The sequence below is a fragment of the Vagococcus sp. WN89Y genome, assembly GCF_052220145.1.
Classification (GTDB): domain Bacteria; phylum Pseudomonadota; class Gammaproteobacteria; order Enterobacterales; family Enterobacteriaceae; genus Kosakonia.
In genome coordinates this window covers 1-49627 of record NZ_JBQPOM010000058.1, presented here as the reverse complement: position 1 = coordinate 49627, position 49627 = coordinate 1, and the positions used below count along the sequence as shown (strand labels likewise).

Genomic DNA, 49627 nt, shown 5'->3' with positions numbered 1-49627 from the left:
TGGCGGCACTAGCGCGGTGGTCCCACCTGACCCCATGCCGAACTCAGAAGTGAAACGCCGTAGCGCCGATGGTAGTGTGGGGTCTCCCCATGCGAGAGTAGGGAACTGCCAGGCATCAGATAACGAAAAACCCCGACCGTAAGGCCGGGGTTTTTTGCTTTTTGTCTTCTCTGTTTTTATGTTGTCTGCTTTACCTGCTTTCTCTGAGACAAGGCCGCTCTCTACGGCAGCTACAACTGATAAAAAAACCAACCAAACCAGAAAGCCTTACCTGAAAACAAAAGATAAAACTAATTGCGGGCTTTTCTTAGCCAGCGCACCACAAACTCAGTAATTTGCTCAATATTATTTAAATCAAGGCATGGAACTGCAATATGCAGAGGAACATCACTGGCGACAGCTAACACATGCTCATCAAGCACTAAATCCTCAATGCGATGCCCACAATTGCGCCGCCAGAGCAGGATCTTTGCCACTGCCTCGTGCTTAAACCCCTCCACCAGCACCAGATCCAGTTTGCTTGCATCCATGCGGCTCACCAAATATTCCAGGTTCAGCTCTGCTTCATCCGGTGTCTCAGTCATTAATGCCCAACGCTGTGAACTGGCAACAAGCGTTTGTGCGGCGCCTGCTTTTCGTAACTCATAACTGTCCTTCCCAGGCTTATCGATGTCCATATTATGATGGGTATGCTTGATTAAGCCGGGGCGAATCCCGCGCTCGCAAAGTGCAGGAATTAACTGCCTGAGAAGTGTCGTTTTACCTGTACCGCTCCAGGCGACGATGGCAAGTAAAGGGATCATATCTCCTCCTGCCAGCTAGCCAGGTCGTCGGGAGTATTTACATTCGCAAAAGCAGACTTCATATCACTAAAATCCACAGAATGACCGCCAACTTCCTGCATAAAAATCTTAACTCTGCGCTCGCCTTGGGTCAGGTACGCTTGCAATAACGGAACAAGACGTCGATGCATTAACACGACGGCTGGATGGTCTCGCTCGCCATCATGCACCCACACTGCCGGAGCGTGCTGACACGCGGACCCTAATCGCAGAGCAAGGCTGTCAGGCACATGCGGTGTATCGCACGGGCAAAACAAAAACCACTCGTCGTCACATTCCTGGATGACAGATAACATTCCAGCGAGCGGTCCCGGAAAACCCGCCAACGAGTCTGGCACGACCGGCAAGCCACTGGCACGATATACCTCAAGGTTACGGTTGGCACTAATCACCACTTTCGCGACCTGCGGAGCCAACCTCTGCGCGACATGTTGCCAGAGAGGTTTACCCTTTAGCATCAGCAACCCTTTATCTTGCCCACCCATACGTGAGGCTTTTCCGCCAGCCAGTACTACGCCGGTCACTGCACTGCTTTGCACCACCAATATCGCCTCTTTTATTGTGGGTTTGACCCTGTTAACGTATCTGCACCAAGAGAAGGAGCACATACATGAAATGTAAACGCCTGAATGAAGTTATCGAACTTCTCCAGCCCGCGTGGCAAAAAGAGCCGGAACTTAATTTACTGCAATTTTTGCAGAAACTGGCGAAAGAGTCAGGTTATGACGGCGACCTGGTCGATTTAAGCGACGACATCCTGATCTATCACCTGAAAATGCGCGATTCCTCGAAAGATGCGGTAATTCCCGGCATCCAAAAAGATTATGAAGAGGATTTCAAAACCGCAATATTGCGCGCCCGCGGCGTAATTAAAGAGTAAAAGCTTGTAAGCGGCGCCACCGAAAGCGCTGCAAAATGATATCCTGAATTATTCCTCGTTTTTTCGGATCTCAGGATGACCGGCAACGCTTTTACTTTTCAGACACTCCACCCGGATACCATTATGGATGCGCTGTTTGAACAGGGTATTCGGGTAGATTCTGGACTTACACCGCTTAACAGCTACGAAAACCGTGTTTATCAATTTCAGGATGAAGAGCGGCGCCGCTACGTAGTGAAGTTCTATCGTCCTGAGCGATGGTCGGCAGAGCAAATACGAGAAGAGCATGAATTTGCGCTCGATCTCAGGCGCGATGACGTGCCGGTTGCCGCACCACTTGCCTTTCATCAGCAAACGCTGCTAACCCATGATGGTTTTTATTTCGCTGTCTTCCCAAGCGTTGGCGGTCGGCAGTTTGAAGCAGACAATCTTGAGCAAATGGAGTGGGTCGGGCGGTATCTGGGGCGCTTGCATCAAACCGGCAGTAAAAAGCGCTTTACCCACCGCCCGGATATCGGCGTCAAAGAATATTTGCTCGAACCCCGGCAGCTATTCGAAACCACTGCGCTGATCCCCGCCGGGCTAAAAGATGAATTTTTACGCGCAGTAGATAAACTCATCGAGGCGGTAATGGCGCAATGGCATAACCGCTTCAATTTGTTGCGCCTGCACGGTGATTGCCACGCAGGTAATATACTGTGGCGTGATGGGCCGATGTTTGTTGACCTGGACGATGCGCGCAACGGCCCGGCTGTGCAGGACTTATGGATGCTGCTACATGGTGACAAAGCCGAGCAGCGTATGCAGCTGGAGATGATCGTTGAAGCTTATGAAGAGTTCTGCGGGTTTAATACTGCCGAACTTGGCCTGATTGAACCCCTGCGCGCAATGCGCCTGGTTTATTATCTGGCGTGGATTATTCGCCGCTGGGACGATCCGGCGTTTCCTAAAAATTTCCCCTGGCTGAGCAGTGAGGATCACTGGCGTAAGCAGACATCAATTTTTCTTGAACAGGTGAATGTTCTACAGGAACCACCTTTATCTTTAACACCTATGTATTAACTGTGACACATCAGGAGAGAGTCCATGAAGAAGATTTGGCTGGCGCTGGCAGGAATGATTTTAGCATTTAGCGCCTCAGCAGCTCAGTTCACCGAGGGGAAGCAATTTGTCACCCTTGAAAAGCCTGTTGCCGGTGAACCGCAAGTTCTTGAGTTCTTCTCGTTTTACTGTCCGCATTGCTATGATTTCGAACGTGTCTGGCACGTTTCAGATACCGTGAAGCAAAAACTTCCGGAAGGCACCAAAATGACCAAGTACCATGTCGAGTTCCTTGGGCCGTTGGGTAAAGATTTGACGCAGGCATGGGCCGTTGCGATGGCGCTGGGTGTGGAAGATAAAGTCACAGCGCCGCTGTTCGAAGCGGTTCAGAAAACGCAGACCGTGCAGTCTGCTGCTGATATTCGCGACGTTTTTGTCAAAGCGGGTGTGAAAGGTGAAGAGTATGACGCCGCATGGAACAGCTTTGTGGTGAAATCGTTAGTTGCGCAGCAAGAGAAAGCAGCGGCTGACCTGCAATTGCAAGGTGTACCGGCGATGTTTGTTAACGGTAAATATCAGCTGAATCCACAAGGTATGGATGCCAGCAGCATGGATATCTTTGTTCAGCAGTATGCTGATACCGTAAAATATCTGGTTGAGAAGAAGTAATCACCCGGACGCCGGTCAGTGGCCGGCGTTTTTTACCTCATCAAGTTGCCTGTCTTTTTCCAGCCAGAGCTGATTCAGCCATTGCTGAAAACCACGCTTAAAGTTCTTATCATTAAGATAATCACCGCGCAGTTCATCACTGACAGGTAATAGCTCGATGCGCACGACGATACGGGTAAGCTTACCGCTAAGCATATCCTGAAAGGATTTTCGATCGTTGTCCGGATAGCAGAGCGTCACATTGAGCAATTTATCAAACTGTTTACCCAGCACATTCAGCGTCATTGCAATACCGGCGGCTTTCGGCGGCAGCAGGTGTTGATAAGGTGAACGCATCTCACGGCGCTTAGCATCGGTGAAACGCGTACCTTCGACAAAGTTCACGATTGTTGCTGGATAATGGCGGAATTTCTCGCAAGAACGCCGCGTAGTTTCCACATCTTTTCCGCGTCGCTCAGGGTGTTTAAGTAGATAACTTCTGGAATAACGCCGCATAAAAGGCATATCAAGCGCCCAACAAGCGAGGCCAAGGAATGGTATCCAGGCCAGCTGTTGCTTGAGAAAATACTTATTCACAGGGATATGTTTGCGGAACAGCACGCATAACACCACGATATCTGCCCAACTATGATGATTGCAGACGACCAGGTACCAGTGGGTTTTGCTCAGATCTTCAAGACCACGTATGTCCCACTTTAAACCTGGGTTTAGATGTAGCAGCCAGCTTAGGCATGTGCACCAGCAAGACATCATAAAATTGCAGAACGTCGAGATTGCGCGCCACAGTGCCGGGATCGGAAGCAGCAATTTGAGTATCCCGGCGATGATGATCGGCACGGAGCAGAAAACAGTAACCAGGATGGTTAGCAGAACACTCACGAGCAGCGTGAGCACGGCCAGCAGTCGTGACATAAACAATTATTCAGAAAATTAAGTGCTTCAGTTGCACCTAATGAAAATAGAAAGCGCCGAGTTTAACAGAAAAAAGAGAGCAACAATGTGTAAAGCTTGCTGCTTAAAGATATCCGTAAACGAACGCATCAAGCGATCGACATATCTTATATCCACACTGTGTGTATTTTCGGCAAAATTTACAATGATCAGTTTTTTCATTGTAAATGTTTGAATTTTAATGATTTGTATTATAAGTAGATCCTTATGAAGGCACAAAAATCCAGCCTTGCTAAAACTATGCACAAAGTTATCCACAGATTGTTTCTGCGAACGATCCCGTAGATCGTAAAAACTTTTTGGCAATTGCAGGGAAAAATTCATGTTTTCCCTGCGTCTGTGGCATCCTTTACCCATAAATTAATAAACAGGCACGGACATCATGGTTCAGATCCCAGAAAATCCCCTTATCCTTGTTGACGGTTCCTCTTACCTCTACCGGGCGTATCATGCATTTCCTCCTTTAACGAACAGTGCAGGAGAGCCGACAGGGGCAATGTATGGTGTGTTGAATATGCTGCGCAGCCTGATATTGCAGTATCAACCAACACATGCTGCGGTGGTTTTTGATGCGAAGGGAAAAACCTTCCGTGACGAGCTGTTTGAACATTACAAATCCCACCGCCCGCCAATGCCGGATGATTTACGTGCGCAAATTGAGCCGCTGCATGCCATGGTGAAGGCGATGGGGCTGCCGTTGCTGGCGGTGTCGGGTGTTGAGGCTGATGACGTGATCGGTACGCTGGCGCGCGAAGCTGAGAAAGCTGGCCGCCCGGTACTCATCAGTACGGGTGATAAAGATATGGCGCAACTGGTGACGCCAAATATCACTCTTATAAATACCATGACTAACACCATTCTTGGCCCGGATGAAGTCGTGAACAAATACGGCGTCCCGCCAGAGCTTATCATTGATTTTCTGGCGCTGATGGGTGACTCCTCGGACAACATCCCTGGCGTGCCGGGCGTTGGTGAGAAGACTGCGCAGGCGCTGCTGCAAGGGTTGGGTGGGCTTAATACGCTTTATGCCGAAGCGGATAAAATCGCCGGGCTCTCCTTCCGTGGTGCGAAAACCATGGCGGCTAAACTTGAGCAGAATAAAGAGGTGGCTTATCTCTCTTATCAGCTGGCAACCATCAAAACAGATGTCGAGCTTGAACTTACCTGCGATCAATTATCCGTGCAGCAACCTGCTGCGGATGCGCTGCTTGAGTTGTTCAGAAAATATGAATTCAAACGCTGGACGGCGGATGTAGAAGCCGGTAAGTGGTTACAGGCAAAAGGTGTCAAACCGTCGGCGAAACCCCAGGAGACCGTGGTTATTGAGGCTGAGCCGGATATTCCTGCTGCGTCGCTTTCCGCCGAGCACTACGTCACTATTCTTGATGAAAAAACGCTACAAACCTGGATAGACAAGCTGAAAAAAGCGACGTTGTTTGCTTTTGATACCGAAACGGATAGCCTGGATAACATCAACGCGAACCTTGTCGGCCTCTCATTTGCTATCGAGCCAGGCATTGCAGCTTATGTTCCGGTCGCGCATGACTATCTGGATGCGCCGACGCAAATTCCCCGCGAGCGTGTTCTGGAATTACTTAAACCGTTACTGGAAAATGAAAACCTTCGCAAAATTGGCCAAAACCTGAAGTTTGACCGCGGCGTGCTGGAAAACTACGGTATCGAGCTGCGCGGTATTGCGTATGACACCATGCTTGAGTCCTACACGCTGGACAGCGTGGCGGGCCGTCACGATATGGATAGTCTGTCTCAGCGCTGGTTGAAGCATAAAACCATCACCTTCGAAGAAATTGCCGGTAAGGGCAAAAATCAGCTGACCTTTAACCAGATTGCGCTTGAGCAAGCCGGGCAGTACGCCGCAGAAGACGCTGATGTAACGCTGCAATTGCATCTCAAAATGTGGGAAGAACTGCAAAAGCATGACGGGCCGCGCAATGTTTTTGAGCGCATTGAAATGCCGCTGGTGCCGGTGCTGTCCCGCATTGAACGTAATGGTGTCAACATTGATCCGGCGGTGCTGCATAAGCATTCCGAAGAGTTAACGTTGCGCCTGGCGGAGCTTGAAAAGAGAGCGCACGAGATTGCGGGCGAGCCTTTTAATCTGTCGTCCACCAAACAGTTACAAACGATTCTCTTTGAAAAACAGGGTATTAAACCGCTGAAGAAAACGCCCGGCGGGGCACCTTCTACCTCGGAAGAGGTTCTTGAGGAGCTGGCGCTGGATTACCCGCTGCCAAAAGTGATCCTTGAATACCGTGGCCTGGCGAAGCTCAAATCCACATACACGGATAAGCTACCGCTGATGATTAACCCAAAAACCGGGCGCGTGCATACCTCGTACCATCAGGCGGTGACGGCAACCGGGCGTTTATCTTCGACCGATCCGAACCTGCAAAACATTCCTGTGCGTAATGAAGAAGGGCGTCGTATTCGCCAGGCTTTTGTCGCGCCGAAAGATTATCTGATTGTCTCTGCGGACTACTCGCAAATTGAACTGCGCATTATGGCGCACCTCTCGCGCGATAAAGGTCTGCTTTCTGCTTTTGCGCAGGGGAAAGATATCCACCGGGCGACCGCGGCAGAAGTGTTTGGTTTACCGCTCGAAAGTGTTTCTAACGAGCAGCGTCGTAGCGCAAAAGCTATCAACTTTGGGCTGATTTACGGTATGAGCGCCTTTGGTTTATCACGCCAGCTCAATATCCCGCGTAAAGAGTCGCAAAAATATATGGATCTCTACTTTGAACGCTATCCTGGCGTGCTGGAATATATGGAGCGTACTCGTGCGCAGGCCAAAGAGCATGGTTACGTAGAAACGCTCGACGGGCGTCGTCTGTATTTGCCTGATATTAAATCCAGCAATGCAGCTCGCCGCGCGGGCGCGGAGCGTGCAGCGATTAACGCGCCTATGCAGGGTACCGCGGCGGATATCATTAAACGTGCGATGATCGCGGTGGATGCGTGGTTGCAAAGCGAGAAACCCCGGGTCCGTATGATTATGCAGGTGCACGATGAACTGGTGTTCGAAGTGCATAAAGATGATGTCGACGCGGTAGCGAAAAAGATCCATGAGTTGATGGAAAACAGCACCAAACTGGATGTTCCTTTGCTGGTGGAAGTCGGAAGCGGTGAAAACTGGGATCAAGCGCACTAACCATTGGATGGATAAGGCCCTTTTTCTGTAAGTAAACAACATGCAAGCGGGAATTTTGTGACGATCATTAGAATTCCCTATGTAATTAATGAAAAAAAATTACAAAAAGTGCTTTTTCCCGATCTAAAAAGGGAGTAAAGTTAATCGCGTAGGGTACAGAGGTAAGATGTTCTATCTTTCAGACCTTTTACTTCACGTAATCGGATTTGGCTGAATATTTTAGCCGCCCCAGTCATCACTGACTGGGGCGTTTTTTATTGCGTGGCGGGTAGAAAAAACGCGGCGAGCGCCGCGCTGAGATTACTCTCCCGTTTCCTCTTCGGCTGGTGGAAGAGAATTGAACCAGCTATCCAGCTTCTCGCACAGCTTGTCCACGCCTTGCTTCTTCAATGAAGAGAACGCGTCAACCTGCACGTCGCCATTAAAAGCAATCACCGCTTCACGCACCATATTCACCTGCGCTTTACGCGCGCCGCTGGCCAGCTTATCGGCTTTGGTCAGCAGCACCAGCACCGGCAGATTGCTCTCAACAGCCCACTGAATCATCTGCTGATCGAGATCTTTAAGCGGATGGCGAATATCCATCAGCACCACCAGGCCTTGCAGGCAGCGGCGCTTTTCAAGATATTCCCCCAGCGCGCGCTGCCATTTGATTTTCATCTCTTCCGGTACTTCGGCATAGCCATAACCGGGTAAATCGACCAGGCGTTTGCCATCGGCCACTTCAAACAGGTTAATGAGCTGCGTACGGCCCGGCGTTTTCGACGTGCGCGCCAGGTTTTTCTGGTTTGTCAGCGTATTCAATGCGCTCGACTTACCTGCGTTGGAGCGGCCGGCAAAAGCCACTTCAATACCGGTATCGGCGGGTAAGTGGCGAATATCAGGCGCACTGGTGACAAAATGCGTCTGGTGATAATTCCAGTTAGTCAAAACGGTCCTCTCCATCTTTAAAGCATGGAACGATTATACCTGAACTGCGGCAAAAGGCTGTTTTTCTCACCATTATCGCGGCTTTTGCTGCTCATCGTAGTGGGTGAGGGGAGATGCTATATATTGCTGAAGCTGATAGAACTAGTTCCTGGGTATTAGTGATGCGGAATATAAAATCGTTTTCTAAAAATTAGCGTGCAAATTATATGCTATAAAGCGTTTTTTCGTGTGGAGTATTTGTGAGATGAATATTTTAGCGTGTTTTCGTTCCGAACGTGTTCATACATTACCTTCTTATGAAGGCTCTGAAATAGCAAATTCAGCGAATAAGTTTCTGCGATCTATAGGTTCCATTCGAAATAGCGCCGTTTATAAAGGTGCTAATGTGCTTGAAATGTATAACAAAACAGAGCGTTATGCGAATAAACTTATCCGACATGCCGAGAAAAATAAATTTAATGCGGCCTATAAAGATGTAATAAAACTTAATAAATGTGCAATGCAATTATTGAATGCCGTTAACAACATTTACAACAAAGATGCCATTAATTCAGCTGAGTTACATTTGTCCTGCGCGAACTATATGTTAGCTGAGAACAACAACAAATAAAGCATTTACATCGTGGAGCGATAAACAGCGCGACCGCGCTATTGGCGCAGGTTTATTACCCATTAATGTAAGACATTCGCTATCCGTTCTATGCGAGTTTTCAGATAACTTGCAGAGAGTGAATTTATTAACTCTTTGTAAAATATAAGTTTAAATGGGAGAATTTTCTGAAACTGTTCCTTTTAGACGTTCAACTCCTTGTTACTTTTGTTAAGACGAGTAAAGTATTTCACAGGCCGGATGCCTGCATAAGGAAGGATGACTCAAGGAATGAGGGCCGGGAGCGCCAGGAGGCGAAGGCTGGGAACAACGTCGGAGGACGTTTAATAAGGATCAGGGACGAAAACAAGGAACGTTATACGCTAAGGGAAAAACAGGGCACGTTGATAGCGAACATGGAGTGTAAAACCCATTATGGGTTGAGGGTCAAGAAAAAAGGCGACAGTTTACCCTGTCGCCTTTTTTCTTTGCTTGCTTTCTGCTAGATTCCGCCGCAATTCTATACTCAAGAAAACGACTTAAGACGACCATCATGAAAAAACCGTCCACTAATCCGCGCAGTAACGTGCGCCGTAAAACACGCGAAGAACTGAACCAGGAAGGCCGCGACCGTAAGCGCGAGAAAAAGCATCGTGGTCACGCTTCGGGTAGCCGTGCGAACGGCGGCAGTGCCGCCTCCGGTTCCGGCAAGGGCAAGCCGCAAAAAGATCCGCGCGTCGGCAGCAAAAAACCTATTCCGCTGGGTGTCACCGACACACCGGTCAATAAGCAGCACAAACCTAAGAGCGAGAAACCTATGCTTTCACCGCAGGCTGAGTTGGAGATGCTGGAAACGGATGAGCGCCTGGACGCGCTACTGGAACGTCTGGAAGAGGGCGAAACCCTGAGTGCTGAAGATCAGACATGGGTCAATGCCAAACTGGACCGTATCGATGAACTGATGCAGACGCTGGGCCTCTCTTACGATGATGACGAAGAAGAGGAAGAGGGCAAGGAAGATATGATGCGTCTGCTGAAAGGCGGCAATTAATACCTCCAATGGGTCTTCCCGTCCTGCTTATAACCCTTCCGGTTATATGTTATCTGGTGTGGTTATTCGTTAAACTACAGCGGTTGTCGCAGCGCAAACTTTGGCTGCGCAACCGGCTTATGACCCGTAATGCGGTCAGGCCGGGCCGCCGGAACCGCCAGCGGCATCATCGGAAGGAGTAAGCAATGTCTGAGCAAGTAATCGACTGGGACCTGGCCCTGATCCAGAAATATAACTATTCCGGGCCACGTTACACCTCTTATCCCACCGCGCTGGAGTTTTCCGACGCTTATGGTGAGGAGGATTTTCGCCATGCGGTGACGCGCTACCCCGAGCGCCCGCTGTCGCTGTATGTTCATATTCCGTTTTGCCATAAGCTTTGCTACTTCTGCGGCTGCAATAAAATCGTCACCCGCCAGCAGCATAAGGCCGATCAATATCTGGACGCGCTGGAGCAGGAGATAGTCCACCGTGCGCCGCTGTTCAGCGGTCGTCAGGTGACGCAATTGCACTGGGGCGGCGGTACACCTACCTACCTGAATAAAACGCAAATCAGCCGCCTGATGCGCCTGCTTCGCGGGCATTTCGCGTTCGACGATGATGCGGAAATCTCTATCGAAGTTGATCCGCGTGAAATTGAGCTGGATGTGCTCGATCATTTACGCGCTGAAGGTTTTAACCGCCTGAGTATGGGCGTGCAGGATTTCAACAAAGAAGTGCAGCGGCTGGTTAACCGCGAGCAGGATGAAGCGTTTATCTTCGCCCTGCTCAGGCATGCGAGGAAAATTGGTTTTACCTCCACCAATATTGACCTGATTTATGGCTTGCCTAAGCAGACGCCGGAAAGCTTTGCGTTTACGCTTGAAAAGGTCGCGGAGCTAAGCCCGGATCGCCTGAGCGTGTTTAACTATGCGCATCTGCCGACGTTGTTCGCTGCACAGCGGAAAATCAAAGATGCAGACCTGCCGTCTGCGCAACAGAAGCTGGATATTTTGCAGCAGACAATCGCTTCACTGACCGGCGCGGGTTATCAGTTTATCGGTATGGATCACTTTGCCCGCCCGGATGACGAGCTGGCCGTGGCTCAGCGCAACGGCGTTTTGCACCGTAATTTCCAGGGCTACACCACGCAGGGCGATAGCGATCTGTTGGGCCTGGGGGTCTCCGCCATTAGCATGATTGGCGACAGCTACGCGCAAAATCAGAAAGAGCTAAAACACTATTACCAGCAGGTCGATGAGCGTGGGAATGCGCTGTGGCGCGGTATTGCGCTCACCCGTGATGATTGTATTCGTCGTGATGTGATCAAGCTTCTGATTTGCAACTTCCGCCTGTCGTTCAGTGCCGTGGAAAGCGTGTGGGGCATCAACTTCCGCGATTATTTTGCGCAGGATTTAGCGCTGCTGGCACCGCTGATAAACGATGGGCTGGTGGCAATGGATGAGCAAGGGTTGCAGGTGACGGCGAAAGGGCGTTTGTTGATTCGCAACATTTGCATGTGTTTTGACGCTTATCTGCGCCAGAAAGCACGTTTACAGCAGTTTTCGCGCGTGATTTAAATTAAGCCCGGGTGTGATAACCCGGGCCTGATATGTCTAACTAAACAGCCCAATCAGCGCGGCGCACAGCACGGCCGCGATGGCGGTTTGTGGCGTATGGCTTGCCGAAGCGCCTGCCGTGGCCACGCTTATTAATGATTCCAGCATGGTAACCTCCCCCGTCAACGGCAAGATGATACTTAACAATGCCAGGCAGTAAAGTGTCAATACGCCCGATTTTGCGCCCGGTTTTTAAACTTTACATTCGCGCGCGCGAGCTATTCCATCCCCAGCTCTTTTAATTTACGCGTCAGCGTATTTCGCCCCCAGCCAAGCAAGCGCGCCGCTTCCTGTTTATGCCCCTGCGTGTGGCGTAAGGCTGTGGTCAGCAACGTCCGTTCCATCTCCGGCTGCGCTTCTGAAAGCAAATTTTGATGACCGGAACGCAGCGCCCGGTCTGCCCACTGCGCAAGCAGGGTTGCCCAGCTATCCGGCAGCGTTTGCGACGGGCTTTCCGCGACGGTCGTTTCAAACAGCTCGGCGGGTAAATCCTGAATCAGCACTTCCTGGCCCGCTGCCATCACCGTCAGCCAGCGGCAGGTATTCTCCAGCTGGCGCACGTTACCCGGCCATGCCAGACGCGTTAACGCGGCTTCCGTTTCCGGATGCAGTTGTTTGGCTTCAACACCCAACTCACGCGCGGCCACCTGTAAAAAATGGCGCGCCAGGCGCGGGATATCCTCCCGACGTTCACGCAGCGGCGGCAGATGCACCCGAATAACATTCAGGCGATGAAAGAGATCGTCGCGAAACTTCCCTTCCTGCACCCGCAGCTCAAGGTTCTGGTGCGTGGCGGCGATAATGCGTACATCCACTTTCACCGGCGCATAACCGCCGACGCGGTAAAACTGCCCATCGGCCAGTACGCGCAGCAGGCGCGTTTGCACATCCAGCGGCATATCGCCAATCTCATCAAGAAACAGCGTCCCGCCATCGGCCTGTTCAAAACGCCCCTGGCGAATGGTATTCGCGCCGGTAAACGCGCCTTTTTCATGACCAAATAATTCAGATTCGATCAAATCCTTCGGGATAGCCGCCATATTCAGGGCGATAAACGGCGCTTTAACCCGTGGACTGTGACGATGCAGGGCATGCGCAACCAGCTCTTTACCCGTGCCCGACTCGCCGTTTATCAGCACGCTGATCGATGAGCGCGACAGGCGACCGATAATACGAAAGACATCCTGCATAGCCGGTGCTTCACCAATAATGTCGGTCGTCGGGCCAATGGTTTCCACATTGCGCGGCTGCTGCTGCTCCTGGTAGTGGCTGATGGCCCGCTCAACCAGTGCGACGGCTTCATCGATATCAAACGGTTTGGGCAGGTAATCAAACGCCCCTTGCTGATAGGCGCTCACCGCCGCGTCCAGATCCGAATGTGCCGTCATTATGATGACCGGTAGCATGGGATGACGCTGCTTGATTTGCTTTAACAGCGCCAGCCCGTCCATCCCCGGCATACGAATATCCGAAAGCAGTACATCAGGCGTTTTTGTGGTCAGTGCATCAAGCACTTCAGCGGCACTTTCAAACGTTACACAACTCAAGCCTGCTCCGGTGAGCGCGCGTTCCAGCACCCAGCGGATGGAGCTATCGTCATCAACGATCCAGACTATCCCTCGTTGCATAAACACCTCTACTTCCGAATAGGCAGGTACACCGAAAATTCGGTATGGCCTGGCCAACTGGTGAATTCAATTTTGCCAGAGTGCTGATCAATCAAACTGCGTGCGATAGATAACCCAAGCCCGGTGCCGCCTTCGCGCCCGCTGACCATAGGATAAAACAGCGTATCCTGGAGGCTCGGCGGAATGCCTGGGCCGTTATCTTCGATATCGATTCGCGCAGCGAGACGATAACGCACGCCGTGAAGCGTAAGCTGAAAAGCGGTGCGGGTGCGCAAAATGATTTCGCCCCCTTCCGGCCCCAGCGCCTGCAAAGCGTTGCGCACAATGTTGAGTAAAACCTGCTCTATCTGATCCGGGTCATGGGCCAGCTCCGGCAAGCTGGGGTCGTAGTCACGCACCAGCGTTACGTTCCCCGGCAGCTCCATCGTCACCAGATTCACCACCCGTTCAGCCACCTGGTGAATACTTTGGGTCACATGCATACCCGGCTGCTGCGGGCCGAGCAGCCTGTCCACCAGATTACGCAGGCGATCGGCCTGCTCAATAATAACTTTGGTGTATTCCAGCAGAGAGGGATCGGGCAGCGCTTTGCTCAATAGCTGCGCGGCCCCGCGTAGCCCGCCCAGCGGGTTTTTTATTTCATGCGCCAGGCCGCGCACCAGATCGCGTGCCGCAACTTGCTGAGCGTGCTGGAGCTGCTCCTGGCTCAGGCGTCGCTGATTATCCATCGGCGCCATTTCCAGCAAAATCATGCCATCCGGCAGACGTTGCGCCGTCAGCGAAAGAATATGCGAGCGGCCATCAATCACCAGCGTGACTTCGTTATCGGTAAAGCCCTGGCCAGCATGCAGACTCTCCCGCATCAAATCGATATTCAGAGAGAAGTAGCTCAATAGCTCGGGCAGCGGGGTGCCGAATAATTTACGCGCGCTTTGTGCCAGCAGCTGTTGTGCCGCAGGGTTGGCGTAATGTACCGCCAGTTCGTCATCAACCAGTAAGATACTGTTGATCAAAGAATTGAGGATCTGCCCAGCATCGGGCAGCACGCCACTTGCCATTCAGCAGTCTCCCAAACATTTGCACCAATTTAGTGCATTATAGCGTTTTATGTGTCAAAAGTGCGGCAGATCAGTTTGTTGGTGGAGAAAAAAGCCCATCCTGGGATGGGCTGAAAGTTTCCACGGCAACTAAAATCCTCTGGCGTTTCCCGCCGCAGTTACCAGGCTGCTTTTGTTCACCCCGGCGTGTTGCCGGTGATTCACTCTGTTACCGCCTTGCTGCAACGCAAAACCCGTTGGAACGTAAAATATCTTAAACGCTGTAGTACAGTTCAAACTCTACCGGGTGCGGCGTCATGCGAACGCGATCGTTCTCTTCGATACGCAGGGCAATGTACGCGTCGATAGCTTCGTTGGTGAACACGCCACCGGCAGTCAGGAACTCGCGGTCTGCGTCCAGCGCGTTAAGCGCTTCTTCCAGAGAACCGGCAACCTGCGGGATCTCTTTCGCTTCTTCCGCTGGCAGATCGTAAAGGTTTTTGTCCATTGCTTCGCCCGGGTGGATCTTGTTCTTGATACCATCCAGACCGGCCATCAGCAGCGCTGCAAAGCACAGGTACGGGTTAGCAGCCGGGTCCGGGAAGCGCACTTCGATACGGCGCGCTTTCGGCGAAGCCACCACCGGAATACGAATAGACGCAGAGCGGTTACGGGCAGAGTAAGCCAGCATTACCGGTGCTTCATAACCCGGAACCAGACGCTTGTAAGAGTTGGTGGTCGGGTTAGACAGGGCGTTGATTGCTTTCGCATGTTTGATTACGCCGCCGATATAGTACAGCGCCATTTCAGACAGGCCTGCGTATTTATCGCCGGAGAACAGGTTAGTACCGCCTTTGGACAGGGACATGTGGCAGTGCATACCGGAACCGTTATCGCCAAACATCGGTTTTGGCATAAAGGTCGCGGTTTTGCCGAAGCGGTGCGCAACGTTGTGCACCACATATTTGTAAATCTGAATTTCGTCCGCTTTTTTGGTCATAGTGTTGAAACGGGTCGCCACTTCGTTCTGGCCCGCCGTTGCCACTTCGTGGTGGTGAGCTTCAACCACCAGGCCCATCTCTTCCATTACCAGACACATGGTGGAGCGGATATCCTGGGAAGAATCCACCGGCGGAACCGGGAAGTAACCGCCTTTCACCGCCGGACGGTGACCTTTGTTACCACCTTCGTATTTGGTGGTGGTGTTCCATGCGCCTTCGATATCGTCGATAGCGACGCTGGAACCTGAAATGGAGCTGCCGAAACGCACGTCGTCAAACAGGAAGAACTCCGGCTCTGGCCCGAACAGTACGGTGTCGGCGATACCGGTGGCGCGCAGGTACTCTTCAGCACGCTTGGCGATAGAGCGCGGGTCGCGATCGTAACCCTGCATGGTGCCGGGTTCGAGAATATCGCAGCGGATGATAAGCGTGGATTCTTCGTAGAACGGGTCAATGACAGCGGTAGAGGCGTCCGGCATCAGCACCATGTCGGATTCGTTGATGCCTTTCCAGCCACCAATCGAAGAACCATCAAACATTTTACCTTCTTCAAAGAAGTCGGCATTTACCTGATGGGCTGGGATAGTGACGTGCTGTTCTTTACCTTTGGTATCGGTGAAGCGCAAATCGACAAACTTCACTTCGTGCTCATTCAGCATCGTCAAAACGTGTTCAGCGGACATACTTAAACTCTCCCGGATTTGTCATTGTCGTCGTGGTAACGAACTCTTCATACTGCTGTGTAAAACTGGCGCAGTTGCCGTAAAATATTTAAAGCGAAATCTATGCCAACTTTTAAATGCCCCTCAAAAGGCGTTATCATGCACAGCATAGTGCAAAAGGGCTGCACCACGATGGTTAAGTTGCACCAATATAGTGCTTATATGTAAACATTAAGCACCGTGTTGGTGCAATTTTCGTTAAAAGCCCTTTTTTCGCTGCGTGAAAGCGATCACAAAGCAACTCTGCAATACTTGTTTGTAGAGGATGTTTGTGATCCTGTTTAGTCCTTCGATTAATACGTGTACAATAACGCGCTATTTCTAATGCCTGAGGCAAAGTTGTGATCGAAAAATTGCGTAACATCGCCATCATTGCGCACGTTGACCATGGTAAAACTACCCTGGTTGACAAGCTGCTGCAGCAATCCGGTACGTTCGACGTGCGTGCTGAAACACAAGAGCGTGTGATGGACTCCAACGATTTGGAGAAAGAGCGTGGGATTACTATCCTCGCTAAAAACACCGCTATCAAATGGAATGATTACCGTATCAACATCGTTGATACCCCAGGGCACGCCGACTTCGGAGGTGAAGTTGAGCGTGTTATGTCTATGGTTGATTCCGTGCTGCTGGTGGTTGACGCCTTTGACGGCCCGATGCCGCAAACGCGCTTCGTGACCAAGAAAGCATTTGCCCATGGCCTGAAACCGATTGTTGTTATCAACAAAGTTGACCGTCCTGGCGCGCGTCCGGACTGGGTTGTCGATCAGGTGTTCGACCTGTTTGTTAACCTGGATGCCACCGACGAGCAGCTGGACTTCCCGATCGTTTACGCTTCTGCGCTGAACGGTATCGCGGGTCTGGACCACAACGATATGGCGGAAGATATGACCCCGCTGTATCAGGCGATTGTTGATCATGTTCCGGCACCGGACGTTGATCTGGATGGCCCGCTGCAGATGCAGATTTCCCAGCTGGATTACAACAACTACGTTGGTGTTATCGGTATTGGCCGCATCAAACGCGGTAAAGTGAAGCCGAACCAGCAGGTCACTATCATTGATAGCGAAGGCAAAACCCGCAACGGTAAAGTCGGTAAAGTGCTGGGCCACCTGGGTCTGGAGCGTATCGAAACCGATCTGGCTGAAGCAGGCGATATCATCGCTATCACCGGCCTGGGCGAGCTGAACATCTCTGATACCATCTGCGACCCGCAGAATGTTGAAGCGCTGCCGGCGCTCTCTGTTGACGAGCCGACCGTTACCATGTTCTTTAACGTCAACACCTCGCCGTTCTGTGGTAAAGAAGGTAAGTTCGTGACCTCGCGTCAGATCCTCGACCGCCTGAACAAAGAGCTGGTGCACAACGTTGCGCTGCGTGTTGAAGAGACCGAAGACGCTGATGCGTTCCGCGTTTCCGGCCGTGGTGAACTGCACCTGTCCGTGCTTATTGAAAACATGCGTCGTGAAGGTTTCGAAATGGCGGTTTCCCGCCCGAAAGTTATCTTCCGCGAAATCGATGGCCGTAAACAAGAGCCGTTCGAGAACGTGACGCTGGACGTTGAAGAGCAGCATCAGGGCTCCGTCATGCAGGCGCTCGGTGAGCGTAAGGGCGACCTGAAAAACATGAACCCGGATGGCAAAGGACGCGTACGTCTTGACTACGTTATCCCAAGCCGTGGCCTGATTGGCTTCCGTTCTGAGTTCATGACCATGACTTCCGGTACCGGTCTGCTGTACTCCACCTTCAGCCACTACGACGATGTGCGTCCGGGTGAAGTGGGCCAGCGTAACAACGGCGTACTGATTTCCAACGGTCAGGGTAAAGCGGTAGCGTTCGCGCTGTTCGGCCTGCAGGATCGCGGTAAGTTGTTCCTCGGTCACGGTGCTGAAGTGTATGAAGGCCAGATCATCGGTATTCACAGCCGTTCTAACGACCTGACGGTAAACTGCCTGACCGGTAAGAAACTGACCAACATGCGTGCCTCCGGTACGGATGAAGCAACGGTTCTGGTTCCGCCGATTAAAATGACGCTGGAACAAGCGCTGGAGTTTATCGATGACGACGAGCTGGTCGAGGTAACGCCTCTGTCCATCCGTATCCGTAAACGTCATCTGACCGAGAACGACCGTAAACGCGCGATGCGCGGTGCGAAAGAAGACTAATTCTTCGCGTTTTCGACGTAAAAATAAAAGGCCGCTGATTTTAGCGGCCTTTTTTATACCCGCATTCAACACGTGAAGTCGCTAGCTATTCAATTGTTCACTTTACCGCTACAGTTATCTCTCGACGACCTGCCAGGAGAGAGAAATGCTCTATATCTTTGATTTAGGTAACGTGATTGTCGACATTGATTTCAACCGGGTGCTGGGCGCCTGGAGTGATTTCAGCCGTGTGCCGCTGGCGACCCTGAAGCAGAGTTTTAGCATGGGCGAGCCATTTCATCAGCACGAGCGGGGCGAAATCAGCGACGAAGCATTCGCTAAAGCGCTTTGTGAAGAGATGGATCTCTCTTTAAGCTATGAACAGTTTTCCACCGGCTGGCAGGCGGTGTTTGTTGCGCTGCGCCCGGAGGTCATTGCTATCATGCATAAGCTGCGTGAGCAGGGGCACCGCGTCGTCGTGCTCTCTAATACTAATCGCCTGCACACTACCTATTGGCCCGAGCAATACCCGGAAATCCGCGCGGCGGCGGATACGATTTATCTTTCTCAGGAGATGGGGATGCGAAAACCGGAAGCGCGTATCTATCAAAAAGTACTGGAGCTGGAAGGCGTATCTGCCGATGATGCCGTCTTTTTCGATGACAATGCCGACAATATCCTCGGCGCGCAGCAGGTTGGCATCACCGCAATCAGGGTGCACGATAAGAAAACCATCCCTGAGTATTTTGCGAAGCAGCTATGAAAGTAGACCTCAGGCACAAAGCAAAGCATTGCTCGGGTGCGCTGTGGGCATGGTTGAAATTGCTGTGGCAGCGTATTGACGAAGACCATATGACAACGCTGGCGGGGAACCTGGCGTTCGTCTCGCTGCTGTCGCTGGTGCCGCTGATTGCGGTCATTTTTGCGCTGTTCGCTGCTTTTCCGATGTTTTCTGATATTAGCGTGCAGCTGCGCCACTTTATTTTCGCCAACTTTATCCCTACCACCGGGGATGTGATTCAAAGCTATATCGAGCAGTTTGTTGCGAACTCGAACAAAATGACCGCCGTTGGTGCCTGTGGGTTGATTGTCACGTCGCTGCTATTGATGTACTCCATCGATAGCGCGCTCAATACAATCTGGCGCAGCAAGCGTGTGCGCCCGCATGTTTATTCTTTCGCCGTCTACTGGATGATCCTGACGCTTGGGCCGCTGCTGGCGGGAGCCAGTCTTGCGATCAGCTCCTATTTGCTGTCGCTGCGCTGGGCCAGCGAGCTAAACAGCATGATCGATGATGTGCTGCGTGTTTTTCCGCTGATTCTGTCCTGGCTCTCGTTCTGGATGCTCTATAGCATCGTGCCCACCACCCGCGTACCTAACCGCGATGCTGTTGCGGGCGCGTTTGTCGCGGCGTTACTTTTTGAGGCTGGGAAGAAAGCTTTTGCTTTATATATCACTACGTTCCCGTCCTATCAGTTAATTTACGGCGTCCTCGCCGTGATCCCTATCTTGTTCCTGTGGGTGTACTGGACCTGGTGTATCGTCTTGCTAGGTGCGGAAATTACTGTCACTCTCGGGGAATATCGAAATCTTAAAAAAGCAGCACAACAACAAGAAGCAGACCAACCATGATTGCATTAATTCAACGTGTATCCCGTGCGAGCGTTAGCGTGGCGGGCGAAGTGACAGGTGAAATCGGCGCGGGACTTTTGGTCCTATTGGGTGTCGAAAGAGACGATGACGAACAAAAAGCCAACCGTCTGTGCGAGCGTGTGCTCGGCTATCGTATTTTTAGTGATGCTGACGGCAAGATGAACCTTAACGTCCAGCAAGCGGGTGGCAGTGTGCTGGTGGTGTCGCAGTTTACGCTGGCGGCGGACACCGGGCGCGGGATGCGGCCTGGTTTTTCCACAGGTGCTACGCCAGAAAAGGCCGAAGCGCTGTATAACTATTTTGTCGAGCGTTGCCGCAGTCAGGAAATGGTGACGCAAACTGGTCGATTTGCTGCCGATATGCAGGTTTCGCTGGTCAATGACGGCCCCGTTACGTTCTGGTTGCAAGTATGAATCAGCTGGCGGTATGGCCACGGGCAACAAGAGAGAATGCAGCTATGTATCATCTTCGCGTACCGCAAACAGAAGAAGAGTTAGAGCGTTATTACCAGTTCCGCTGGGAGATGTTGCGCAAACCGTTACATCAGCCAAAAGGTTCGGAGCGAGATGCCTGGGATGCGATGGCGCATCATCAGATGGTTGTCGATGAAGAAGGCAATCTTGTCGCGGTCGGGCGTCTGTATATCAATGGTGATAACGAAGGGTCTATTCGTTTTATGGCCGTACACCCTGGCGTGCAGGATAAGGGGCTCGGCACGCTCATGGCGATGACGCTGGAGTCTGTCGCTCGCCAGGAAGGCGTAAAGCGCGTGACCTGTAGCGCCCGCGAAGATGCCGTCGCGTTTTTCGCTAAGCTCGGGTTTATCAACGAAGGCGAGATTACCGTGCCGCAAACCACGCCGGTGCGCCACTTTTTAATGATAAAACCCGTGGCGACGCTGGATGATATTCTCCATCGCGGCGACTGGTGCGGGCAGTTGCAGCAAGCCTGGTATCAGCATATTCCGCTGAGCGAGAAGATGGGTGTACGCATCCAGCAATATACCGGGCAAAAATTTATTACGACCATGCCGGAAGCGGGCAATCAAAATCCGCATCACACCCTGTTTGCCGGTAGCCTGTTTTCGCTGGCGACGCTGACCGGCTGGGGGCTTATCTGGCTGATGCTGCGTGAACGCCACCTCGGCGGCACAATTATTCTTGCTGATGCACATATTCGCTATAGCACGCCGATAAGCGGCAAGCCCAGCGCGATTGCCGATCTCGGTTCCCTGAGCGGCGATCTGGACCGTCTGGCGCGCGGGCGCAAAGCGCGGGTGCAAATGCAGGTTGAACTGTTTGGCGACGACAAATCCGGCGCGATATTTGAAGGTATTTATATTGTGCTGCCGGCGAAACCTTTTGGCCCCTTCGAAGAGGGCGGTAACGAGGAAGAGTAATCGCCTGTGCGCCTGGTAATGCAGGCGCACAGTACCTCCGCTACATGCGTGCCACGCGCGCCGCCACGTCTCTTATTGCATCTCGTGCGGCCTGACTGATTCCCGCAAGCTGAAAGAAGCCGTGTATAACGCCTTGATAGCGTACGGCAGTGCAATTCACGCCCTCGGCAGTTAAATGCTGCCAGAGCGCTTCGCCTTCATCGCACAGCGGATCGAACTCGGCCGTAATGATATGCACGCGAGGCAGACCGCTAAAATCATTACGCCATAAAGGACTCACGTCCGGCAGCCGCCGATCGGTTGCGCCAAAATAAAGCTCGTAGCCTGACAGCAACGCTTCACGGGTAATGACGTAGTCAGAACCCTTCAAGTCGTAACTATCAAACCAGGCCGTCGCGTCCAGCATGGGGTAGATGAGGATCAGCTGCGCTGGCTGCCATTCTGCCCGCGCTTTTAAACGCAGCGCCGTTACCAGAGCCAGATGACCGCCTGCGCTGTCGCCTGCCAGGGTAATCCGTTGGCGATCGACGCCAAGCTGTTCGGCGTACTGCCACACCAGTCCCGCGCCCTTAAGCGCATCATCGTGCGCAGCAGGCCACACATGTTCTGGCGCCAGCCGGTATTGCACAGCGATAACCCGGCAGCCGCTGTAAAAGGCCAGCTGGCGTAGCTGTTTATCATGCGTAGCGAAACCGCCACTGATAAAGCAACCGCCGTGGTAGTAGATTAACGTCGGGAGAATACCGCTGGCTTTCTTTGGAGAAAACAGGCGAAATGTGATGCCTTCAAGCGTGATATCTTCAACGCTGACCTCTGTTTCCGTTTCGCCTGCCAGTTCCGTGCTGGAGATATAACCGGCGCGCCGGTCATCAATACTCTGTGTGTGAGGCGAGGGGCGGCCAGCGTTGATAAACGCTTTTACCAGCCCGTCGATACCTTTTTCCAGTGCCATAGCAATCTCTTTATCTGTACATACATACAGTTGTTATAGCCTGGAAAACAACAAATGAAAACGACTATTTCTTGCGGATTGAGAAATCTGGAAGCTGGCTCGTAAGACTGTTTTTCCTGTCAAAAAGCGCTGGACAGGTAGATGTAGCAAGGGCTTTACTTTGCGAAGCAGAGAGCAGAGAGCAGAGAGCAGAGAGCAGAGAGCAGAGAGCAGGCCGGGTAAAATAATTTACCGCGACCTGTTGTTTATTCCCCTTCGCCCGGAAATAAGAACGGGTTAATGGAGCTGCGGGCGAAACCTTCCTGCTCCATGCGGGCATCCAGTACCAGCGAGGCTAAATCATCGGCCACCGGCTCGACGTTCGGGTCTTTTTCCTGATAGAGAATCTTCAGGTAAGTACCACAGTCGCCGCAGCTTTCGGCTTTGATTGCCGCCTGCTCGTTATCCAGAGACCAGTAGTGCAGGTCGCGGGTTTGCTCGCAGTTGCTGCATTTTACGCGCACCACGTGCCACTCTGTTTCACACAGGTTGCAGTGGAGGTAACGCAGCCCCTGCGTCGTGCCGATATGCACCATACTGGAGACCGGAATGGAGCCGCACACCGGGCAGAACTGGCGCTGCTCGCCATATTCGGCGCGCGCTTTGCCGGGGATGAGGCTGGCCATTTGCGCCCAGTAGAGCGAAAGAGCGGCCCAGATAAACGGGGCTTTATCACTGCTTACTGAGGCAAAATCAGCGGCAAACAGCGCGCTCGCCATCTCTTCAAGCTCCTGCGCGGAGGCTTTCTCCAGGTTCTCGATAACCGCTAACGCCGGGCCGCTCATCTCTGGCTTTAGCTCAGCAATCAGCGAATGCAGCAGCTTGTGCCAGTGCGTATCACGCGGCAGCACATGAATATCCAGCGGCGGCTTGCCTTCGGTGGCGGCTTCTTTAATGCGCGCCGTCAGGTCTATCTGCAAAGGGTGGTCATAGAGTACCACTTCTTGCGCATGAGCGATCAGCGCAGCAAAGCGCAGGTAATCACCCAGCGGGTTACTTGCTGCCAGCTCACGCAGACGCTCTGCACGGCGGTTATAGAGATTTTTCAGTCTGGGGAATAATAACGGCGGAATCACTTCCGCCGTGCGTTTATCGCTCTTCTCCAGCTCATCTTGCGGGATTATGCGAATACTCATTCAGTCGATTTTTCCGTTGTCTTGCGAACTTCCCGGTACCAGCGCGGGTGATGTTTCTTCGCCCACGTGCTGGTAACCCAGCCTTCCACCATTGCGGTTATGGTGCCTTTCACCCACAGGGCGGCATAGATATGCACCATAATAACCACAATTAGCGCGACTGCGGCAAAAGAATGCAGCATCAACGCAATCCGGATAACCGGAATCGGGAACGCTGGCGCGAAGTAAGGGCGCCAGATAACCACGCCGCTTACCAGTAGCAACACCAGGAAAATAATCGCCGCCCAGAACACACACTTCTGGCCAAAGTTATATCGTCCGGTGTCGCCTACTTCTTCATTGACGACAATCTTACGAATATTTTTGGCCCAAAAGATATCATCCCTATTGATGAGATTATGGTGCCAGTAGCGGAAAAACATGATTATAAACGATGCAAACATCACCACGCCGACAAACGGATGGAGAATGCGCGCCAGCTGCGGCGTACCGAGAATGTTCATCAGCCAGTTAAAGGAAGGGAAGAAAAACCCCAGCCCGCTCACCGACGCCAGCACGAAGCAGAAGGCGGTGATCCAGTGATTAATACGCTCAGGTGCCGTGTAGCGCACGATGGTGTCACGTTTTTTCATTTGCGCACCTCGTCTTTCTCTTCATGCAGGTTATCGTCTTCCTCTTCTGCACGGTTCGGGCCGACACCGACATAGTGGAAGATGCTGGCCGCGAAGGTCGCCGCAAAGCCGACCGCCGCAAGAGGTTTCCAGATACCTTTCCAGAACTTCACGGTGGCGCTGATTTCCGGGTTCTCCGGCAGGCCGTGATACAGATTCGGCTTGTCGGCATGGTGCAGCACATACATCACGTGCGTACCGCCTACGCCCGCCGGATCGTACAGACCGGCGTTATCGTAACCACGGGTTTTCAGCTCAGCCACGCGCTCGCCTGCCAGCGTTTTCATATCCTCTTTGGAACCAAAGTGGATAGCACCGGTCGGGCAAGTTTTAACACATGCTGGCTCCTGGCCTACGTTTACACGGTCAACACACAGCGTACATTTGTAGACGCGGTTGTCTTCCGGGTTCAAACGCGGTACATCGAATGGGCAGCCCGCGATGCAGTAACCGCAACCGATACACTGCTCAGACTGGAAGTCGACAATACCATTGGCATACTGAATGATAGCTCCTTCTGACGGACATGCTTTCAGGCAGCCCGGATCGGCGCAGTGCATGCAGCCATCCTTACGGATAAGCCACTCCAGCTTGTCGTTTTGCTCCACTTCAGAGAAGCGCATCACGGTCCATGATTTCGCGGTCAGATCCGCCGGGTTGTCATACACCCCAACGTTATGCCCCACTTCATCACGAATGTCGTTCCACTCGGAGCAGGCCACCTGGCAGGCTTTACAGCCGATACAGGTCGTGACGTCGATAAGCTTCGCCACTTCCTGCTGGTGGTCCCGCGCCTGTGGCGCGGGGGTAAAACCATTTGTCGCGGAGCGACGGATGATATCTTGCGATTGATAAGCCATAAGTCGTCTCCGTTACACCCTTTCCACATTCACCAGGAACGCCTTAAACTCCGGCGTTTGGGTGTTTGCATCGCCGACAAACGGCGTTAACGTATTGGCAATAAAGCCTTTTTTCGCAACACCTTCGTAACCCCAGTGGATCGGAATACCAATGGTATCGACCTCCTGACCGTTCACATTCAGCGTGCGAATACGCTTGGTCACCACCGCCTTAGCTTTGATATAGCCACGGTTGGAGGAGACTTTCACCGTATCGCCCTGGGTAATGCCCAGTTTGTTCGCCAGCTTCTCACCGATCTCCACAAACTGCTCCGGCTGCGCGATTGCGTTAAGCAGCGCGTGCTTGGTCCAGTAGTGGAAGTGCTCCGTCAGACGGTACGTGGTGCCGACATACGGGAACTTATCTGCTTTACCCATCGCTTCCATGTCGCTTTTAAAGACACGGGCTGCCGGGTTGGAGATAACTTTCGGATGCAGCGGGTTGGTACCGAGCGGCGTTTCAAACGGCTCGTAGTGCTCAGGGAACGGCCCTTCCGCCAGCTTATCGAGTGCGAACAAGCGACCCATACCTTCCGGTTGCATGATAAACGGCCCGACATCGGTACCCGGCGCAGCGGTGCTGTAGTCCGGGATATCCGCGCCAACCCATTTACCGTTCGCATAGCTAAGCAGCTGACGTTTCGGATCCCACGGTTTACCCTGCGGATCGGCAGAAGCACGGTTATACAGAATGCGGCGGTTAAGCGGCCATGCCCATGCCCAGCCCAGCGTATTGCCCAGGCCCGACGGGTCAGAGTTGTCACGGCGCGCCATCTGGTTACCGTCAGGCGTCCAGCTACCGGCAAAAATCCAGCAGCCGCTTGAGGTCGTACCATCATCACGCAGGTGCGCGAAGGTACCCAGCTGGTTGCCTTTTTTCGCCAGGACGTCGCCGGTGACCGGATCGATAATATCCGCCAGCGCTTTACCGTTGCTCTCCATGGCCACTTCTTCCGGCGACGGATTTTCCGGCGTCAAGTAGTTCCAGGTCATGTTCAGCACCGGTTCCGGCGCAGCACCGCCTTCTTCTGCGTACATTTTTCGCAGTCGCAGGAAGATACCCGCCAGGATCTCGCCATCATTCAGCGCATCGCCAGGGGCGTCCGCACCTTTCCAGTGCCACTGCAACCAGCGCCCGGAGTTAACGATAGAACCGTTTTCTTCGGCAAAGCAGGTCGACGGCAGACGGAACACCTCGGTCTGGATTTTTGACGGATCGACGTCGTTAAACTCGCCGTGGTTTTGCCAGAAGTTAGAGGTTTCGGTATTGAGCGGGTCAATCGTCACCAGGAACTTCAGTTTCGACAGCGAGGCGACCACTTTGTTTTTGTTCGGGAACGACGCCACCGGGTTAAAGCCCTGGCACAGATAGCCGTTCACCTTACCTTCATGCATCATTTCGAAGTATTGCAGGACGTCGTAGCCCTTATCCCACTTCGGCAACCAGTCAAAGCCCCAGCTGTTTTCCGCTGTCGCTTTATCGCCGTAGAAGGCTTTCATCATCGAAACGAAGAATTTCGGGTAATTGCTCCAGTAGTTCACCTGGCCTTCACGCAGCGGTTTCGGCGTGTTAGCAGCAAGATAGGTCTGGAGATCGGGCTGTTTTTCGCTCGGCAGCGTCATATAGCCCGGCAGACTTTGTGACAGCAGGCCCAGGTCGGTCAGACCCTGAATGTTGGAGTGTCCGCGCAGGGCGTTCACACCACCACCCGCCATACCCATGTTGCCCAGCAGAAGCTGAACCATTGCCATGGTACGGATGTTCTGTGCGCCGATGGAGTGCTGTGTCCAGCCCAGGGCATACAGGAACGAGGCGGTTTTATCCGGCGCGCTGGTTTCTGCGATATATTCGCACACCTTCAGGAAGTCCGCTTTTGGCGTCCCGCAGATGTTTTCAACAACGTCTGGCGTGTAACGGGAAACGTGCTCTTTAAGCAGATTCCATACACAGCGCGGATGGGTGAGGGTCGGATCGCGTTTGGCGAAGCCGTTCTCATCCAGTTCGTAGTTCCAGCTGGTTTTGTCGTACTGACGTTTGTCAGCGTCATAACCGGTGAACAGACCCTCATCAAAGCCAAAATCTTCACGCACGATCAGGCTGGCGTTGGTATAGGCCTCGGTGTATTCACGGTTATATTTTTCGTTATTCATCAGGTACAGCAACACGCCTGACAGGAAAGCAATGTCAGTACCGGAACGAATTGGCGCATAAAAATCCGCAACAGAGGCGGTACGCGTAAAGCGCGGATCGATAACAATCAGCTTCGCGCCATTATGGATTTTGGCTTCCATCGCCCAGCGGAACCCCACCGGATGCGCTTCTGCCGCATTCCCGCCCATCACAACGATAAGGTTGGCGTTTTTCATGTCGACCCAGTGGTTGGTCATCGCACCGCGACCAAATGTTGGAGCAAGACTTGCTACCGTTGGTCCGTGTCAGACACGCGCCTGGTTATCGACGGCTAACATGCCGAGTGCGCGGGTAAATTTTTGCGTTAAATAACCGGTTTCATTACTGGAAGCGGACGCACAGAGCATCCCGGTGCTAAGCCAGCGGTTGACCGTGGTACCTTGCGCGTTTTGCGCGATAAAGTTGGCATCACGATCCGCTTTCATTAATTTAGCGATACGTGTGAAGGCTTCGTCCCATGAAATCTGTTGCCATTTATCGGAGCCTGGCGCGCGATATTCCGGGTACTTCAGGCGGCTTTCAGAGTGAATGAAATCCACCAGACCTGCGCCTTTCGGGCACAGCGCGCCACGGTTTACCGGATGATCCGGGTCACCCTCGATATGAAAAATAGAAGCTTTGGCGTTTTTTGCACCATCGCCGAGGCTATACATCAAAAGCCCACATCCGACGGAACAATATGTGCAGGTGTTACGGGTCTCACGGGTGCGCAACAGTTTATATTGCCGCGTTTCCGCTAATGCGATGTTCGGAGCAAAGCCCAGAGCAGCCGCCGTTGTTCCTGCCATACCGCCAGCACAGATCTTAAAGAACTGCCTTCTGCTGACCTGCATGGTTATCTCCTGGTTCGACATTACTTTTTATTTTTGCGATGCAATACGCAAAGGTTCAAAATTACTGTTATCCCTCTTATCCCGGGGGATATATGCGAAGGATACCACAATGATGGTAAGGTAAGTCGAGAACGGTTACGGGAAAGTGAACAAATTGCATACAAAAAAGCACGAAAATGCAACATTAGTCACAGGCACCGAGGAAATTTCTCTTTGGGCGCGCAGTGACTTGCAGCATGCAAAGCCAGATGTACTGGCGCAAGAGGTGCCCGTTGCGCTTGTTTACAACGGTATTTCGCATGTGGTGATGATGGCCTCACCCAAAGACCTGGAGTGGTTTGCGATAGGCTTCTCATTATCCGAAGGGATTATCGAAAACCCATCAGAAATTTACGGCATGGATATTGTGCCCTCCTGTAATGGTCTTGAGGTGCAAATTGAGCTATCCAGCCGTCGTTTTATGGGGCTTAAAGAGCGCCGCCGCGCGCTGGCCGGGCGCACCGGCTGCGGCGTATGTGGTGTTGAGCAGCTTACGGATATCGGTAAGCCGGTGGCGCCGCTGCCGTTTACCCAAACTTTTGATTTAGCGCTGCTCGACAACGGGTTGGCGCAGCTAACCCATTTTCAGCCGGTAGGTCAGTTGACCGGATGCACCCATGCGGCGGCGTGGATGCTCCCCTCCGGCGAGCTGGTGGGCGGGCATGAAGATGTGGGTCGCCATGTGGCGCTGGATAAATTACTTGGCCACCGCGCCCGCGAAGGTGAACGCTGGCAGCCGGGCGCTGCGCTGGTGTCCAGCCGCGCCAGTTATGAAATGGTGCAAAAATCCGCCATGTGCGGCGTTGAGATCCTGTTTGCGGTCTCGGCGGCGACAACGCTGGCGGTTGAGGTGGCGCAGCGCTGTAACCTGACGCTGGTGGGATTCTGTAAACCTGGCAGAGCAACGGTTTACACGCATCCGCAGCGGTTAATGGGCGCGTAAGCGGCTCAACTCACGCCTGCCAGTCTCAGTAAGGCTGTGGCAATAGCCGCCGCGATAATGACGACGATCAGCGGCATTTTGCGCCAGGCGAGAAACAGCGCGAATAATACGCCCAGCACGCGCGCCATCCCGGCGAAGTGCTCGCCTTCGTAAAGCGTTGCCGCCAGTGCGACCGCGAAGAGTAACGTTGTGGCGGCATCAGAGAGCAGCGCCTGCGCGCGTTCAGAAAGCGCCATCCGGTTGCCAAGCTTTGCGCCGCCAAAGCGCATCAGGTATGTCCCGGCGGAAAGCAGGGCAATCCCGCCAAGCGTCAGCGCAACACTCGCCATTATTTCTTCCTCGTTAATAAACCCAGCAGGGAGAGCAGTACCGGCAGGCCCACCGGCGCAAAGGGCACCGCCGCCAGCGAGAGCGCGGCACCGCTGGAGGCGCGGATAAGGGTGGTACGTTTTTTCAGCGCGGGCAGCACCAGGGCCAGCAAGATGGCCGGGAACACCGCATCCAGGCCAATCGTCTCTGGGGCGGGCAGCAGTTTGCCGACACCCGCGCCCACCAGCACACCCGCAGGCCACAACACGGCCACGCCCAGCCCGCATAGCCAGAACGCGGCTTTTCGCTGCTCCGGCGTCGCTTGTGATAAGCCAAACACCACACTTTCGTCGTTCATAATGTGGCAGCCCAGCAAACCCGCCCAGCGTTTACCGACCAGTTCGCGCACCGTGACGCCAAAGGGCACATGGCGCGCATTGACTAATAAACCGGCGATTGCCGCCGCCAGCGGATTGCCGCCGCTCGCCACAATACCAATAAACATAAACTCAGACGCGCCAGCCAGCACCAGCGTAGAGAGCATCAATGGAACCCATAGCGGAAAGCCGTAAGCCATCGCCAGCGAGCCGTAGGATGCCCCGACGACGCCGACCGCCAGGCAAACAAGAAGTATGGCTTTTTTTGTGTCGCCGCTGAGGCTGGCAAAGCGTTGTCTGAACATACCATTTTCACCCTATCGAACGATTATTCATTATAATGAACGCATCACTTTTGTTTTTCAATGCGAACGATTCGTTCATTAAATCGAACGATGGAAGATTTTATGACCCAACCAATGAGCATCATTGCGAAAAGTCTGGTGCGTGAACGTTTAAGAACCGGTCTGTCGCTGGCAGAAATCGCCCGCCGCGCCGGGATCGCTAAATCGACGCTTTCTCAGCTGGAAGCGGGCAACGGCAACCCAGGCCTGGAAACATTATGGTCGCTGTGCGTGGCGCTGGACATCCCTTTTGCACGTTTGCTGGAGCCACAAACGGCGGTCACGCAGGTGATTCGCCGGGGTGAAGGCACGAAAGTGGTCGCCGATCAGGCCAATTATCAGGCCATCTTACTCGCCGCCTGCCCACCCGGCGCTCGCCGCGATATCTATCTGCTGCTGACGCAACCCGGCGCTGACCGCGTTTCGCAGCCGCACCCGAAGGGATCAATAGAGCATATTATTGTGACACAAGGGCGTGCGCTGGTCGGGCTGACCGACGCGCCGGAAGAGCTGGGCGAGGGGGATTACATCTGCTACCCGGGGGATAAAGAACATATCTTTAAGGCCCTGGTGCCAGACACGCAGGCCCTCCTGGTTGCCGAGCAGAACTAAACGAGAAACCCACCGCAGTGGGTTTCAACAGGCCATCAGACTAAATAAAAGACCGCTTTCAGCTCGGTGCTGACCGGGCTGTTGTCTGCATTGGTTGGCATCAGGTCGCGCATGTGCTGCCACCATTTTTGGCAGATTTCAGTATTTGCCACCGCCTCCCAGCGCGCTTCGGACTCCACCTCGACGGTCGCGAACAGCAAGTTGCGCTCTTTATCAAGAAAGATGGCGTAGTGGTGCGCGCCGTGCTCTTTCAGCACGGTTTCAAGCTCAGGCCAGATAGGGTTATGGCGACGTTCGTACTCGGCGTGCGCGCCAGGATTGACCTGCATGACGAAAGCTTTGCGGATCATAATGCCTCCAGATAGAGTTCGCGTACCTCGTCGCGGCTGGCGCTGCGCGGGTTGCACGGCGCACAAGGGTCGGCCAGCGCTTTATCCAGCCAACCTTCAATATCTTCTTTCCTGACACCCAGCTCACCGAGGCCGGAAGGGATCCCGACGCGCGCGCTCAGCGCCCGGATAGCTTTGATGGCCTCCTGGCTCGCCGCTTCTTCGCTCATGCCTGTTGTATCAACACCCATCGCCTGGGCGACACGGGTAAAACGTGTGATAGCGTGCGGGCGGTTAAAGTTCTCAATGATGGGCAGCAAAATAGCGTTGCACACGCCGTGCGGCAGGTTGTGGGTTGCGCCCGGCTGATGCGCCAGCGCGTGAACAAGCCCCAGCCCCGCGCTGTTAAAGGCCATCCCAGCCAGATACTGCGCGTAAGCCATCTGTTCACGCGCTTCAAGGTTCTGCCCGTTGGCCACTGCTTTCGGCAACCACAGATTTATCAGGCGGATAGCTTCCAGTGCGTTAGCGTCGGTGAGCGGGTGCGCGCCAACGGACACATAGGCCTCAATCGCGTGGGTCAGCGCGTCCATCCCGGTCGCGGCGGTGACGGCGGCAGGAATGGCCAGCATGACGCTGGCATCATCGACGGCGATATCCGGGATAATATTCGGGTCGATGATCACCTCTTTGACCTGCCGTTGGCTATCAATGATCACCGCGTTGCTGGTCATCTCTGCCGCCGTTCCGGCGGTGGTATTAATCGCCACCAGCGGCACGCCGGGGTTTTTCACTTTGCCCACGCCTGAGTAGGCCGTTGATGGCCCTGGGTTGGCGGTGAGAATTTTTATCGCTTTCGCCGTATCGATAGGGCTACCGCCGCCGAAGGCGATGATGTAATCACAGCCCGCTTTTTGCCAGGCCGCGTAGCCTTTTTGCACCAGCTCTTCGGTAGGATTGGGAAATACCTCATCGAACAAGTAATACGCCATATTGTGTGCGTGCAGGGCAGTAAACAGGCTACTGAGTAAACCCAGTTCCACCAGTTGCCCGTCGGTCACAATCAGGGCTTTACCCCACTGTTTGTTGGCGACCAGATTAACCATATCGTTAATTGCGCCTGCGCCATGCAGGCTGATTTTGGGCAGTGCTAACATAAAGCTCATGGTGATTCTCCGTAAAATACGCGCGCCTTGCAGAGTGGCTCTGCGCGGGTTGCGTATTGATTAGTATGATTCTTGTCCGTTCACCGCTTTTCCTGCCGTCGCTGCATGGCGCGGCGGGCGATTATCGGTAGCGAGATAACCACAATGAGCATCGCGCCGACGATAACTGACATCACAATGCCAGGCACATTGAGCAGGCTCAGACCAAAGGTCACCAGCCCCATCAGAAAGGCCGCAATAATGACGCCGACCATGCTGCCGGAGCCGCCGAGGATATTGACGCCGCCGAGCACCGCCATCGTGACCACCGACAGCTCCCAACCCAGAGCAATCGTCGGGCGCGTGCTGCCAAGGCGTGACGTCAGCAGCACCGCGGCTAAGCCCGCCATCAGGCCGACCAGCGCAAACAACAGCAGGTTGTGGCGCTTAACGTTTATCCCGGCGTACCACGCGCCGGTTGGGTTGTTGCCGATGGCGTACGTCCGGCGGCCAAAATTGGTTTTATGCAGCAAAAAAGCAAAAACAATCGCCAGCACGATAAAGAGCGCAAACTCAAACGACAGCGCGCCCCACACATAACCCTGACCAAACCAGGCGAAGCTTTCCGGGTACGCATTCAGCGCCTTGTCGCCAAGCAGAATGTAAGAGATGCCGCGATACAGGCTCATGGTGCCGATGGTGATGACAATCGACGACAGGTTAAAGCGCGTGACCAGCAGGCCGTTGCATAACCCGCACAGCAACCCAACGCCGAAGCCTGTGCACACCAGTAGCGGCGTATCCACACCGGCCTGCGCGCAAAACCCCATCGCCGTGGAACTCAGGGCAATCGTAGAAGCCACAGACAAATCAATCTCTCTGGCGATGATCAGCATCGCCATCGGCAGAACGATGATGGCCTTCTCGGTAAAATTGAACGTGGCATCTGAAAGGTTCCAGATATTGAGAAACCACGGCGTGGTCAGCGCATTGATGATAAAAACCGCCAGCGTGACGGCGAGCAGGAAGCCCTCCCAGCACAGCAGACGCTGAAAAATCGGTGCAGCAGGTGCCGCTTGCGCAGCGCGGGTTAGCAGAGTTTTGTTCATGATTTCACCGCCTGTTTTTGTCGCGCCAGCGCGGCGTTACGCAGGATCAAGCGCCCTTTGCGCCGATTACCGCGTTCATTGAGCAGTACGGCAATCACGATCACCGTGCCGGAGATAGCCATCTGCCAGAACGGTGAGACGCCTATCACCGGCAGCGCGTTGTTAATCACGCCGAGAAACAGCGCGCCAAACAGGCAGCCCGACACCCGCCCGATGCCGCCCATCGTACTGATGCCGCCAATGACACAGGCGGCCACCACTTGCAGCTCAAAACCGTTCGCCACATCGACATACGCAACAGCGAAGCGCGAGATCCATAAATAGCCGCAAAAACCAGCCAGTGCGCCCGACAGGCAAAAGCTGACGAACTGCATTTTCCCGGCATCGATCCCGGTATAGTAAGCGGCCGTTGGGTTGCCGCCCGCGGTGTAGAGCGCCCGCCCGGTACGGCTGTAGCGCAAGAAATACCCCACCAGCAGCACCGTCGCGATTGCGCACCAGCTCAGTACCGGTAGACCCAGCAGCACGGCGCGCGGCAGGCCGAGAAAGTCTGCGCTCATCTGATTTGCGTTGACCCAACCGCCGCCGGAGAGCAAAAAAATGCACCCACGGTAGATACTCATGGTGCCGAGGGTGACAACAATGGCTGGCAGCCCCAGCATCCACACCAGCAGGCCGTTAATCATGCCCAGCACTAACCCGAGCGCGCTCGAAAGGCACAGCAACATCCACACCGGCACCTGCGGATAGTGAAAATTGAGCAGCGCCACAATCATGCCGGTTAGCGCCAGGTTGGCCGCCATCGACAGATCGATACCTTTGGTCAGCAGCACCATCATCTGACCGAGCGCAAGAATGAGCAGAATGGCGGTGTCGTTGAAGATCTCCACAAGGCTTACCGGGCTGATAAACGACGGCACGCGGCTACCGATCGCCAGCACCAGCAGCACAATCACACCAGCGAGTAACGCTTCGCGATGTTTAAGCAGTTGTTGCCACATCTGCGACCTCCTTACCTGCACCGCTGGCGGCGCTGACGATGGTTTCGGCTGAGGCTTCGCCCGCGCGGTAGTGGGCGACCATTAACCCTTCATGCATCACAATCAGCCTGTCGGACATGCCCATCACTTCCGGCAATTCCGAAGAGACCATAATCACCGCCAACCCGTGCGCTACCAGTTCTGCCATAAACTGATGCACGGCGGTTTTTGAGCCGATATCAATGCCTTTGGTTGGTTCGTCGAGGATTATCACGTCCGGGTGCGTGGCGAGCCATTTACCGATAACCACTTTTTGCTGGTTGCCGCCGGAGAGGGTTTCGACCGCCTGTCGCCAGCTAACGGCTTTCACCTGCAAGCGCCTGGCGTACTCGTCTGCCAGCGCCCATTCGCGGGCTTCGCTCAGCACGCCGTGGCGATTCATCCGGCTTAGTTGCGGCAAGCTGATGTTCTGGGCGATAGAGAGTTCAAGGATTGCGCCCTGTTTCTGGCGCTCTTCCGGCACGCAGACAATTCCGGCGCTGATGGCGTCAGCGGGCTGGCGAAAGCGAACCTTATGACCTTTGACGATAATCTCGCCATGCGAAGGCTGAGTCACGCCACACAGCGCCTGCATCAGCTCGGTACGCCCGGCGCCGACCAGGCCGTAAAACCCTAGAATCTCCCCTTTACGCAGCGAGAAACTGATATGCGCAAATTCGGTGGGATGACAGAGATCTTTCACCTCCAGCACCGTTTCGCCAGGCGAGCAATCCGCCTTTGGCCAGCTCTGATTGATGGCTCGCCCGACCATCATCGCCACCATCCGCGCTTCGCTGATACCGCTGATGGCACCGGAGTCCACATAGGCGCCATCGCGCAAAATGGTGTAGTGATCCGCCAGCTCAAAGATTTCATCGAACTTATGCGAGATAAACAGGATTGCTTTGCCCTGCTGTTTCAGGCGCTCAACGATGTGGTAAAACTCCAGTATTTCGTGCTGGGAGAGCGCGGCGGTCGGTTCATCCAGGATGACCACCTGCGCTTCAAACGACAGCGCGCGGGCAATCGCCACCATATGCCGCTGGGCGATGCTCAGGGTTTTCAGCGTGGCGTGTGGGTCGATTTGCACTTCCAGGCGTTGCAAAATCTCCCTTGCTTGCCGGTGCATCGCTGGCCAGTCGAGCTTTTTTAACCAGCCTTTGTAACGATACTGGCCCGCAAAAATATTCTCCGTGACCGAGAGTTCATCAAACAGCACCGTTTCCTGATGAATCGCGGTGATCCCGACCTTATGCGCCGCCTCCGGGGTGGGCAGAGAGATAGGTATCGCTTTGTAGAGAATTTCGCCCTCATCAGGCTGGTAAATACCGGTCATCACTTTGACCAGCGTGGATTTCCCGGCGCCGTTCTCACCAATCAACGCGGTGACTTTGCCAGGCCAAAGAGAGAGCTGTACGTTCTCAAGGGCGCGCACACCGGGAAACACTTTGGTGATGCCCTTAAGCGACAGCAGGGGTGTGGATGCCGTCATGATGGTTCTCCAGGTTGCCTTTCTCGTGCCAGCAGGGAAGGTCGCGCCCCTCCCCTGGCCTGTGAGCGGAAAGAATCAAAAAATCGTCGAGAACTTATCAATGTTGCTGGCATCGTAAACGAAAGGCTCCGCCATCGAACCGTTGCCGTCCGCATCCAGTTTTACCTTGCCGAGTTTTCCCATGCTGGCTTCGGTTTTTGTCGCGGTGCCTTTGACTAAATCATTCGCCAGCCAGGTTGCGGCGTACCCCAGATCGATAGGGTTCCAGATAGCAAAACTTTTGCTGGCGCCTGACTTGATTGCCCCGGCCATTTCAGACGGCAGCCCAAGACCGGTAACATACACTTTGCCGATTTTGTTCTGGTCTTTCACCGCCTGGGCGGCGGCGACAATGCCGACCGACGAAGGTGAGACGATCACCTTCAGCTCCGGGTACGACTTCAGCAAACCGACCGCTTCGCGATAGCTCTTGTCGGATAAATCATCGCCATAGGCGACCGTCACCAGATTGATGGACGGGTATTTCGGCAGCACCTTTTTCATCTCGGCAATCCAGATGTTCTGGTTTGTCGAGGTCGGCGTGGCGCTAAGGATAGCGACATCGCCTTTCTCCACGTTCAGCGCTTTGAGCGCATCGGCGGCCAGTTTGACGTTGGTTTCGCCGATCAGCGCATTATTCGACGGGTTAAGGTGAATTTGCCGCCCGGCTTTTGCTACGCCGGAGTCCCAGGAGACCACTTTGATACCGCGCTGCATCGCTTTTTTCAGCACCGGCACCAGCGCATCAGGATCGTTAGCGGAGATGGCTATTGCATCCACGCCTTGCGCTATCAACCCGTTGAGCACCTCTATCTGTGCTTCTGCGGTGGTTGTGGTCGGGCCGGTATAGATAACCCTGACATCGCCTAACTCTTTGGCCGCTTCCTGCGCCCCGGTATTTGCGGCTTCAAAAAAACCATTACCTAAAGATTTCGCGACCAGCGCGATTTTTACTTCAGCTAAAACGGAACCGGACAACGCCAGAAGGGCAACGGTGAGGGCAAAGCTTGCTTTTGTTTTCATTGCTTTTACTCCACATAAGTTAGCTTCCCGTCGACATAGCAGGGAAGGGGTATCTTGCAGGTGAACAGCGGTTCGCCCCGTCTGCGTGAGCGGGGCGCGATGTTTTTATGGGTACAAATTTAAAGCAGATTGCAGCGGCGCGACGCCGAAGCGTTTCCCCAGCGCAATCAATTCCTGTTGCGTGATGGTCTGTTTCATCCCGCCCATCGACAACACTTTCACCAGTACTTCGGCGGATTTCTCAGCGGTATCGATCAAACCGAAGGTTTCATCCAGCGTCGGGCCGCTGCCGAAAACGCCGTGGAACGGCCACAGCACCAGCGCATGTTTTTGCATTTCGCTGGCGGTTGCCTCGCCGATTTCGTCGGTGCCCGGCACCATCCACGGCAGAATGCCGACGCCATCCGGGAACACCACCAGGCATTCGGTGCTGCCTTCCCACAGCTTACGGGTAATCAAATCGGACGAGTTTTCCAGTACATAGGTCAGGGCAATCAGGTTGGTGGCGTGACAGTGCATGATCACCCGGTCTTTACCGCCCGTCGCGTTGATGCGCTGGCAGTGCGAGAGAAAATGCGCCGGGAGTTCAGAGGTCGGCACCGCGTTATCGGTCAGCCCCCAGAGAATGTGGTAGCCCGCGCCATCGCTGTCTACCTGCACCACGCCGAGATTTGCCGCCGGATCGAGCTGAACATTGCGGAAAAACTTACCGGAGCCGGTGACGATAAACGGCGTGTTAGCCAGTAGGGGCATCGGCTGGCTGAGCGCAATATAGCGCGGCTGCGGGTGAAAATCTGCGCTAAACGGCGCGATGTCCACCGCATCCAGGCGCAGCGTAAGATTGCCGCCGTTGCGCTCATCCCAGCCTTTCAGCCAGGCATCCGAGGTGGCTTTAATCATCCCCTGGACGAACCAGGCATCAATAATGGTCTGCATTGTCTTGTGATTCCTGTTAAATCGGCGCGGGTTCCCGCGCACGCAAACCCTCCTGGCAAAGAGGGCGGTAAATTAGCCGCGTTGGCTCAACACGCTCTTTTCGTAAGCGCGTACGCTCTCCAGCCACTGGCTACCTGCTGGCGTATCGTGGCGCTGGCAATACATCTCCCACACCGCCTGCCAGGGCAGGGTTTTTTGCTCTTCAAGCAACGCCAGGCGAGCGGTATAGTCGCCATCGGCTTCCAGCTGGCGCAGCTGTTCGACCGGCTCCAGCAGGGCGCGCAGCAGGGCTTTTTTCATATTGCGCGTGCCAATCACCCAGGCGGCGATGCGGTTAATGGAGGCATCGAAGAAATCCAGACCGATGTGCACGCGGTCAAAGAGTTTGTGGCGCACGATTTCACAGGCGATGGCCTGGGTTTCGTCATCAAGCAGCACTACGTGATCGCTGTCCCAGCGCACCGGGCGGCTGACGTGCAGCAGCAGGCGCGGCACGTACAGCATGGCGGCGGAGATTTTGTCGGAGATGACTTCCGTTGGGTGAAAATGGCCCGCGTCGAGGCAGAGCGCGGTCTGGCGGCTGGTGGCATAGCCCATATAGAACTCGTTGGAACCGACGGTATAACTCTCGGCGCCAATGCCGAACAGCTTGCTCTCTACCGCATCGATATGGTGCGCGGGGTTGAGTTTTTCGCTCAGCGCGTCGTCCAGCGCATTGAGTAGCCGCTGGCGCGGCGCGAGCCGGTCAACGGTGACATCTTTCATTCCGTCCGGGATCCAGATGTTCATCACCGACGGCGTGCCGAGCTGCTCGCCAAACCAGGCAGACACCCGGCGGCAGGCTTTCACATGGTCAATCCAGAACTGGCGGATTTCAGCATTCGCGTGCGAGAGCGTAAAACCGTCGGCGCTGAGCGGGTGCGAAAAACACGACGGGTTGAAATCCAGCCCTAAGTCGTTGTGCTTCGCCCAGTGCACCCAGTTTTTAAAGTGCTCCGGCTGGATTTTGTCGCGCGGGACGTCGCCTTCGGCTTCCAGGTAAATCGCATGGAGATTAAGGCGCTTAGGGCCAGGGATCAGGCGAAATGCCTGCTCCAGATCCGCGCGCAGTTCGGCAGCATTGCGCGCTTTGCCCGGGTAGTTGCCCGTTGCCTGAATACCGCCGGTCAGGCTGCCCTGCGGGTTTTCGAAACCGGCGACATCATCGCCTTGCCAGCAGTGCATCGACACGGGCAGTGTGTCGAGCTGGCGCAGCGCCTCCTCGACATCAATCCCTGTGGCGGCGAAACGCTGCTTAGCAATTTCCCAGGCGTGTTCAAGTTGAGTGGTCATGCGCAAAGCTCCTTTGTCTCTTTTTTTTGCTGAAAACGCGCGACGTAACCGGCGATTTCATTATCAGGATGGGGGGTATAGGTGATGAGCGGGTGATTGCCTGCCACCAGCTGGCGAAAATCATCCACGTGGCGAAGCTCATCCAGCGCCATAAGCTGGACGCCGATATTGCCAAGCGTGGAGGCTTCAACCGGCCCGGCGATAACCGGCAGGCCGCAGGCATCCGCGCAGAGCTGGTTAAGCAGTTGGTTTTGGCAACCGCCGCCGACGATATGCAGGCAGCTAAACGGCGTGCCGCGCACGGCTGCCAGCTCGCTCAGCACATCGGCATACAGCAGCGCGAGGCTGTCGAAGATACAGCGCGCCAGCTCGGCGGCGTTCTGAGGCTCCGGCTGATTCGCATCACGGCAGGCTGCCTGGATTTCCCGGCTCATATTCTCCGGGTTGATAAAACGATCGTCGTTCGGGTTGATGATGAAACGGCAGACGGGCAGTTGTTCTGTCTGCGCTATCAGCGCGGGCAAGTCGCTTATCGCTTGCTCTTTCAGCACGCGTTGCAGCAGCCACAGCCCCATAATATTTTTCAGCACCCGATAGCGGCCCTCTGCGCCGCCTTCGTTGGTGATATTGGCGGCCAGGGCGTTATCGTTGGTGTAAGGCGTGAAGCTTTCAAAACCCATCAGCGACCAGGTGCCGGAGGAGAGATAGGCCGCGTCCTGGTTTGCCAGTGGCGAGGCAATGACGGCGCTGGCGGTATCGTGGCTGGCCACCGCAACCACGGGAACAGCGTTACCCTGCGGGCAAATCCACTGACCGATAACGTTGCCAGGGTGCGTTGGCGTACCCAGCCAGCGCGCGGGCACGCCCGCCCAGTTAAGCAGCGTCTCATCCCAGCTGTCGGTGTTGATATTCACCAGTTGCGTGGTGGTGGCGTTGGTGTATTCCCAGTTCAGTTCGCCGGTCAGGCGATAGCTGAAATAGTCCGGGATCATCAGCGCGTGGGCGGTCTGGTCAATCAGTTCCGGCTGCTGTTCGACCAGGGCGCGAAACTGGTAAAGCGTGTTAAAAGGTAAAAACTGGATCCCGCTGCGGCGATAGATCTCTGCTTTGCCGGGGTCTTGCATGGCGCGCGCCATGATGCCGTCTGTTCTCGCGTCCCGATAGGCCACCGGCAGGCCAACGCGCTCGCCCTGGTCGTTAATCAGCACCACGTCCACGCCCCAGGTATCAATACCGATGCTGTCCGGCTGGATGCCTTCCTCACACACTTTCAGCAAGCCCTGGCGTATTTCAGCCTCCAGGCCGTCAATATCCCAGCAATCGAAGCCGTCGACTTTTTGCAGGCAGTTGACGAAACGGTGGATTTCGCGCAAAGAGAGCGTGCGTTGTTGGCGGTCGAAGCGCGCCAGCATGACGCGCCCGCTTGATGCGCCTAAATCAACCGCGACACAGTGGCGAAACGTCATAATCGGGTCCTTCTCAGAATCAGTAAGCATGAGTCTAAAAAAGGGCCGTGAGGCGTACCTTCTCACCACGGACAGCGGCGATTTGGCGCTGGCAAGAAAGCAAAGATGAACGTGAGAGAGTTCACATTTTTCAGCGATGGCGGGCTTTGCGCGCATTGTGACCCTCGCCACACTTCGCGATCTTTGGGACGGTTTCTTGAAAAAACGGCAGGCTATGCGCGAAATGCTGTCGAAAATTGAAGGCCAGCACGGGAACCCTTAATTACTATTTTGAGAACATTTCTCATTACCGGGGGCTATCATGACCGTACTGCACAGCGTGGATTTTTTTCCGTCAGGTCAATCACCCATTGCCATCGAACCACGATTACCCCAGGCCGCGTTTCCCGAACATCATCATGATTTTCATGAAATTGTTATTGTGGAGCACGGCACCGGTATTCATGTCTTTAATGGTCAGCCTTATACCATCAGCGGCGGGACGGTCTGTTTTGTGCGCGATCACGACAGGCACTTGTATGAACATACCGACAACCTGTGTCTGACCAATGTGCTTTATCGCTCACCCGATGCGTTCCAGTTTCTGGCCGGGTTAAATCAGCTATTGCCCCAGGAGCAGGACGGTTACTATCCGTCGCACTGGCGCGTTAACCAGCAGACGCTGGGGCAAATTCGCGCCATCATCAGTAAGATGGAGGCCCAGGCGAAGGAAACGGACACGCCCGGCATCGCTGACCGTGAGATTTTGTTTATGCAATTGCTGGTGCTGCTGCGTAAAAGCAGCCTTGAAGAAGGCTCGGGGAGAAGCGACACGCGGCTTAATCAGCTAATGCTATGGCTGGAAGACCATTTTGCCGAGGATATTTGCTGGGAGTCGCTGGCGGCGCAGTTTACCCTGTCATTACGCACGCTGCATCGCCAGCTTAAACACACCACCGGCCTGACGCCGCAGCGTTATCTCAACCGTTTGCGGCTTATTAAAGCGCGCCATATGTTGCGCCATAGCGACGAGAGCGTCACCGATATCGCGTTTCGCTGCGGGTTTGGCGACAGTAACCACTTTTCGACGCTGTTTCGCCGGGAGTTTGCCTGGTCGCCACGGGAGATCCGCCAGGGGCGCGATGTGCAGCTTCAGTAACGAGAAGGCTATCACCGATTTTTTGCCACAAATCCGCTAATAATGCCTGCTTATTCACGGCTGAGGGGACGTTGTGGCAGGCCAGTTGATTCTTCGGAAAGCGGATTTTTTCCCCCGTAGTGGGCAGGCGGTGGCGGTGGCCGATCGCTACCCACAAAACGTTTTTGCCGAGCATAGCCATGAGTTTTTCGAGCTGGTCATGGTGTGGCGCGGCAACGGTCTGCATGTGCTTAACGATCGCCCTTATCGCATCACCCGTGGCGATCTGTTTTATATCCGCGCGCAAGATAGCCACTCATACGCCTCGGTTAACGACCTGGTGCTGCAAAATATTATTTACTGCCCTGACCGGCTCACCCTGAATCTTGACTGGGCTGCGCATATTCCTGGCCTGAATGGATCAACGTGGGTTCCGCACTGGCGTCTTGGCAGTAGCGGCATGGCGCAGGCCCGGCAGGTGATAAGCCAGCTGGAGCATGAGAGCACCAAAAGCGATAAGCTTACCAATATGATGGCGGAAACCCTCTTTGCCCAGCTGGTCATCACCCTGGAGCGCCACCGTTTTGCTATTGATAACGTGGCGGCCACACACAGCGAAGCGCTGCTGGATAAACTGATCACGGCGCTTTCCGGCAGCCTCAACCGCAGCTTTGTGCTGGAGCAGTTTTGTGAGCAGGAGCAATGTAGCGAGCGGGCGCTGCGCCAGCAGTTCCGCACGCAAACCGGCATGACCATCAATCACTATTTGCGCCAGCTACGTATCTGCCACGCGCAGTATTTGCTGCAACATTCTGAGCAGATGATTGGTGAGATCGCGATGCAGTGCGGGTTTGAAGACAGTAACTACTTTTCGGTGGTGTTCAACCGCGAGGTAGGAATGACGCCAGGGCAGTGGCGTCATCGCAGCCGTGCGACGGCCTGATTAGCCCGCTATGCCAGGGCGTGTGTGAAGGACGCGAGCGGGGTCACAAATTCATATACATAACCGAAAGTTATATCCTTATAAAAACTATGGCATTGATTATCATTTTCAATATCATTTAATTAACTATAATGATCCGACTGCTTACGCGGCATTCACACTTGTTGCCGCCGACAATAATGGAGATGAAAATGAGCTATACACTGCCTGCTCTGCCGTATGCATACGATGCACTGGAACCACATTTCGACAAGCAAACGATGGAAATCCATCACACTAAACACCACCAGACTTACGTGAACAACGCGAACGCTGCGCTGGAAAGCCTGCCAGAGTTCGCTTCACTGCCTGTTGAAGAACTGATTACCAAGCTTGATCAGCTGCCGACCGACAAAAAAACCGTGCTGCGTAACAACGCAGGTGGTCACGCGAACCACAGCCTGTTCTGGAAAGGTCTGAAAAAAGGCACCACTTTACAGGGCGATCTGAAAGCGGCTATCGAACGTGATTTCGGTTCCGTTGAGAAATTCAAAGAAGAATTTGAAAAAGCAGCTGCAACTCGCTTTGGCTCCGGCTGGGCGTGGCTGGTACTGAAAGGCGACAAACTGGCGGTTGTTTCTACCGCAAACCAGGACTCCCCGTTGATGGGCGAAGCCATTTCCGGCGCTTCCGGTTTCCCGATCATCGGTCTGGATGTATGGGAACATGCTTACTACCTGAAATTCCAGAACCGCCGCCCGGACTACATCAAAGAGTTCTGGAACGTGGTTAACTGGGACGAAGCGGCTGCACGTTTCGCTGCTAAAAAATAAGTCTGTTTTGACGCTCACGTTGTGGTGAGCCAAAACCCCCGCCTGGCGCTGCCGACGGGGGTTTTTTATTTAAAGAGGCATCTCAGGCGTTTTTTAAAATACTCTTCGGGCTGTATATGCTAAACCTCTAACTTATTTTTAACATAATAACAACTCTATATGTCGGACTGGCACATTGTGAGCAGATAATTATCCTCAATAAGGAGATGATTAATATGTTCGCTATTACACGCCACCAGGGAAATGTCACCCTGAATCAGGACACCAGAAACGATAATTCCCGGCTACGCGCCAGTGAATTAAATACATCGCTCGGCCAGGTCAAAAATTGCTATACGCCGTTGGTAAAATTACCTCCTGGCCATGCATCAGCAGAGCGTTTATTTTCTCATGAAGAAGTGGATGACGTTGTTATTGATATGAATACGCTACGGGCTAATTCTGTTCCTCCTGCGTCGCCCTGCCATATTACCGAATTGCCCGACAAACCAGCATCGGTTAATAACACGCCGGGCGGCAAAAAAAAGGCAACGGTACATTTTATTAGCATTGATATGGAGGGGACTGAAGATATCTTCAGTGGCCCGAAAAAAGAGAAACAATCCTGTTTTCTGCAGTATCTTGAAAATACCGGGCTGGCGCTGGCGCGTAATCTCATCACCGTAGGCATACCGACAGCATTACGCGAATACGTTAACCGTGGGTTATTGAAAAAAGTGTTTGAGGGCAATCCGATGCTGGCCAGAACGCTGGGCGGCGTCACTATTGGTTTTCCGATTGCGCTGCAATTAATTGCGATAGCACGGGATATCAATGCCGGAACGCAGTCCCCGGCAAGCCTGCGCGCAAGGCTTGCGAATATCACCCTGACCGGTTTATCAGGCGCGGCGGTTGCGGCTACCGGGGGGCTGACTTTAGCGGCCAGTTCATTAATTGCTGCTGTATTTGTCTACGTGCCGCTACGCGATCTTTTACAGTACTTTTTACGGCTTGGCGATAATAACAGCGGTGAGATTCATCTGTGTGCTACCGGAAAAACTGCCGCGCTCTATGTGGTAAATCAGGTTGCTGTTGATCATGCGATGACCATGCTCTCAGAAGCGTTGACTCCGCTGGTAGAGAATAGCGTGGCGGCGAATATGTTAGGCCGGGCGTTAATTAATATTGCAGGTGAAACCGGAGATGAATTAGCTTATCGAGGATTTAATGCTCAGGCGGAGAATAACCCGCACTTGCAATATCACCTCGGTTTTCGTCGTAAAGATGAAATAACTTGGCAAACCGCTATGGACCATATATTCAACACGCTGGCAAGCCGTGCTTCGCTTTTTAGCACTTCTTTTGCTAATGGTTTTGCAGTACCCGTTGAGGGAATTCTCAACAGTATGGTAATAGGTGCAACCCTGGGCGCAGGCTATATGCCATTTATTTATACGCATGCCCAGCGGAGCACCATCAGGCCCTGAATACGTTGCCGGATAGCCTGCTTTTATCCGGCCTTAACATTACGCGTGCTGGATGGCAAAAACCCTGTCGATAATTGTGCACTGCTCCTCGCTTAGCGTGCCGCCAGCATTACGCGAGACAGGAGTGCAGTAACCAAATTTGCGCGCAACCACCGTCTTAATCGTGGTAACAAAATCATCGCCAATGCTGTAAATAGACATGAATTTACCGATTTCTCGCTGGGCCATTTGCAGACCCGTCAAATCCCCCTGCGCCCAGGCGGTCCGCGCTTTTACAAACAATTCAGGCATGACGTTATTCAGGCCGGAGATAACGCCCGCGCCGCCCGCCAGCAGATTAGGAATATAGTACTCGTCATAACCGGAAAGCACCGCGAAGTCGTCCCGTACAGCCTGCGTCGCCAGAATCATACTGCGGGTATGTGACTGGCAATCCACCGTGTCTTTGATACCGGCAAAGTGGGGAAATTCTGCTGCAAGCGTCGCGATAAGCTCCGGCGTCAGGTCGCAGCCGGTTCGCGCCGGGAAATTATACGCAAACCATTTGCCGCTCAGCGCATTCCCCAGCATGCGGAAATAGCTCAGCAGCTGCTGTGTGGTTTGCCCATAATAGTAAGGCGGCAGTACCATCACCGCATCGTACCCGCTGCGGTAGGCTTCGTCCGCCATCCACAAAATATCGCTCACGCTGGTCGAGGAGACATTCGCTACCATGGGCGTGGATGACATGGCGCGTGCTTCGCGAATCAGCAGCAGCCGTTCTTCAAGCGCGAACGAGGCGAACTCACCGATGCTGCCCATCATCAGGATGACATCAATGTTGGCGGCGCTCAGGCGAGCGATATGCTGGTTCAGGCCAACTAAATCTATTTTTCCGTCATTGTCCAGCGGCGTAATGGAGGGACACCAGACGCCGGAAAAGGGTATTGCCGTGGTCATATCGCGATCTCCTTGCTAATTGAAATGATGTTTCAAATATTAAGATCAGAGATAGCCACACGGTTGGCAATGAGCAGGTCCGTTTTTTGCGGGTTTAGTGCGCAAAAATTTGCTGTAATAGCGCGCAACGACAGAACAGGGGGAGAAGATGCAATATCCGGTGGAGGTGTTTGTTGGGCAGGTCAGGGGTTATGAAGGTAGTCGTCCCAGCGCAATCGCTAAGCTGCAGGTCGATTGCGAACTACGGCTGACAGAGACAGGGCTTGCAGGCGATGAGCAGGCAGAAAAAAGTTATCACGGCGGTCCGGATCGCGCTCTGTGCCACTATCCTCGCGAGCATTATGCCTGGTGGGCCAACGCTTTTCCTGAGCAAGCTTCGCTGTTTTGCCCGCCCGCGTTTGGCGAGAATCTGTCGACCCTTGGGTTAACCGAGGAAAACGTTTTTATCGGCGATATTTTTCGCTGGGGCAATGCGTTGATTCAGGTTACGCAACCGCGCTCGCCCTGTTTTAAGCTCAACTTCCACTTCGCTATCGCTGACATAGCATCGCAAATGCAAAAAAGCGGCCGGGTTGGCTGGTTATACCGGGTGATTGCCGGCGGAGATGTATCGGCACAGGCACCGCTGGAGCGCGTCGCGCGCGTGAGTGATGTCAGCGTGCTGGACGCCGCGGCGATCGCCTGGTCGCAGCCGTTTGATGACGAGCAATATCACCGCTTACTGTCGGCGGCAGGGTTGTCGGCAAGCTGGACGCGCACCATGCAAAACCGGCGGCTTCACGGCAAGATTGAGGATAATTCCCGGCGGTTATTGGGGAAATAGCCGCTCTCTTGCGGTGAAGAGAGCGGTTCATTATCAGGCGCGTTTATATAACGGTAGCCAGATAGTCAGGCGCAGGCCGCCCAGCGGGCTATCGTCAGCTTTTACCCAGCCGCGATGCTGCTGGATAGCTGTTTCGACGATGGCCAGCCCCAGGCCGGTTCCGCCGGATTCACGATCGCGTGCTTCGTCGGTGCGATAGAACGGGCGGAAAATCTGTTCGCGATCTTCCGGGCTGACGCCTGGCCCGTCATCGTCCACGTTTATGGTGATACCGTCTTTATCCACAGCGAAACTGACTTCAATTTTGCTGTGGGAGTAGCGCAGCGCGTTACGGATGATATTCTCCAGAGCGCTTTCCAGTGCGCTTGGATTACCGTACAGCGGCCAGGGGCCTGGCGGGAAATTCACCGTCAGGGTTTTCCCCATCTGCTCGGCTTCAAACGCGGCATTATCCAGCACCTCTTTCCACATCTGGTTAGCTTTTACGGTTTCGCTTACCAGCGCGTTTTTCTGCTGATTACGCGACATCACCAGCAGATCGTTAATCATGCCATCCAGACGCTGGGCTTCGGTTTCAATACGCTCCAACTCTTTGCTTTCACCGCTGCGACGGCGCAAAAGTGCCGTACCCAGCTGTAAACGCGTCAACGGCGTGCGCAACTCGTGGGAGATATCAGACAACAGACGCTGTTGCGCGGTCATCATTCGCTCAAGTGCGGACACCATCTGGTTAAAACTCGCTCCGGCAGCAAGGAATTCCTGCGGCCCGGCTTCCAGTTCCGGGTGCTGGCGTAAATTGCCTTGCGCGACTTCATCCGCCGCGTTTTTCAGTTTGCGGGCAGGTTTGGCGAGGCTCCATGCCAGCCATAACAGCAGCGGCGAGCTGATAAGCATGGTGACAATCAGCAGCAGCAGCGGGCGGTCAAATAGCAGGTTGATAAAATCTGACTGTGAATTGCTGGCCGGGCGAATGAGGTATAGCTGGTAATTATCTTCCCCATCGCGAACGGAGAAGGGGCCAACCATCTCAACACGACCATACTTTTTCTTCTGCGGGTGATCGGAGTTATCCGCCTGGCCAATAAAGTTACGGATTATCTGCATTTCGCTGCGTTCGGCACCGATAACACGCCCTTCGCTGGTCACCAGCAGCAGGCGCTGGCCTGGCGGGGCCCATTTGTCGATCGCGCGAAACAGCCGACGCCACCACATCAGGTCGTTGGGTGGGTCGTTCGCCAGTTCAGCTTCTACGTGCTGCTCAATCATCACGCCCTGACGCTGCTCGCTGTCCAGCAGCTCCGTCATTTGGCGGGAGTCCAGTTTCGGCACCATCAACACCAGCATCAATACCAGCGCCAGGGTTAACCAGAAGATGGCAAAGATGCGGGCGGTCAAACTTCCTATCATGAAGCCGATACCATCAGATAACCACGACCGCGCAGGGTTTTAAACCACGGATGCCCATCTTTGCGATCCGGCAGTTTACGGCGCAGGTTAGAAATGTGCATATCGATAGCGCGATCGAACGGCGTCAGACGCTTACCCAGCACTTCCTGGCTTAAGTGTTCGCGCGAAACCACCTGGCCTAAATGCTGCGCCAGCAGGTAAAGCAGGGTGAACTCGGTACCTGTAAGCTCAAGCGCTTGCCCGTCGAAACTGGCTTCCTGGCGGCCCGGATTCAGGCTTAAGGCGTCCACTTCCAGCGTTGGCGAGCCGCTGTCGCTATTTTGCTGCTGTTCGCTCCAGTGGGAGCGGCGCAGGATGGCGCGGATACGTGCGACCAGTTCGCGATCGTTAAACGGTTTCGGCAAGTAATCATCTGCGCCCAGCTCAAGGCCAAGAACACGATCGAGTTCGCTGCCGCGCGCAGTTAGCATAATCACCGGTGTCTGGTGCGTCTGGCGTAATTCTTTAAGGGTGTCGATACCGTTTTTCTTCGGCATCATGACATCAAGCAAAAGCAAATCGATGCTGTCATCGAGGAGGTCAAGCGCTTGCTCCCCGTCATGAGCAACGAGCACATTAAAACCTTCCATGTCGAGCAGCTCTTTTAACAAGGAAGTAAGCTCTCGGTCATCGTCTACTAAAAGGATTTTATTCATTGTTTAAATACCTCCGAGGCAGAAATTACGTCATCACGAGACGCTAATCCATGACTTTACGTTGTTTTACACCCCCTGACGCTTGTTTGCAGCCTGAATCGTAGACTGAGTCTCGTTGATTCGCGATACGGGAATATTACGGGAGCAAATGATGCGCATAGTTACCGCTGCCGTCATGGCCTCAACCCTGGCGTTAAGTGCTGTTAGCCAGGCTGCTGAAGTCGTTACAGGCGATAACTGGCACCCTGCCGACGGCCTTGCACAGCGTAGCGTTCAGAGCCACATGTTTGATGGCATTAATCTGACCGAGCATCAGCGTCAGCAGATGCGGGATTTAATGAGGCAGGCCCGGCACGACAGGCCCCCTGTAAATGTAAACGAAATGGAGACAATGCATAGCCTTGTCACCGCAGAAAAATTTGATGAAAACGCTGTGCGCGCTCAGGCAGAAAAGATGGCGCAGGAACAGGTAGACCGTCAGGTTGAAATGGCGAAAGTCCGCAACCAGATGTACCACCTGCTCACGCCGGAGCAGCAAGCGGTTTTAAACCAGAAACATCAGCAACGGATGACCCAAATGCGCGAAGTCGCGCAGATGCAGCAAAGTTCTCCGTTAACCGTGTTTAGTAGTAGTAGTACGAAACAACCCCAGTAACAACCCTGTTTTCCTTGCCATAGACACCATCCCTGTCTTCCCCCTCATGATGAGGGGGTTTTTTTTATCCATCGCTTACACCTGAATCTAACAAAAACAGCTAGTTGAATCGCCACGGGTTTAACAGACACCTCAGAGTCATTTAAAATGGCTTAATGAGAGGTGCACATGAGCAGTAAGCGTTATCCTGAAGAGTTTAAAATTGAAGCTGTCAAACAGGTTGTTGATCGT

At 53.9% G+C, this 49627-nt stretch carries 48 protein-coding genes and 1 rRNA gene; 22 read left to right on the top strand and 27 right to left on the bottom strand.

Annotated features, from left to right (window positions below; all coding sequences use genetic code 11):
- Window positions 1–114, top strand: a 5S ribosomal RNA gene (gene rrf, locus ACTU3N_RS16580); the annotation flags it as partial.
- 176 nt (window positions 115–290) lie between these two features.
- On the opposite strand, the gene mobB is transcribed toward rrf, so the two are convergent.
- Together mobB and mobA are read right to left on the bottom strand one after the other, a co-directional pair.
- A complete protein-coding gene (mobB, locus tag ACTU3N_RS16575; RefSeq protein WP_443087222.1) occupies window positions 291–803 on the bottom strand; it encodes a molybdopterin-guanine dinucleotide biosynthesis protein MobB in 513 nt (170 codons plus the stop codon).
- Window positions 800–1384, bottom strand: a complete 585-nt coding sequence (gene mobA / locus ACTU3N_RS16570) for a molybdenum cofactor guanylyltransferase MobA (protein ID WP_443087221.1) — start codon at window positions 1382–1384, stop codon at window positions 800–802. Before mobA ends, mobB begins: the two co-directional genes overlap by 4 nt.
- A 68-nt stretch (window positions 1385–1452) precedes the next feature.
- Here mobA and ACTU3N_RS16565 point away from each other — a divergent pair, with 68 nt between their 5' ends.
- From ACTU3N_RS16565 to dsbA, 3 genes are all read left to right on the top strand, one after another.
- A complete protein-coding gene (locus tag ACTU3N_RS16565) occupies window positions 1453–1722 on the top strand; it encodes a YihD family protein (RefSeq protein ID WP_443087220.1) in 270 nt (89 codons plus the stop codon).
- A gap of 75 nt (window positions 1723–1797) precedes the next feature.
- Window positions 1798–2784: a serine/threonine protein kinase gene (locus ACTU3N_RS16560; protein WP_443087219.1), complete on the top strand. Its 987-nt coding sequence runs from the start codon at window positions 1798–1800 to the stop codon at window positions 2782–2784.
- Between the two features lie 24 nt (window positions 2785–2808).
- Window positions 2809–3432, top strand: coding sequence for a thiol:disulfide interchange protein DsbA (gene dsbA, locus ACTU3N_RS16555; protein WP_443087218.1), 624 nt, complete (start codon window positions 2809–2811; stop codon window positions 3430–3432).
- A 15-nt stretch (window positions 3433–3447) separates the two neighbouring features.
- Here dsbA and ACTU3N_RS16550 read toward each other — a convergent pair whose 3' ends face one another.
- On the bottom strand, window positions 3448–4344 hold the full coding sequence (locus ACTU3N_RS16550) for an acyltransferase (protein ID WP_443087217.1): 897 nt from the start codon (window positions 4342–4344) through the stop codon (window positions 3448–3450).
- A gap of 421 nt (window positions 4345–4765) precedes the next feature.
- Here ACTU3N_RS16550 and polA point away from each other — a divergent pair, with 421 nt between their 5' ends.
- Together polA and ACTU3N_RS16540 are read left to right on the top strand one after the other, a co-directional pair.
- Window positions 4766–7552, top strand: coding sequence for a DNA polymerase I (gene polA / locus ACTU3N_RS16545; protein WP_443087216.1), 2787 nt, complete (start codon window positions 4766–4768; stop codon window positions 7550–7552).
- A gap of 166 nt (window positions 7553–7718) precedes the next feature.
- Window positions 7719–7766: a spot 42 RNA, inhibition of DNA synthesis gene (locus tag ACTU3N_RS16540; RefSeq protein ID WP_071892919.1), complete on the top strand. Its 48-nt coding sequence runs from the start codon at window positions 7719–7721 to the stop codon at window positions 7764–7766.
- Window positions 7767–7852: 86 nt separating this feature from the next.
- On the opposite strand, the gene yihA is transcribed toward ACTU3N_RS16540, so the two are convergent.
- Window positions 7853–8482, bottom strand: coding sequence for a ribosome biogenesis GTP-binding protein YihA/YsxC (gene yihA / locus ACTU3N_RS16535; protein ID WP_443087215.1), 630 nt, complete (start codon window positions 8480–8482; stop codon window positions 7853–7855).
- A gap of 244 nt (window positions 8483–8726) precedes the next feature.
- Here yihA and ACTU3N_RS16530 point away from each other — a divergent pair, with 244 nt between their 5' ends.
- The 3 genes from ACTU3N_RS16530 (at window position 8727) to hemN (ending at window position 11681) form a co-directional block, all read left to right on the top strand.
- Window positions 8727–9092, top strand: coding sequence for a hypothetical protein (locus tag ACTU3N_RS16530; protein WP_443087214.1), 366 nt, complete (start codon window positions 8727–8729; stop codon window positions 9090–9092).
- A 532-nt stretch (window positions 9093–9624) separates the two neighbouring features.
- On the top strand, window positions 9625–10122 hold the full coding sequence (gene yihI, locus ACTU3N_RS16525; RefSeq protein ID WP_443087213.1) for a Der GTPase-activating protein YihI: 498 nt from the start codon (window positions 9625–9627) through the stop codon (window positions 10120–10122).
- Between the two features lie 185 nt (window positions 10123–10307).
- On the top strand, window positions 10308–11681 hold the full coding sequence (hemN, locus tag ACTU3N_RS16520; RefSeq protein WP_443087212.1) for an oxygen-independent coproporphyrinogen III oxidase: 1374 nt from the start codon (window positions 10308–10310) through the stop codon (window positions 11679–11681).
- Window positions 11682–11717: 36 nt separating this feature from the next.
- Here hemN and ACTU3N_RS16515 read toward each other — a convergent pair whose 3' ends face one another.
- From ACTU3N_RS16515 to glnA, 4 genes are all read right to left on the bottom strand, one after another.
- Window positions 11718–11828 (bottom strand): YshB family small membrane protein, encoded by a 111-nt coding sequence (locus ACTU3N_RS16515; RefSeq protein WP_443087211.1) that lies wholly within the window; start codon window positions 11826–11828, stop codon window positions 11718–11720.
- A 110-nt stretch (window positions 11829–11938) separates the two neighbouring features.
- On the bottom strand, window positions 11939–13348 hold the full coding sequence (glnG, locus tag ACTU3N_RS16510) for a nitrogen regulation protein NR(I) (RefSeq protein ID WP_443087210.1): 1410 nt from the start codon (window positions 13346–13348) through the stop codon (window positions 11939–11941).
- 8 nt (window positions 13349–13356) lie between these two features.
- Window positions 13357–14406: a nitrogen regulation protein NR(II) gene (gene glnL / locus ACTU3N_RS16505; RefSeq protein ID WP_443087209.1), complete on the bottom strand. Its 1050-nt coding sequence runs from the start codon at window positions 14404–14406 to the stop codon at window positions 13357–13359.
- A 253-nt stretch (window positions 14407–14659) separates the two neighbouring features.
- Window positions 14660–16069 (bottom strand): glutamate--ammonia ligase, encoded by a 1410-nt coding sequence (gene glnA / locus ACTU3N_RS16500; protein WP_443087208.1) that lies wholly within the window; start codon window positions 16067–16069, stop codon window positions 14660–14662.
- Window positions 16070–16449: 380 nt separating this feature from the next.
- On the opposite strand from glnA, the gene typA reads away from it, so the two are divergent.
- From typA to fabY, 5 genes are all read left to right on the top strand, one after another.
- Window positions 16450–18273, top strand: coding sequence for a ribosome-dependent GTPase TypA (gene typA, locus ACTU3N_RS16495; protein ID WP_443087207.1), 1824 nt, complete (start codon window positions 16450–16452; stop codon window positions 18271–18273).
- A 145-nt stretch (window positions 18274–18418) separates the two neighbouring features.
- The gene (gene yihX, locus ACTU3N_RS16490; RefSeq protein ID WP_443087206.1) at window positions 18419–19015 is read left to right on the top strand and encodes a glucose-1-phosphatase; all 597 of its coding nucleotides are present in this window, start codon (window positions 18419–18421) and stop codon (window positions 19013–19015) included.
- Window positions 19012–19884, top strand: coding sequence for a virulence factor BrkB family protein (locus ACTU3N_RS16485; RefSeq protein WP_443087205.1), 873 nt, complete (start codon window positions 19012–19014; stop codon window positions 19882–19884). Before yihX ends, ACTU3N_RS16485 begins: the two co-directional genes overlap by 4 nt.
- Window positions 19881–20318, top strand: a complete 438-nt coding sequence (gene dtd / locus ACTU3N_RS16480) for a D-aminoacyl-tRNA deacylase (RefSeq protein WP_443087204.1) — start codon at window positions 19881–19883, stop codon at window positions 20316–20318. Before ACTU3N_RS16485 ends, dtd begins: the two co-directional genes overlap by 4 nt.
- A gap of 44 nt (window positions 20319–20362) precedes the next feature.
- Window positions 20363–21304, top strand: coding sequence for a fatty acid biosynthesis protein FabY (gene fabY / locus ACTU3N_RS16475; protein ID WP_443087203.1), 942 nt, complete (start codon window positions 20363–20365; stop codon window positions 21302–21304).
- A gap of 40 nt (window positions 21305–21344) precedes the next feature.
- On the opposite strand, the gene ACTU3N_RS16470 is transcribed toward fabY, so the two are convergent.
- From ACTU3N_RS16470 to fdnG, 5 genes are all read right to left on the bottom strand, one after another.
- Entirely contained in the window at window positions 21345–22256 is a 912-nt protein-coding gene (locus tag ACTU3N_RS16470) for an alpha/beta hydrolase (RefSeq protein WP_443087202.1), read from the bottom strand.
- Window positions 22257–22501: 245 nt separating this feature from the next.
- Entirely contained in the window at window positions 22502–23431 is a 930-nt protein-coding gene (gene fdhE, locus ACTU3N_RS16465; RefSeq protein ID WP_443087201.1) for a formate dehydrogenase accessory protein FdhE, read from the bottom strand.
- The gene (fdoI, locus tag ACTU3N_RS16460) at window positions 23428–24063 is read right to left on the bottom strand and encodes a formate dehydrogenase cytochrome b556 subunit (protein ID WP_443087200.1); all 636 of its coding nucleotides are present in this window, start codon (window positions 24061–24063) and stop codon (window positions 23428–23430) included. Before fdoI ends, fdhE begins: the two co-directional genes overlap by 4 nt.
- Window positions 24060–24962, bottom strand: coding sequence for a formate dehydrogenase subunit beta (fdxH, locus tag ACTU3N_RS16455; RefSeq protein WP_443087199.1), 903 nt, complete (start codon window positions 24960–24962; stop codon window positions 24060–24062). Before fdxH ends, fdoI begins: the two co-directional genes overlap by 4 nt.
- Before the next feature lie 12 nt (window positions 24963–24974).
- Window positions 24975–28025 (bottom strand): formate dehydrogenase-N subunit alpha, encoded by a 3051-nt coding sequence (gene fdnG, locus ACTU3N_RS16450; RefSeq protein ID WP_443087198.1) that lies wholly within the window; start codon window positions 28023–28025, stop codon window positions 24975–24977.
- 145 nt (window positions 28026–28170) lie between these two features.
- Here fdnG and fdhD point away from each other — a divergent pair, with 145 nt between their 5' ends.
- A complete protein-coding gene (fdhD, locus tag ACTU3N_RS16445) occupies window positions 28171–29007 on the top strand; it encodes a formate dehydrogenase accessory sulfurtransferase FdhD (protein WP_443087197.1) in 837 nt (278 codons plus the stop codon).
- A gap of 5 nt (window positions 29008–29012) precedes the next feature.
- Here fdhD and ACTU3N_RS16440 read toward each other — a convergent pair whose 3' ends face one another.
- Both ACTU3N_RS16440 and ACTU3N_RS16435 read right to left on the bottom strand, forming a co-directional pair.
- Window positions 29013–29336 carry an AzlD domain-containing protein gene (locus ACTU3N_RS16440; RefSeq protein WP_443087196.1) on the bottom strand — a complete coding sequence of 108 codons (324 nt, stop codon included), beginning with the start codon at window positions 29334–29336 and terminating at the stop codon, window positions 29013–29015.
- A complete protein-coding gene (locus ACTU3N_RS16435) occupies window positions 29336–29998 on the bottom strand; it encodes an AzlC family ABC transporter permease (protein WP_443087195.1) in 663 nt (220 codons plus the stop codon). The genes ACTU3N_RS16440 and ACTU3N_RS16435 overlap by 1 nt, the downstream gene beginning before the upstream one ends.
- Before the next feature lie 102 nt (window positions 29999–30100).
- Here ACTU3N_RS16435 and ACTU3N_RS16430 point away from each other — a divergent pair, with 102 nt between their 5' ends.
- Window positions 30101–30649: a helix-turn-helix domain-containing protein gene (locus tag ACTU3N_RS16430; RefSeq protein WP_443087194.1), complete on the top strand. Its 549-nt coding sequence runs from the start codon at window positions 30101–30103 to the stop codon at window positions 30647–30649.
- A gap of 35 nt (window positions 30650–30684) precedes the next feature.
- Here ACTU3N_RS16430 and rhaM read toward each other — a convergent pair whose 3' ends face one another.
- The 9 genes from rhaM to rhaB all read right to left on the bottom strand — a co-directional run bounded on the left by rhaM (window position 30685) and on the right by rhaB (window position 40539).
- Window positions 30685–30999 carry an L-rhamnose mutarotase gene (gene rhaM, locus ACTU3N_RS16425; protein WP_443087193.1) on the bottom strand — a complete coding sequence of 105 codons (315 nt, stop codon included), beginning with the start codon at window positions 30997–30999 and terminating at the stop codon, window positions 30685–30687.
- Window positions 30996–32144, bottom strand: a complete 1149-nt coding sequence (gene fucO / locus ACTU3N_RS16420) for a lactaldehyde reductase (protein ID WP_443087192.1) — start codon at window positions 32142–32144, stop codon at window positions 30996–30998. The genes rhaM and fucO overlap by 4 nt, the downstream gene beginning before the upstream one ends.
- 80 nt (window positions 32145–32224) lie before the next feature.
- Window positions 32225–33232, bottom strand: a complete 1008-nt coding sequence (locus ACTU3N_RS16415; protein ID WP_443087191.1) for an ABC transporter permease — start codon at window positions 33230–33232, stop codon at window positions 32225–32227.
- Entirely contained in the window at window positions 33229–34233 is a 1005-nt protein-coding gene (locus ACTU3N_RS16410) for an ABC transporter permease (RefSeq protein WP_443087190.1), read from the bottom strand. Before ACTU3N_RS16410 ends, ACTU3N_RS16415 begins: the two co-directional genes overlap by 4 nt.
- Window positions 34214–35743: a sugar ABC transporter ATP-binding protein gene (locus tag ACTU3N_RS16405; protein ID WP_443087189.1), complete on the bottom strand. Its 1530-nt coding sequence runs from the start codon at window positions 35741–35743 to the stop codon at window positions 34214–34216. Before ACTU3N_RS16405 ends, ACTU3N_RS16410 begins: the two co-directional genes overlap by 20 nt.
- Window positions 35744–35818: 75 nt before the next feature.
- The gene (rhaS, locus tag ACTU3N_RS16400; RefSeq protein WP_443087188.1) at window positions 35819–36805 is read right to left on the bottom strand and encodes a rhamnose ABC transporter substrate-binding protein; all 987 of its coding nucleotides are present in this window, start codon (window positions 36803–36805) and stop codon (window positions 35819–35821) included.
- Window positions 36806–36910: 105 nt separating this feature from the next.
- Window positions 36911–37741 (bottom strand): rhamnulose-1-phosphate aldolase, encoded by an 831-nt coding sequence (gene rhaD / locus ACTU3N_RS16395; RefSeq protein ID WP_443087187.1) that lies wholly within the window; start codon window positions 37739–37741, stop codon window positions 36911–36913.
- Window positions 37742–37813: 72 nt separating this feature from the next.
- Entirely contained in the window at window positions 37814–39073 is a 1260-nt protein-coding gene (locus ACTU3N_RS16390) for an L-rhamnose isomerase (RefSeq protein WP_443087186.1), read from the bottom strand.
- On the bottom strand, window positions 39070–40539 hold the full coding sequence (gene rhaB, locus ACTU3N_RS16385) for a rhamnulokinase (RefSeq protein ID WP_443087185.1): 1470 nt from the start codon (window positions 40537–40539) through the stop codon (window positions 39070–39072). The genes ACTU3N_RS16390 and rhaB overlap by 4 nt, the downstream gene beginning before the upstream one ends.
- A 301-nt stretch (window positions 40540–40840) precedes the next feature.
- On the opposite strand from rhaB, the gene rhaS (ACTU3N_RS16380) reads away from it, so the two are divergent.
- The 4 genes from rhaS (ACTU3N_RS16380) (at window position 40841) to ACTU3N_RS16365 (ending at window position 44877) form a co-directional block, all read left to right on the top strand.
- The gene (gene rhaS / locus ACTU3N_RS16380) at window positions 40841–41677 is read left to right on the top strand and encodes an HTH-type transcriptional activator RhaS (protein WP_443087184.1); all 837 of its coding nucleotides are present in this window, start codon (window positions 40841–40843) and stop codon (window positions 41675–41677) included.
- 73 nt (window positions 41678–41750) lie between these two features.
- Entirely contained in the window at window positions 41751–42599 is an 849-nt protein-coding gene (rhaR, locus tag ACTU3N_RS16375; RefSeq protein WP_443087183.1) for an HTH-type transcriptional activator RhaR, read from the top strand.
- Window positions 42600–42790: 191 nt separating this feature from the next.
- A complete protein-coding gene (gene sodA / locus ACTU3N_RS16370) occupies window positions 42791–43411 on the top strand; it encodes a superoxide dismutase [Mn] (RefSeq protein ID WP_443087182.1) in 621 nt (206 codons plus the stop codon).
- A 215-nt stretch (window positions 43412–43626) separates the two neighbouring features.
- A complete protein-coding gene (locus tag ACTU3N_RS16365; protein WP_443087181.1) occupies window positions 43627–44877 on the top strand; it encodes a hypothetical protein in 1251 nt (416 codons plus the stop codon).
- Window positions 44878–44916: 39 nt separating this feature from the next.
- Here the strand turns inward: ACTU3N_RS16365 and ACTU3N_RS16360 are convergent, their stop codons facing one another.
- The gene (locus tag ACTU3N_RS16360; RefSeq protein ID WP_443087180.1) at window positions 44917–45816 is read right to left on the bottom strand and encodes a dihydrodipicolinate synthase family protein; all 900 of its coding nucleotides are present in this window, start codon (window positions 45814–45816) and stop codon (window positions 44917–44919) included.
- Between the two features lie 148 nt (window positions 45817–45964).
- Between ACTU3N_RS16360 and yiiM the strand changes: the two genes are divergently transcribed.
- The gene (yiiM, locus tag ACTU3N_RS16355; RefSeq protein WP_443087179.1) at window positions 45965–46639 is read left to right on the top strand and encodes a 6-hydroxyaminopurine reductase; all 675 of its coding nucleotides are present in this window, start codon (window positions 45965–45967) and stop codon (window positions 46637–46639) included.
- A gap of 33 nt (window positions 46640–46672) precedes the next feature.
- Here the strand turns inward: yiiM and cpxA are convergent, their stop codons facing one another.
- Complete coding sequence (gene cpxA, locus ACTU3N_RS16350; RefSeq protein ID WP_443087178.1) at window positions 46673–48046, bottom strand: envelope stress sensor histidine kinase CpxA; 1374 nt, start codon at window positions 48044–48046, stop codon at window positions 46673–46675.
- The gene (gene cpxR / locus ACTU3N_RS16345; RefSeq protein ID WP_443087177.1) at window positions 48043–48741 is read right to left on the bottom strand and encodes an envelope stress response regulator transcription factor CpxR; all 699 of its coding nucleotides are present in this window, start codon (window positions 48739–48741) and stop codon (window positions 48043–48045) included. Before cpxR ends, cpxA begins: the two co-directional genes overlap by 4 nt.
- 148 nt (window positions 48742–48889) lie before the next feature.
- Between cpxR and cpxP the strand changes: the two genes are divergently transcribed.
- Window positions 48890–49396: a cell-envelope stress modulator CpxP gene (cpxP, locus tag ACTU3N_RS16340; RefSeq protein WP_443087176.1), complete on the top strand. Its 507-nt coding sequence runs from the start codon at window positions 48890–48892 to the stop codon at window positions 49394–49396.
- The last annotated feature ends 231 nt before the right edge of the window (window positions 49397–49627 follow it).

Excerpts from the sequence above, each read along its gene's own strand:
- glnL (WP_443087209.1), bottom strand. The coding sequence starts at position 14,406 with ATGGCAAGTGGCGTGCTGCCCGATGCTGGGCAGATCCTCAATTCTTTG.
- ACTU3N_RS16470 (WP_443087202.1), bottom strand. The coding sequence starts at position 22,256 with ATGGCACTGGAAAAAGGTATCGACGGGCTGGTAAAAGCGTTTATCAAC.
- mobB (WP_443087222.1), bottom strand. The coding sequence starts at position 803 with ATGATCCCTTTACTTGCCATCGTCGCCTGGAGCGGTACAGGTAAAACG.
- glnG (WP_443087210.1), bottom strand. The coding sequence starts at position 13,348 with ATGCAACGAGGGATAGTCTGGATCGTTGATGACGATAGCTCCATCCGC.
- rhaB (WP_443087185.1), bottom strand. The coding sequence starts at position 40,539 with ATGACGTTTCGCCACTGTGTCGCGGTTGATTTAGGCGCATCAAGCGGG.
- fucO (WP_443087192.1), bottom strand. The coding sequence starts at position 32,144 with ATGAGCTTTATGTTAGCACTGCCCAAAATCAGCCTGCATGGCGCAGGC.
- polA (WP_443087216.1), top strand. The coding sequence starts at position 4,766 with ATGGTTCAGATCCCAGAAAATCCCCTTATCCTTGTTGACGGTTCCTCT.
- dtd (WP_443087204.1), top strand. The coding sequence starts at position 19,881 with ATGATTGCATTAATTCAACGTGTATCCCGTGCGAGCGTTAGCGTGGCG.
- fabY (WP_443087203.1), top strand. The coding sequence starts at position 20,363 with ATGTATCATCTTCGCGTACCGCAAACAGAAGAAGAGTTAGAGCGTTAT.
- cpxR (WP_443087177.1), bottom strand. The coding sequence starts at position 48,741 with ATGAATAAAATCCTTTTAGTAGACGATGACCGAGAGCTTACTTCCTTG.
- ACTU3N_RS16415 (WP_443087191.1), bottom strand. The coding sequence starts at position 33,232 with ATGAACAAAACTCTGCTAACCCGCGCTGCGCAAGCGGCACCTGCTGCA.
- ACTU3N_RS16530 (WP_443087214.1), top strand. The coding sequence starts at position 8,727 with ATGAATATTTTAGCGTGTTTTCGTTCCGAACGTGTTCATACATTACCT.
- ACTU3N_RS16515 (WP_443087211.1), bottom strand. The coding sequence starts at position 11,828 with ATGCTGGAATCATTAATAAGCGTGGCCACGGCAGGCGCTTCGGCAAGC.
- ACTU3N_RS16485 (WP_443087205.1), top strand. The coding sequence starts at position 19,012 with ATGAAAGTAGACCTCAGGCACAAAGCAAAGCATTGCTCGGGTGCGCTG.
- yiiM (WP_443087179.1), top strand. The coding sequence starts at position 45,965 with ATGCAATATCCGGTGGAGGTGTTTGTTGGGCAGGTCAGGGGTTATGAA.
- cpxA (WP_443087178.1), bottom strand. The coding sequence starts at position 48,046 with ATGATAGGAAGTTTGACCGCCCGCATCTTTGCCATCTTCTGGTTAACC.
- ACTU3N_RS16565 (WP_443087220.1), top strand. The coding sequence starts at position 1,453 with ATGAAATGTAAACGCCTGAATGAAGTTATCGAACTTCTCCAGCCCGCG.
- ACTU3N_RS16435 (WP_443087195.1), bottom strand. The coding sequence starts at position 29,998 with ATGTTCAGACAACGCTTTGCCAGCCTCAGCGGCGACACAAAAAAAGCC.
- hemN (WP_443087212.1), top strand. The coding sequence starts at position 10,308 with ATGTCTGAGCAAGTAATCGACTGGGACCTGGCCCTGATCCAGAAATAT.
- rhaD (WP_443087187.1), bottom strand. The coding sequence starts at position 37,741 with ATGCAGACCATTATTGATGCCTGGTTCGTCCAGGGGATGATTAAAGCC.
- ACTU3N_RS16360 (WP_443087180.1), bottom strand. The coding sequence starts at position 45,816 with ATGACCACGGCAATACCCTTTTCCGGCGTCTGGTGTCCCTCCATTACG.
- sodA (WP_443087182.1), top strand. The coding sequence starts at position 42,791 with ATGAGCTATACACTGCCTGCTCTGCCGTATGCATACGATGCACTGGAA.
- rhaS (WP_443087184.1), top strand. The coding sequence starts at position 40,841 with ATGACCGTACTGCACAGCGTGGATTTTTTTCCGTCAGGTCAATCACCC.
- rhaS (WP_443087188.1), bottom strand. The coding sequence starts at position 36,805 with ATGAAAACAAAAGCAAGCTTTGCCCTCACCGTTGCCCTTCTGGCGTTG.
- fdoI (WP_443087200.1), bottom strand. The coding sequence starts at position 24,063 with ATGAAAAAACGTGACACCATCGTGCGCTACACGGCACCTGAGCGTATT.
- rhaM (WP_443087193.1), bottom strand. The coding sequence starts at position 30,999 with ATGATCCGCAAAGCTTTCGTCATGCAGGTCAATCCTGGCGCGCACGCC.
- yihX (WP_443087206.1), top strand. The coding sequence starts at position 18,419 with ATGCTCTATATCTTTGATTTAGGTAACGTGATTGTCGACATTGATTTC.
- fdhE (WP_443087201.1), bottom strand. The coding sequence starts at position 23,431 with ATGAGTATTCGCATAATCCCGCAAGATGAGCTGGAGAAGAGCGATAAA.
- dsbA (WP_443087218.1), top strand. The coding sequence starts at position 2,809 with ATGAAGAAGATTTGGCTGGCGCTGGCAGGAATGATTTTAGCATTTAGC.
- glnA (WP_443087208.1), bottom strand. The coding sequence starts at position 16,069 with ATGTCCGCTGAACACGTTTTGACGATGCTGAATGAGCACGAAGTGAAG.
- ACTU3N_RS16440 (WP_443087196.1), bottom strand. The coding sequence starts at position 29,336 with ATGGCGAGTGTTGCGCTGACGCTTGGCGGGATTGCCCTGCTTTCCGCC.
- ACTU3N_RS16365 (WP_443087181.1), top strand. The coding sequence starts at position 43,627 with ATGTTCGCTATTACACGCCACCAGGGAAATGTCACCCTGAATCAGGAC.
- ACTU3N_RS16410 (WP_443087190.1), bottom strand. The coding sequence starts at position 34,233 with ATGTGGCAACAACTGCTTAAACATCGCGAAGCGTTACTCGCTGGTGTG.
- fdxH (WP_443087199.1), bottom strand. The coding sequence starts at position 24,962 with ATGGCTTATCAATCGCAAGATATCATCCGTCGCTCCGCGACAAATGGT.
- ACTU3N_RS16550 (WP_443087217.1), bottom strand. The coding sequence starts at position 4,344 with ATGTCACGACTGCTGGCCGTGCTCACGCTGCTCGTGAGTGTTCTGCTA.
- yihI (WP_443087213.1), top strand. The coding sequence starts at position 9,625 with ATGAAAAAACCGTCCACTAATCCGCGCAGTAACGTGCGCCGTAAAACA.
- cpxP (WP_443087176.1), top strand. The coding sequence starts at position 48,890 with ATGATGCGCATAGTTACCGCTGCCGTCATGGCCTCAACCCTGGCGTTA.
- ACTU3N_RS16405 (WP_443087189.1), bottom strand. The coding sequence starts at position 35,743 with ATGACGGCATCCACACCCCTGCTGTCGCTTAAGGGCATCACCAAAGTG.
- ACTU3N_RS16560 (WP_443087219.1), top strand. The coding sequence starts at position 1,798 with ATGACCGGCAACGCTTTTACTTTTCAGACACTCCACCCGGATACCATT.
- ACTU3N_RS16390 (WP_443087186.1), bottom strand. The coding sequence starts at position 39,073 with ATGACCACTCAACTTGAACACGCCTGGGAAATTGCTAAGCAGCGTTTC.
- ACTU3N_RS16430 (WP_443087194.1), top strand. The coding sequence starts at position 30,101 with ATGACCCAACCAATGAGCATCATTGCGAAAAGTCTGGTGCGTGAACGT.